The organism is Ferrigenium kumadai (assembly GCF_018324385.1).
GTDB classification, from domain to species: Bacteria; Pseudomonadota; Gammaproteobacteria; order Burkholderiales; family Gallionellaceae; genus Gallionella; species Gallionella kumadai.
In genome coordinates this window covers 57,672-114,419 of record NZ_AP019536.1, presented here as the reverse complement: position 1 = coordinate 114,419, position 56,748 = coordinate 57,672, and the positions used below count along the sequence as shown (strand labels likewise).

Below are 56,748 nucleotides of genomic sequence, written 5' to 3'. Positions count from 1 at the left end.
CTGCTAGGCGACGAGCCCTTCACCGTGGTCAACGGCGACATCTGGTGCGACTACGATTTCGCGCGACTTCCTGCGCATGCGGCGGCCATGCGGGACAACGGTGACATGGCCCACCTCGTGCTGGTGGACAATCCGCCCCACCACCCGAACGGCGATTTCCTGTTGCACGACGGGCGTGTAGTGGAGTCCGCGCCAAGTGCCCAACACTCGAAACTCACCTTCAGCGGCATCGGCATCTACCAGCCCGCACTGTTCTCCGGCATCCCGCGCGGCAGCATCGCGCCGCTTGCCCCCTTGCTGCGCGGGCAGATCGCGCTCGGCAAAGTGAGCGGCGAACACCATCGCGGCCAGTGGGTGGACGTCGGCACGCCGCAACGCCTCGCCGAACTCGACAGCCAGATACGTTCGTCGCAAAATGCGGCCCATGCCTGATTCCTCCGTATACCGCCAACGCCGCGCGCGCCTGCTGGAGCAGATGCGCCGCGGCATCGCCGTGATTCCCACTGCGGAAGAAGTCGCGCGCAACGGCGACACGCACTATGCCTACCGGCACGACAGCAGTTTCTATTACCTCACCGGCTTTGCCGAACCCGAAGCGGTGCTGGTGCTGATCGCGGGCGACGAACCCCAATCCATCCTGTTCTGCCGCGAGAAGAACCTGGAACGCGAGATCTGGGACGGCTACCGCTGCGGGCCGGAAGCCGCGCAGGAACGCTACGGCTTCGATGCCACCTACGCAATCGAACAGCTCGACGAAAAACTGGCCGAGTTGCTGGGAAACCAGCCCACGCTGTTCTTCCCGCTCGGGGCGGACGCCGCGTGGGACCGGCGTTTGCTCGAATTACGCGGCAAGGTGCAGGCCAAGATACGCAGCGGCATCCGCGCGCCGGACGAGATCCGCGACGTGCGCGCCCAGCTCCACGAGATGCGTCTGGTCAAGGATGCGCATGAACTGGACATCATGCGCCGTGCCGCCGCCGTTTCCGCGCAGGCTCACCGCCGCGCCATGCGCCACACCCGCCCCGACCTTTACGAATATGAGATCGAGGCGGAGCTGCTGCACGAATTCTGCCGCCACGGTGCGCGGCACCAAGCCTACCCCGCCATCGTCGCCGGGGGCGCGAACGCCTGCGTGCTGCACTACGTCGAGAACAATGGACAACTCGGTGATGGCGACCTGCTGCTCATCGATGCGGGCTGCGAAGTGGAGGGCTATGCTGCCGACATCACGCGCACCTTCCCCGTCAACGGCAAGTTCAACGGCCCGCAAAAGGACGTGTACGAGATCGTGCTCGCCGCGCAAGCCGCCGCGATCGCCGCCGTCCGCTCCGGCAATGCCTGGGACGAGCCGCACAACGCCGCGCTGCGTGTGCTGGTACAGGGCTTCATCGACCTCAAGCTGTGCCGCGGAAGCGTGGACGGCGTGCTGGAAAGCGAGAGCTACAGGAAGTTCTACATGCACCGCACCGGGCACTGGCTCGGCATGGATGTGCACGATGTCGGCGATTACAAGGTCGACGACCGCTGGCGCAAGCTGCAGCCCGGCATGGTGCTGACCGTGGAACCCGGCTGCTACATCCGCCCCGCCGACGACGTGCCGCTCGCGCTGTGGAACATCGGCATCCGTATCGAGGACGACGTCGTCGTCACTGAACAGGGCAACGAAGTATTGACCGTGGCCGCGCCGAAGAGCGTGACCGACATCGAGGAGGCCATGCGCCATGACTGAACAATGCGATATCGCAATCATCGGTGGCGGCCCGGTGGGCGCCGCGCTGGCGCTTGCCCTGCGCGGCAGCGGCCTGGACGTCCGCGTACTGGAGGCACGCCCGGCTCAACTCGCCAGCGCCGATGCGCGCGCATTGGCCTTGTCCTACGGCAGCCGTTTGCTGCTGGCGCGCCTCGGCGTCTGGGATGCGATGCGCAGCGTCTCGGCGATCCGCACCATCCATGTCTCGCAGCGGCAAAGCTTCGGCCGCGCGGTGCTGCGCGCGGCAGAGATGAAGACGCCGGAACTCGGCTATGTGCTGCCCTACCCCGAACTGCACAACGCGCTGGACCAGGCCATGCGGCACAGCGACCTCAAAACGGTGTATGGGGCGAGCGTCACAGAACTGCAGGGCGAGACCGGACAGGCCGTCATCCGCTACCAGATCGATGGCACTGAAAACACGCTCCACACCCGCCTCGCGGTGGTGGCCGACGGCGGCAAACTCCTGGCGCAACGATTCCCGCCGGAGACCCGCGACTATGGCCAGAGCGCGCTCATCGCCCACGTCACCTGCGCCGCGCCGCTGTCCGACACCGCGTTCGAGCGCTTCACCGCTCAGGGACCTCTCGCGCTGCTGCCCTATCAGGGCGGCTATGAACTGGTGTGGACCGCACCGCACGACAAGGCGCAGGAAATGCTGGCCTGGGACGATGCGACCTTCCTCGCCAGGCTGCACGAACATTTCGGCGACCGCCTCGGCGCGTTCCTGAGCGTCAGCCAGCGCAGCTGTTTCGCCCTCGGCCTGCGGTGCGCCCCGCAACAGGTTCCCATGCCGCATACCGTACTGCTGGGCAACGCCGCGCAGACACTGCATCCCGTAGCGGGACAAGGCTTCAATATGGGCGTGCGCGACGCATGGGAGCTGGCGCAGGAGATACTCGATGCCGCACCTGAGATCCTGGGCACGGACGCGATGCTCGCCGCCTACTGCTCGCGGCGGCGCACCGACCGCGAGTCAGGCATCCGCTTCACCGACAGCCTGGTGCGCCTGTTCTCCAACGACCTGCCGCTGCTTTCCCCGGCGCGCGCCGCCACACTTTCTGCGCTGGACTGCCTGCCGTTCGCCAAGCGCTTCGTCGCGAAACGCATGATGTTCGGGGCGAACGGGTGACGGCTCCTCACACCGAAAAACTGGCCATCCTGTTCGCCGACATCAGCGGCAGCACCGCGCTTTACGACAAACTGGGGAATGAACCGGCCAGGCGTCTGGTGGCTGGCTGTCTGGCCACCATGGTGAAAGAAATGGCGGTGCATCGGGGCACCCTGATCAAGACCATAGGCGATGAGATCCTGTGCACCTTCCCGAATCCGGCCGCCGCGCTGGAAGCGGCCTGCGCGATGCAGAATGCGATCGAGAAGGAACGCCCGGGCGGCGAACAACCGATGTACATACGCGTGGGCTTCCACTATGGCGAAGTGATCTGCGAGGACGGCGACGTGTACGGCGACACAGTGAACATCGCCGCCCGCGTCGCCTCCATCACCCGTGCGCGCCAGATCATGACCACCCGGGCCGCGGCAAATGAGCTGCCGGATGATTTACGCAACAGGACCCGGCAGGTTATGCGCGCCGAATTTCGGGGTAAACAGGAAGCCTCCGATGTCTTTCTGGTTTCATGGGAGCGGGACGACACCATGAGTACCCGCATCGGCCTGCCGCGATTCCGCAAGCCGAGCGACGCGCGCAACGAACTCATGCTGCGCTACCACGGACAGACCACCGCCCTGAACGAACAGCACAGGAGCGCGGTGCTCGGCCGCGGCGAGGCCTGCGACCTCGTGATCAACAGCAGCTTCGCTTCGCGCCAGCATGCGCGCATCGAACTCAGCTTCAACAAGTTCATCATCGTCGACCACAGCGCCAACGGCACCTACATCCGATTCAGCGACGGCCAGGTGATCCCGCTCTCCCACGAACAGATCGTGTTGCACAAATCCGGCAGTATCAGCCTCGGCGAGCCGTTCTCGGACAACCCGGCCGAACTGGTCGAGTTCATCGTGCAGTAGGGATCTACAGTTCCGCCACCACAGGCGTATGGTCGGAAGGCCGCTCCAGCTTGCGCGGTGTGCGATCGATGATGCAGCCCCTGCACTTCGCAGCGAGCGCCTCGCTGATCAGGATGTGGTCGATGCGCAACCCCCTGTTGCGGCGGAACGCCATCATGCGGTAGTCCCACCAGGAATAGGATTTCTCCGCCTGCTCGAACAGCCGGAAGCTGTCGCGCAGTCCGAGCTGCAACAGGCTGCGGAACTGCTGGCGCTCCGGCTCGCTCACCAGCACGTTGCCTTCCCAGGCCTTGGGATCATAGACATCGGAGTCTTCCGGCGCGATGTTGTAGTCGCCCAGCAGCGCCAATTTCGGATATTTCGCCAACTCCCCGGCAAGCCAGGCACGGAGCGCCTCCAGCCATTTCAGCTTGTACTGGTACTTGTCGGAATCCACGCTTTGCCCGTTAGGCACATACACGCACACGACACGAACGCCGTTGATCGTGGCAGCGATGACGCGTTTCTGCTCGTCATCGAAACCGGGAATGCCGAACTGCACCTCGTCCAGCGGACCGCGGCTCAGGATCGCCACGCCGTTGTAGGTCTTCTGCCCGCTGAACACGGATTGGTAACCCGCCGCCAGCAGATCGGCCTGCGGAAAATCGGCATCCTGCTGCTTGGTCTCCTGCAGGCACAGCACCTCGACCGGATTGGCGGCGAGCCAGTCCAGCACCTGCGGCAGGCGTACCTTCAGCGAATTGACGTTCCAGGTGGCCAGCTTCATGGGGCGGGCGGGTTCGCCGGAGCGGCCTCGCTCGCGACAGCGGGAGCCGGCAGCACCGGAAGAGGACGATAGGATGCGGACTTCGGATAACCCGCGATGTCGAGTTCGTTATTCCAGCGACTGGCGCTGAAGCCGCTGATGAGCGTCTTGCCCACAGCCAGAACGGGCACCTTATCCCCGCCGGATGCGGCCTTGAATGCATCGATCTCTTCCCGGGTGACCAGGTTCTTTTCGCTGAACGGGATACCGCGTTTGATCAACAGTTCGCGCGCCTGCACGCAGAACTCGCCGCAGCCATCCCCTACATACAGCGTCACCGGAAAGTTCTGCTGCGCGCGGCGCGTCTCGTAAGGCATATCCGCGCTTGGCGCAACGACGTCGGTGAGCTTCTTTTCCTCGACCAGCGCGGCCGCAGGCGGCGGCGTATCGCCGTAATGCACCTTGCCCGCCTTATCCACCCAACGGTACAACTCCCCCGCCTGTGCGAACAATGATACCGCCAGCAGCCCACTCAACAGAATGATGCGTTTCATTTTGCCCTCCCCGGAAATCAGCCTTCCTCGATCAGCCCGTTGTGCCGCAACAGTGCGGCGATGCTCGGTTCGCGCCCGCGGAACGCGGTGAACGACTCCATCGCACCGCGGCTGCCGCCCATCGCCAGCACCTCGGCACGGAAGCGCGCGCCGATGTCCGGGTTCAGCACGCCGTGTTCTTCGAACAGGCTGTAGGCGTCGGCGGACAGCACCTCGGCCCACTTGTAGCTGTAATAGCCCGCCGCATAGCCGCCGGCGAAGATGTGCGAGAAGCTGTGCGGGAAACGGTTGAAGTCGGGCGGCATCAGCACCGCGACTTCGGCGCGCACCTCGTCGAGCAGCTGGAGTATCGTCTTGCCGCCACCTGCCTCGAAGCTGCTGTGCATCAACATGTCGAACAGCGAGAACTCGATCTGGCGTAGCGTCTGCAATCCGCTCTGGAAATTCTTCGCGGCCAGCATCTTGTCGAACAGCGCGCGCGGCAACTTCTCACCGCTATCAGCCTGACGCGTCATGCCCTGCACTACGTCCCACTCCCAGCAGAAGTTCTCCATGAACTGGCTGGGCAGCTCGACCGCATCCCACTCCACGCCGTTGATACCGGACACGCCGAGGTCTTCCACTTCGGTCAGCAGGTGGTGCAGGCCGTGGCCGAACTCGTGGAACAGCGTGATGACCTCATCGTGCGTGAAGGTCGCCGGCTTGCCGCCGACGGGCGCGGAGAAGTTGCAGTTGAGATACGCGACCGGCGTCTGGATGCCCTCTGCCTTGCGGCGGCGCGTGATCACATCGTCCATCCACGCCCCGCCGCGCTTGCTGTTGCGCGCGTACAGATCGAGGTAGAACTGGCCGACCAATTGTCCCTGCGCATCGCGGATGTCGAAGAAACGCACGCTCTCGTGCCACACCGGGGCGGAAGCCTGTGCGATGCTCAGGCCATACAGCGTCTCGACCAGACGGAACATGCCGAGCAACACGGCATCCTCGGGGAAATACTGCTTCACCTCCTGCTCGGAGAAGGCATAACGCTTTTCGCGCAGCTTCTCGCTGGCGTAGCCGATGTCCCAGGAATGCAGTTCAGACAGATCCAGTTCGTTGCGCGCGAACTCGCGCAATTCGGCGAGGTCCTTCTCGGCGAAGGGCCGCGCGCGCTGCGCCAGTTCACGCATGAACTGCACCACTTGCTGCGGTGTCTCCGCCATCTTGCTCGCCAGCGACAGCTCGCCGTAATTGGCGAAGCCGAGCAGCGCCGCCTCTTCGCCGCGCAGCTTGACGATCTCGTCCATCAGCGGGCCGTTGTCCAGCTTGGCGTCGCCGAACTCGCTGGCGCGCGTCGCATAGGCGCGGTACATCTTCTCGCGCAGTGCGCGGTTGTCGGCGTACTGCATCACCGGCATGTAGGACGGTGCCTTCAGCGTGAACAGCCAGCCGGTTTTGCCAGCCGCTTCGGCGGCCTCGCGCGCCGCTTGCAACACGTCCTCCGGCAGGCCGTTCAGTTCGTCGCGGTTCTCGATCACCAGGGTGTAGGCATTGGTCGCATCCAGCAGGTTGTCGGAGAAGCGCGACGACAGTTCCGCCAGTTTCTCCTGCACCTCCAGGTAGCGCGCCTTCTTGTCTTCCGGCAGCTCCGCGCCGCCGAGGCGGAAATCGCGCAGCTCGTTCTCGATGACCTTCTTGCGCGCACCGCTCAGCGTCCCGAACTCCGCGCTGTCGCGCAGCGCCTTGAATTTCTTGAACAGCGCGAGGTTCTGTCCCAGCTCCGCGTAATACTGGGTGATCTTCGGCAGCGTGGCGTTGTAGGCTTCGCGCAATTCCGGACTATTCATCACCGCGTTCAGATGCCCCACCGGCCCCCAGGCGCGCGACACGCGCTCGTTGGCATCCTCCATCGGCAGCACGAAGTCGTCCCAAGTCGGCGGCACATCGTCCGCGAGCAGTCGTTCCACCAGCGCGCGGTTCTCGTTCAGCAGCTGCTCGATGGCCGGAGCGACATGTTCGGGTTTGATCTCCGCAAAGCGCGGCAGACCTGTGAAGTCGAGTAATGGGTTCATGTGAAAACTCTGAGAATGAAACGAATTCTCCCCCTGTGTGGGGGAGACTGGATACATCAAGCCTGGTAGACCACCTGGCCATCGACCAGGGTATAGCGAACCTTGCCCTGCACTTCGTAGCCAGTGAACGGCGTGTTCTTGCCCTGGCTCTTCAGCGCGGCCGGCTCGACCTTCCACCAGGCCTCGGGGTCGAACACGCACAGGTCGGCGGCAGCACCCACGGCCAGATGGCCTGCATCCAGACCGAGAATACGGGCGGGAAGCAGCGTGGCCCTCGCCAACGCATCGGACAAGCCAAGCTTTTCCTGCTGCGCCCACTTCAGCACCAGCGGCAACAGCAGCTCCAGTCCGGTCGCGCCGGGTTCAGCCTCGGCGAACGGCAGCTGTTTGGCATCTTCGTCAACCGGCGCGTGGTTCGAGCAGATCGCGTCGATGGTGCCGTCCAGCAATCCGGAGCGCAGCGCGGCGCGGTCGTGCAGGCTGCGCAGCGGCGGCACCAGATGGCAATTCGGATCGAAGAAGCCGATGTCCATATCCGACAGGTGCACGTGGTTCATCGAGACGTCGCAAGTGACTTTCAGCCCCTGCTGCTTGGCAGCGCGGATCATCTCGACGCCCGCCGCGCTGGAGATGCGGCAGATATGCAGCCGCACGCCGGTGTCGCGTGCCAGTTGCAGCATTGTCGCCAGTGCGATGGTCTCGGCACTCACCGGGATCGCCGGCAAGCCGCAGCGCGTCGCCACCTCGCCATCGTGCGCCACGCCGTTCTTCGCGAGGAAGCTGTCCTGCGGGCGCATCCATACCGGATAATCGAAGGTCGCGGCATACTGCATGGCGCGCATCATCACGCGCGTGTCGGTCAGCGGCGCGTCAGCCTGGCTGAACGCCACGCAACCCGCGTCGACCAGTTCGGCCATCTCAGTCAGTTCCTGTCCCTTAAGCCCCGCGGTCAGCGCGCCGACCGGATAGACGCGCGCCTGGTTCAGGTTGCGCGCACGGTGCTTGAGCATCTCCACCAGGCCCGGCTCGTCCAGCGCCGGGTCGGTGTCCGGCGGGCAGGCGAGGCTGGTGACACCGCCGGCGACCGCCGCATCCATCTCGGATTCCAGCGTCGCCATGTATTCGTAGCCCGGCTCGCGCAGCCGCGCCGCGAGATCGATCAGGCCGGGAGCGACGACCAGTCCGCTGGCGTCGATCACCTTGTCCGCGGCGAAACTCGCCGGTGCGCTACCGATCGACGCGATCTTGCCCGCAGCGATGAATACATCCTGCTGTGCGTCAATCTTGTTCTTCGGGTCGATCAGGCGACCATTTTTGATCTGAATATTCATTGTTTGCCCCCTGCGAGGATGCTCATCACGGCCATGCGCACCGCGATACCGAAGGTCACCTGCGACAGGATCACGGAGCGCGGGCCGTCGGCGACTCGCGAGTCGATCTCGACACCGCGGTTCATCGGGCCGGGGTGCATCACGATGGCATCGTCTTTCGCATGCGCCAGCTTCTCTTCGGTGAGGCCGTAGTTCTTGAAGTATTCCTGCGCCGAGGGAAGCGCCGCGCCCTGCATGCGTTCGTTCTGCAGGCGCAGCATCAGCACCACGTCGACGTCCTTCAAACCCTGCGCCATGTCGTGATAGACCTGCACGCCGAGGTTCTCCACCATGGTCGGCAGCAGCGTCTTCGGCGCGATCACGCGCACTTCCGGCACGCCCAGTGTGGTCAGCGCATGGATCTGCGAACGCGCCACGCGCGAGTGCAGCACGTCGCCGACGATGGCGACGCGCAGGTTGTGGAATTCCTTCTTGTAGTGGCGGATGGTGAACATGTCCAGCAGCGCCTGCGTCGGGTGCGCGTGGCGGCCGTCGCCCGCATTGACGACATGGATGTCCGGCGCGACGTGGCGCGCGATCAGGTGCGCTGCGCCCGACTGCGCGTGCCGCACCACAAACATGTCGGCATGCATCGCGCACAGGTTGTCCACGGTATCCAGCAGGGTCTCGCCCTTGCTGGTGGAAGAAGAGCCGATGTTGAGGTTGACCACGTCTGCAGACAGACGCTTCGCGGCGATCTCGAAGGTGGTGCGCGTGCGCGTGCTGTTCTCGAAGAAGATGTTGAACACCGACTTGCCGTGCAGCAGTGGCACCTTCTTGATCTCGTGCCCGTCGGTGGTATCGAGAAACGTCGCGGCGCGGTCGAGGATGTCGCGCATGATGCGCGCGGGCAGGCCCTCGGTGGTCAGCAGGTGCTGGAGTTCACCGTTCTTGTTTAACTGGGGATTGTTCATTGACACCTCGAAAATCTATTTCTCATCGCGCCTTGACGGTTCGCGGACGAGAAGCCTTCCCGCCGAGGGTTCGTCAAAATACGCTTGCAATATTTGTTGCGCGGCATACTGGTCGAGCACGGCCGTCTGCTTCCTGCCGTAGATGCCGGCCTCGTCCAGCCGCGCACTTGCGGCGAGCGAAGTATACCGCTCATCGACCAGTATCGTGGGCAGATTGAACCGCCCCTTGAGGCGGTTGGCGAAGCGGCGGCACAGCGCGGTCAGCTCGTGCGGCGTGCCGTCGTCGTTGCACGGCAGGCCCACCACCAGCGCGGCGGGCTGCCATTCGGCGATCAGCGCCGCGATCTTCGCGAATCGCGTGTCGTTCTTCTCGTCATCAATGGTGGTCAGCGGATTGGCCTGGCACAGCAGGGTATTGCCCATTGCGACACCTATGCGTCTGGTGCCGAAATCGAATCCCAACAACGTACCGGACGGAGTGAAGGTCGCCATGCCCTCAGGCATGCCCGGCCTCTTCCGACAGAGTCGCGTAATCGATCCCCAGCAGCGCCATCGCCGCAGGCAGGCGTTCTTCCGCAGGCAGGTCGAACAGGATATGTTCGGAGGCGGGTACGGACAGCCAGGCGTTCTCGCTCATCTCATGCTCCAGCTGCCCCTGGTCCCAGCCCGCATAGCCCAGCGTCACGAGCAGATGGCGCGGCCCCTTGCCCTCGCCAAGGGCTTCGAGGATATCCTTGGAAGTGGTCAGCGTCAGCTTGTCGTTGATGCGCAACGACGACTGCCACTCGCCCTCGGTGTCGTGCAGCACGAAGCCGCGCTCGGTCTGCACCGGTCCGCCGAAATGGAGCGGCATCTTCTGCAGCTTGGGCTCGTGCAGCGGGACGTGGATCTGGTCGAACATCTCCCCCAGCGTCAGACTGATCGGCTTGTTCACCACGATGCCCAGTGCACCATTCTCGTTGTGCTCGCAGATATAGGTCAGCGTGCCGCCAAAGACGCCTTCCTGCTGCGAAGGCATGGCGATGAGAAAATGGTTGGTGAGGTTGAAGTCGGACATGGCGGCATTGTAGCCTTCCGGCTCAGCCTTCACAAATCGGCTTGGGACCTGAGTTGCGGGAGGAATTCACCCCAACTCGGGCAGCGGGGCGAAGCCGGCTATCCATTGCAGCAATTCCTCTTCCTGGTAGGGCTTGCCGAGATAGGCGTTCGCGCCCAATTGCAGCGCATGGTCGCGGTGTTTGTCCGCCGCGCGCGAGGTGATCATGATGATGGGCAGGTTCTGCGTCGTGGGATCGCGGCGCAACTGCCGGGTCAGTTCGAAGCCATCCATGCGCGGCATCTCGATGTCGAGCAGCATCACGGACGGGCGGATCTCCACCAGCTGCTCCAGCGCATCCACACCATCCTTCGCCGTCGCCACCTGGTAGCCGGCCCGCTTCAGCAGATGGGTGGTGACCTTGCGCACTGTCAACGAGTCGTCCACCACCATCACCAGCGGTCGCGAGCGCGGGAAATCAGAGCCGGCTTTGGCCGCCTCGCCGTTGCGCTGAACCAGCCGTACCGGATTCAGGATCAGCGTCACCGCCCCGCTGCCCAGCACGGTCGCACCGGCAATCCATTCCAACCGCGCCAGTTGGGGGCCGGCGTTCTTCACCACTGCTTCGTGGCTGCCTTGCAACTCGTCGATATGCAATGCGAGGCGCTGCTCGCCGCTGCGCAGCAGCAACACCGCGTTGCGCGGCAGGCTCTCAGGCATGCGCGCCGCGTCGCCCAGCAGGTGCGGCAGGTAATGGAGCGGATATATCCTTTCCTGCCATACGATCTGGCGGTCGTTATACAGCTGCGCCAGTTCCGGCGCTGCCACCTGCCGCACCTGCTCGACCAGAACTGCCGGGATCGCATAACTCGCCTCGCCGGAACGCACCGTCAGCATCTGCGCGACGGCCAGCGCAAGCGGCAAATGAATGGTGAACTGCGTGCCCTGCCCGCTCTTCGAGCTGACATCGATGCGCCCGCCCAGGGCGTCGACCTCGGTGCGCACCACGTCCAGGCCGACACCTCGCCCCGCGACCTCGCTCACTTCAGCCGCGGTGGAAAGGCCGGGCACGAATATCAGCTGCGCCAGCCGGTCATCGCTCGCGGCCTCGTCCTGCCGCATCAATCCCAGTTCCAGCGCCTTCTCGCGCAGGGCTGCGAAATTCAGCCCCGCGCCGTCGTCGCTGAATTCGAACACGACCTCGTTGTTTTCCTGACGCAGGCCCAGACGGATCTCGCCGATGGGCGACTTGCCGTGGCGGATGCGTACCGGCTCGCTTTCCAGGCCATGCACGATGGCATTGCGCAACAGATGTTCGATCGGAGCGGTCATCTGTTCCAGGATGCGGCGGTCCACTTCCACGCCGGCACCCGGCAATTCCAGGTTGGCGCGCTTGTTCAATTCCTTCGCCGTCTGGCGCACGATGCGATACAGGCGCTCACCGATGCTGGCAAGAGGAACCATACGCACGCTCATCAGGGTTTGCTGCAGCTCACGGCCGGCATGCGCCTGCACCGACATCGCCGCGACGGTCTCGTCGAGATCCTTCTGCAGCGACTGCTGCACGGTCTGCACGTCGTGCATGCTTTCGTCCATGAAGCGCGTCAGTTCCTGCAAACGGCTGAATCGGTCGAGCTCGAGCGGATCGAAGTGCCCCGCACCGTCGCTACCCGATGGGGAATGCGCCTGCATCTGGCTCTCGGCCTGGATCTCCACCTCGCGCATCTGTTTGCGCAACCGCGCCGCGATATCGTTCAGTTCCAGCAGTTCTTTCTTGAAAGCATGCAGTTCCGTATCCATGCTCGAACGCGCCACACCGATTTCCCCCGCCTCGCTCACCAGGCGATCCAGCACCTCGGACCGCACGCGCAGCATATTGCCGGACAAGGCCTGCTCCATATCGGATTCCCGCACGCGGTCTCCCGCGCGCCGCCCGGTCAAAGCCGCTCCGATAGTCCGCAATTCTTCGAGCAAGCTTGCGATGCGGCCGAAATCGCCGTTGAGCGCATCCCAGAATGAAGCCTGCGTGCGCGCCTGCGCATGGCGCTCGTCATCCGGCGATTCGCGCCAGGCCCGCAGCACCGCATCTATCTTCCGGCCAAGGTCGTCCGCCTCTTCCAGGAACACCGGGAGCAACTGGGCATCCACGTCGTCGCGCACCTGCGTCCCGGCCGGAGATCCCCGCTCTTCGCCCTGCCGCGAATCATCAGCCGCCTGCGCATATCCATCCGACTGCAACCGCCGCACCAGACCGGGTTGCGCCTGCGGCATGCGCTGCTCGCTGACGCTTTGCGCCATCCCTTCAAGCGCGGTGACAGTCTGTTCCAGCAACTCGAACTGGGCGGCATCCGGTTCGAACGTCGTGTCCTTGCGCACCCGCAACCAGTCCTCCAGTGTGGCGGCCAGCTCGACAACCGAGAGAACCTTCAGTGGACGGTTCGCCTCGGCAAGGGCATGGGCGGCATAGATGAACTGGGACGGCACTGCGCGCGTGGCCTTGAACGCGGTGAAATGCTGGCGCAGGGCGCGCGCATAGTGCAGCGCCTCTTCGCTGGCCACCTCGAACAGCATGGTCGGATGCGCGATGTCGCCGCCAAACGGTTGCGCCGACACGGCAACGGGCGGCACGGCCGCAGGCAACTCGACCGCGGGCGTTGGCTGCGCAGCGATGGACTGGGTGACGGCTTCTGAAGCGGAACCTTGCTCGATCTGCCCGGCCAGCACAACCAGCTGCTCCGCCTCGATGCGCGCTTCGCCCCGGCGCGCCAGTTCCGCCACCCAGCCCGCGAAGGACTGTGCCGCGGTGCCGACGAAATCGAGCAGTTCCGGTGTGGCCGGTTTGTTGTCCTGCAACCACTTGTTCAACGCACGTTCGACACACCACGCCACTTCGCCCAGCTCGTTCAGGCCGACCATGCGCCCGCTACCCTTCAGAGTGTGGAAGCCGCGGCGGATGATGGCCAGCGGCTCGCGGCTGCCGGGCTGCGCTTGGCAAACTTCGAGGTTGTCGCGCATGCTGTCCAGCACCTCGCGCGCCTCTTCCAGGAACACCTCCAGCAATTCCTGCTCTTCGCCTGCCGGCCGAGGCGCGACAGCAGCCTTGGGGGCCACGGCCTCCGGCGCTTGGGGCAAGCTGGATAGTCCGGTCAACGCCGCAATCAACGCCGCTGCGTCCGGCACCTGTCCCAGCGTCAGGCGTTGCAGACCCTCTTCCAGCGCACTCATCCCGGCGGACAAGGCCTGACGCATCTCCGGCTGCATGGTCTTGCCCTGCGCGCCAAGACTGTTGCGGATGGCCAGCGACAGCTGCGCCGCCTCGTCCAGAGACAAGATGCACAGGCCGCCGTGTATCTGACCAAGCAGGCGTTGCAGGCCGGACGATCCGCCGTGCCCGGCTCCGCCCGGCAAGGCATCCAGCGCCTGACCGGCCTGCTGGAGATTCGCGAGCATCTCCTTCGCTAATGGAACCACTGCATCGTCCTGTTCCATCCGGCAATGCAGCTCGACCAGCTCCGCCAGCGCATCCTCCGGCTGTCCGCCCAGCGCTGCCTGCATGCGCCCGGACAGGATGCGCACCTGCTCATGGAAGCCGCGATCCAGACGGAGATAATGCGCGATCCCCTGGCCCAGCAACAGCAACGCCATTGCCATGTCCATGGCGAGCGGCCGCGCGCTGTCCGGCACACCGAGTTGTTTTGCACAGGAATGGATCTGTTGCGCCAGATCTTGCAAGGTACCCCGATCGAGCCTGTCGGCCTGCGATGCGAGTTGCCCGGCACATGCCGCGAATTCCGTTCGCGCGGCCGCATCGCCCCGTACGAATCTTTCCCAGCTTTCCTCGGCCCGTCGCAATTGCAACAGCATGCCGTCGAGCGCTTGCGCGGCATCTTTTGCCGGCTTCGTCAGTTCCGGAAAATACCGCTCCAGCCGGTAGACCCGCTTGATCTCCGCGGCCGTGTCGCTCACGGCATGGCAACACCCGATCAGGTAGAGCATCTCGTTCATGATCGCCTGCTCATCGCCGTCATGGCCTTCGGCGACATTGCGCAACTGCTGGTCTATCCGGCCGAGCAGCCTGCGTGCGTCCAGGTCGGGAGGCAATCCTTGCTGCCCCAGGCAGTCGAGCAGCCCGTGGGCCACCCACCAGAAGGCACGGCTTTCATCCTGGGGGAGGCAGTGCAATGCCTCCGTGACGGCCTGCTGCATCGCCTGCAACGCACCGTGCACATCGTCCTTTCGCAACCATTGCAGCAGGCCGCGCTGGTATTGGCTGCGCGCGGCCTTCAAGCGGACAGGCGCATCGCCGGGTGGCGGGCTCTCCAGCACCTCGGCGGGCAGCCGCACCGCCAGTTCCGGCTCGAAAGATATCTGGTTGTCCATTACAGTTTGAAGCCCGCCACCGACCCCTTCAGGTCGGCAGCGAGGCTGGTCAGCTGGGCGATGGAATTGGCCGTCAGCCTCGTGCCGTCGGTGGTCTGCCGGGTGATATGCAGGATGTCCTGCATCGCCTTGGCCAACTGACCGGCCATTCCGGCCTGCACCTGCATGGAAGCCGAAATGCCGCCGATCAAAGCTGCCAGTTCATTGGACACCTGCTCGATCTCGCGCAGCGACTGGCCGCCCATTTCCGCAAGCTGGGCGCCTTCCACCACGCCCAGCGTGCTCTTCTCCATCGCCTCCACCGCATCCTGGGTATCGCCCTGGATGGCCTTCACCAGCACGCCGATCTGTTTGGCCGCCTCGGCAGAACGCTCCGCCAGGTTCTGCACCTCTTCCGCCACCACCGCGAACCCTTGTCCGCTCTCGCCAGCAGAAGCGGCCTGGATCGCAGCATTCAGCGCCAGCACATTGGTCTGCTCGGTGATGTCGGAGATCAGGCTCACGATCTCGCCGATCTCCTGCGAGCTTTCGCCCAGCCGCTTGATGCGCTTGGCCGTCTCCTGGATCTGCTCGCGTATGCCGTCCATGCCGGCCATGGTGTTGCGCACCGCCAGCGCCCCCTGCCCGGTCGCCGCCAGGGTGCGGTGCGCCACGTCGGCGGACTGCGCGGCGCCGGCGTCCACATCACGGATCAGCTCGGCCATCCGGTGCACGGCCGCGCCGGCTTCCTGGATATCCTGCGCCTGTTTCCGGGCCGCCTCCAGCAGGCCCTTGGATATCTGTTCCGCCTGTTGCGTCGCGCGCCCCACCTGTTCGGACGCGTCGTTGATGCGTCCCACCAGTTTGCTCAACGCTTCGGCGGTATGGTTCACCGATTCGGCGATCGCGCCGGTGATGTCTTCCGATACCGTGGCGCGGACGGTCAGATCGCCGCTCGCCAATTCGTTCAGCTCCGCCATCAGGCGCCGGACCGCCTCCTGGTTCCGCCGGTTGGCGCTTTCCGCTTCCTCGGCGCGCTGTCGCGTATCGTCGAGATAGACCTTCGCCAGCACGAGCAACTGCAGCAACGCCAGCGTACCGGCGAATGCCGCGACCACACCGGAGAGGCGAGCCGTCCAGTCGGCCTGGTAAGCATCGACCAGCTGCTGGCTCTGCGCCTGCACCAGGTCGATGTTCTCCAGGATGGCCTTGACCGCGGCTTTCACCCGCTCCAGTTCGCCTGCCTGCGCGGCCAGTTGCTCCGCGGAAGCGCCGGCTGTTGATGCCAGCAGAGCGGGGCGCCCCTGCTCAAGCCTCTGCACATTCAGCAGGGTATTGTTCGCGCTCGCCATCAACTCATCCAGCACTTTCCGCGCCGCGCCTGCCGTTGCCGGCAAGCTGCCGTCCCCCCGGTCCAGCAAGCGCAAGATGCCGGCGAAACTCTCCCTGCCCTGCGACAGGGCCTGAAACGCTGCTGCGTCCCCCGACGCGCAAAGTTGCGCGTCCTTGGCCAGACGCTGCGACAGCATCAGCAGCTTGCCGGACTGCGTCAGGTAGCGTGCGGTATGCGCCGCTTCGCGATTGTCGATGTACGCGGCGACGGCGGCGACGATGAAAAACACCACCAGCGAACCGCCCAGCAGCCTGATCTTCCGGGCGGCCGGAAACAGCCCCCGACGCGGCCCAGCGGGTGATTCGAATCCTGGCGATGTCGGTTTGAATATCATCTTTTTTCGTGTCCGCGAATGCGATCAGGCGCCCTCGATACCTGTCTGCAGAAAGGCAGGCTGTTCCAGCAGGCCGGGCACATCCAGCTTGCGCCAGATAGCGCCCTGCTCGTCGCAATATTGAATCTGTCCGTCCGTCTCGCTCCTCGTCCAGCCCCCCACCTCGCGCAGCCCCACCACGTTCTCGACCAGCAAGGCCGCATGAGCCTCCCTGTCGGCGAGCACCAGCACGCGGTTCTCATGCTCTCCGGAAGCCGCACCTTGCTGCAGATAGGCCGCCAGGTCCGTGACGCAATACAGGCTGCCGTGCGCATTCATCACGCCGCGCAGCCACGGCTTGGTGAGCGGCACCGGGGTCAGCGGCGGCAGCGGCAGCGCCTCGCTGATGTCAGCGGGATCCACCAGCCAGTTCTGCCCCCCCATCTGCACGGCGAGCATATGCCCCCGGTTATCCGCCAATGTCCGCTCCTTCTCTTCCGATCTGCGTCCGCACCGTTTCCACCAACCGCCTCTTGTCGAAAGGCTTGATCAGGTACTGCTCCACGCCGAGCAGCTTGCCCCGCGCGCGATCGAACAGCGAATCCTTGCTGGTCAGCATGACGATGGGGATTCGGCCGAACTGGGGATGGTTCCGGATCAGGGCGCAGGTCTGGTAGCCGTCCAGCCGCGGCATCATCACATCGACCAGGATGAGGTCGGGCCGGGCGTCGACCACCTTGGACAGGCCGTCGAAACCGTCCTCGGCGAGCACGACTTCGCAGCCCGACTGCGACAGGAATATCTCGCCGCTGCGGCGTATGGTGTTGCTGTCATCGATCAGCACCACCTTCACTCCCGACAGTGGAAGACTCCCGTTCAACCTGCCCCCTTATTGTTTGACGCATCCCTGCGGCTTGCCGCCGGGATGCTAGCCCATCCCCCCGTCCCTGTCACAGCCTTTACCGCCGCCAGAAAACCGGGGTGAAGATGATCAGCAGCGTAAATACCTCCAGCCGCCCGGTCAGCATCGCGAGGGTGCAAACCCAGGTCTGGAAATCGGTCAGCGCCGAATAGTTCGTGGCGGGTCCCACCACGCCGAGACCGGGACCCGCGTTGTTGATGCAGGCGATGACTGCCGTGAACGACGAAATGAAATCGAGGCCACTGATCAGCAACAGGAAGGTGTAAGCCACGATGCTCATGAAATACAGGAAAACGAAGCCCAGCACCGCGAACACGATGCTGTTCGGGACGACCATCCCGCCCACCTTCATCGGGTTGACCGCAGACGGGTGCAGCAGCTTGAGGAATTCGCGCCCGGCCTGCTTGAACAGGATCAGGGTGCGCACCATCTTGAGGCCACCGCCGGTCGACCCGGAACTGGCGACGATGCAGGACAGGAACAGCATCCACAGCGGGGCGAAGATCGGCCACTGCGCAAAATCCACGCTGGCGAATCCGCAGTCCGTGGCGATGGAAACCAGGTTGAAGCTGGCGTGGCGCAGCGCAGTCCAGAAATCAGCGTAGGTTCCCTGCCACCACAGGAACAACGCGATACCGACGCAGCTCGCCAACACCACGCTCAGCATGGCGATAGCTTCGGTGTCGCGCAAATAGACCCTCAGGCTCTTGCCGCGCCATGCCAGGAAATGTGAGGCAAAGTTCATCGCCGCCAGCAGCATGAACACGATCAGGATGAATTCGATCAGCGGCGAATTGAAATAGCCCACGCTGGCATCGTGAGTGGAGAAACCGCCCAGCCCCATCGCGGCGAAGGCATGGCAAACCGCATCCAGCCAGTTCATTCCCGCCCACTTCAACGCGGCGATACAGGCCAGCGTGATGCCCAGATAGACCACCCACAGGTTGCGCGCGGTATCGGCGATGCGCGGGGTGAGTGCGGAATCCTTCATCGGCCCCGGCGTCTCGGCCTTGAACAACTGGCGACCGCCGATGCCCAGCAGCGGCAACACCGCCACCGCCAGCACGATGATGCCCAGGCCGCCCAGCCAGTTCAGTTCATGCCGCCAGATATTGATCGCGGGAGGCAGGTTGTCCAGCCCGACCAGCACCGTCGCACCCGTGGTGGTCATGCCGGACATGGTCTCGAAATAGGCATCGGTGAACGACAGGCCAGGCATCGCCAGCAGCAACGGCAACGTACCGAAGGCCGGCATCGCCGTCCACATGACCACCACCAGCAGGTAGCCATGCCGGATCGTCAACTCGCCCTTATAGTGGCGCGTCAGCATCCACATCAGCACGCCGGAAGCGGCCGTCCACAGCATCGCCAGCAGGAAATCCAGCAGCATGGTGGTGTCCGCATAGATCAGCGAAGTCACCACGGGTATCAGGTAGGCGATGCTGAACACCACCAGCATCAACCCGAGAGCATGAAGAACCGTAAGCGCGCGTCCCATCAGAAGAACCCGAGGTTGACCTGGAACAGCTTCTCGACCTTCTTCACCATCTTCTTCTCGGTGACGAACACGATCACATGGTCTTCCGCCTCGATCACCGTATCGTGATGGACGATCACCACCTCATCGCCGCGCACGAGGGCGCCGATGGTCGCCCCCTTGGGCAGGTCGATCTCCTCGATGCGTCGCCCCACGATGCGCGAAGACTGGCGGTCGCCGTGCGCGATCAGCTCGAGCGCCTCCGCCGCGCCGCGACGCAGCGAGTGAACCACCGCGACGTCGCCCTGGCGCACATAGGCGAGCAGAGAACCGATGGTGACCTGCGCCGGCGACAGGGCGATGTCGATCTTGCCGCCCTGCACCAGCCCCACATAGGCGCTGCGGTTGATCAGCGCGACCACCTTGCGTGCCCCGCCCTGTTTGGCGAGCAGCGCCGACATGATGTTGTTCTCGTCGTCGTTGGTGAGCGCGCAGAACACGTCCACCTCGCCGACGTTCTCCTGGTGCATCAGCTTCTCGTCGGTGCCGTCACCGTTCAGCACCAGGGTGTTGGTCAGCTCGCCCGCCAGTTTCTGGCAGGTCTTCTTGTTGTACTCGATGATCTTGACCTGGTAGTCGCGCTCCAGCGCCTTGCCCAGGCGACGGCCGATGTTGCCGCCGCCGACGATCATCACGCGCTTGGAGGGTTTGTCCATCCGGCGCATTTCCTGCAAAACGCTGCGGATGTTGTCGGTCGCGGCGATGAAGAAGATCTCGTCGCCGTCCTGCACCACTGTGCTGCCCTCGGGGATGATCGCGCGGTCCTGGCGGAAGATCGCCGCGACGCGGGTTTCGACCTGGGGCATGTGCGTGCGCAGGAAACTCAGCGGATTGCCCACCAGCGGCCCGCCTTCGAAGGCGCGCACCGCCACCAGCGACACCTTGCCGTCGCCGAACTCCAGCACCTGCAGCGCCTCGGGGAATTCGATCAGCTTGGTGATGTACTCGGTGAGGATCTGCTCGGGGCAGATGGAGAAGTCGACGCAGAAGTTGTCCGCATTGAACACCTCCTCGCGATTGAGGTAATCGGAGGCGCGGATACGCGCGATGCGCGTGGGCGTGTTGTACAGGCTGGCCGCGAGCTTGCAGGCCACCATGTTAACCTCGTCACTCTGCGTCACCGCCAGCAACATGTCGGTGTCGGCGATGCCCGCCTGCTCAAGCGTCGACGGGTGCGAAGCGCTGCCGGTCAGCGTGCGCAGGTCCAGCCGGTCCTGCAGCTGACGCAGCTTCTCGCCGTCGGTATCCACCACGGTGATGTCGTTCGCCTCGCTCACCAGGCTTTCCGCCACCGTCGAGCCGACCTGTCCCGCCCCCAATATCAATATCTTCACAAACCCTCCCTTTGGGTCATTGTTGCGCGCGTATCCAGTTCTTCCATTGTTCGAACAGCTGCGCGCCGCGCGACGCGATCACCGAACGCTGCCAGATGTCACCCTGCGCGAAATCGTCGTTCTCGATACAGCAGGCATGGCCGCCCGCTTCCCGCAGGATCAGCGTGCCTGCAGCATAGTCCCACAGCTTCTGCCCGCCGTGCAGATAAACGTCGTAGCGCCCGGCGGCGGTGTAGCACCAGTCCAGCGCGCTGGCGCCGAAATTGCGCTGCGAGCTGTACGGCGGATGGGCCGCGAGCCGCGCGACCAGCTTCATGTCCAGGCGCTTCAAGTCGACATTCGCCAGCGCCTCCTCGAGCGACTCCACCGCTTCCCGACCGACCAGCTTCTCGCCGTTCAGGAATGCGCCCCTGTCCTGCTCCGCGGCGAATACCTCGTCGGCCACCGGGTCGTACACCACGCCCAGCACGCTCTTACCTTCGCGCAGCAGCGCCGCCGACACCGCAAAATAGGGGAGGCCGCGCACGAAGTTGGAAGTACCGTCGAGGGGATCGATGCACCACAGCCCGTCATTGCCTGCCTGCCAGAGCGCATGCTGCTCCACGGCGGACATCTCCTCGCCCAGCACCGGCACATTGAGGATGGCTTGCAGCTTCCTGGACAGCGCGGTCTGCGCCGCCATGTCCGCCTCGGTGCACAGGCTGCCGTCGCTCTTGCGCTGGTGGGCCACCTTGAGATAGCGCGGCATGATCTCTTCCGCCGCGACCAGCTTGACCGCCGCGACCACGGCCTTGAGCATCGCGCTCATGCCGCTATTCCGCGCTGTGCTGCGTCTTTCCGTCATCACTTACGCTTCGTTCTTCCACTTGATGGAACAACCCATGCTGGCTATCTGCTCGCGCGGCCCCTGCCCGGTCTTTGCCACCTGCAGCATGGCGTTGAACAGGTCGCGCGCCGCATCCGGCACCGCTTCCTTGCGGGAGGCGTCGAGGCGGCCTCGATATTGCAGCTCGAGGTTGGCGTTGAAACCGAAGAAGTCCGGCGTGCATACCGCGCCGTAATCCTTCGCCACTTGCTGGGTCTCGTCCCACACGTAGGGGAAGGGGTAGGCGAACTCCTGCGCAATCTTCTTCATGTTCTCGAACGAGTCCTCCTCGTAATCGGCGGGATCGTTCGACATGATGGCGATGGTGTTGATGCCGTGCTGCTGCAGTTCGCGCGTGTCGCGGATGATGCGGTCGCGGATGGATTTGACGTAAGGGCAATGGTTGCAGATGAACATCACCAGCAGGCCGTTGGGGCCGCGCGCGCTTTCCAGCGTGTAGCGCTTGCCGTCCACGCCCGGCAGGTCGAAATCGCGGGCCTTCCAGCCGAAATCGCACAATGGGGGTTGCAGACTGACCATTGGAAATTCCTCACATTATTTTTAAGCCGTTATATTATCACGCCGACCCATAAGCTATTCCGACCCATGCCCCGTTTCTACTGCCCTCCGCCGCTCCCCACGAGCGGATCATTCGACCTGCCGCCCGAAGCGGCCCACCATGCCAGTCGCGTGCTGCGCCTGCGCGAGGGTGACCGCGTGGAGATATTCGACGGCATCGGCAACGAGCGCCGCGGCGTGATCGCCGGAATCAGCGGCAAGCACGTGACGGTCGGCGAACTCGCCGCCACTGACACCCACCGCGAATCCCCGCTGCGCGTGGTGCTCGCGCAGGCCCTGTCGAGCAGCGAAAAGATGGACTGGGTGATCCAGAAGGCCACCGAACTGGGCGTGACCGAGATCCAGCCGCTGGACACCGAGCGCAGCGTCGCCCGCCTCACCGCCGACCGCGCTGCGAAGCGCATGGAGCACTGGCGCCAGGTCGCCATCTCCGCCTGCGAGCAATGCGGCCGCAACGTGTTGCCGGAGATCCATGCTCCGCTCGACATCATGGCCTGGCTGCGCCAGGTGCAGGACTCGCCGGAGACCAGGCTCATCCTGCTGCCGCAGGGTGCGACCTCGCTGCATGCCCAGCCGAAACCCCAAAACGGGGTCGTGCTGCTGATCGGCGCGGAAGGCGGTTTCGCCCCGGCCGAAAGCGAGACCGCGCTCAGCTGCGGCTTTGCCCCCATCCGCATGGGCGCGCGCGTGCTGCGCACCGAAACCGCCGCCGTCGCGGGACTTGCGGCGCTGCAGATGCTGTGGGGAGACTTCAGCTGAGGCACATCAGTCGAAAGAAGCTATCGATCATCGGCCTTGCGCTGTCGACAGCGCTGGCCCTGCCCGCCGTTGCGTCGGCGGAAACCGGCAACGTCACCCTCTATGGCGTGGCCAACCTTTCCTATGAACTGGTCAGCCTGGGCACAGGCACCGCTGGCACGCCTGCCGTCACCGGGCCGAGCAACGTCAGCAAGGTATCCAGCAACGCCTCGCGCCTCGGCCTGAAGGGAACGGAAGACCTGGGCGACGGCCTGTCCGCCGTCTGGCAGATCGAATCGCTGATCGCCATGGATAATGCCGGCGGCACCTTCGCCACGCGCAACACCTACGCCGGACTCGACAGCAAACAGCTGGGCCGGCTGCTGCTGGGGCGCTATGACACGCCATACAACACCACCACGCGCAGACTGGACTGGTTCATCGACACCATCGCCGACAGCCAGCCGCTGATGGGCGGCACCACGGGCATCTCCGCGACGCTGGGCTTCGCCGGCCGCCAGACCGACGGCGTGCTCTACGTCAGCCCCCTCGTCCACGGCTTCACCGGCACGGTCCAGTACGCGAACACCTCGGAAGGCAACACCTCGGCCGCACAGCCTAAATCGAGCCTGCTGTCGATGGCGGGTTGGTACAGCGAGGGACCAACCTACGCCGCGCTGGCGCATGAGATCCACTACCTCAACAGCCTGACAGGCGGGCGCGAAAACGCCTGGAAACTGACGCTGGGCTACACGCCCGAGCAATTCGGCATCGGCTTCGCTGTGGAAACCACGCACGACAATCTCGCCGCGCAGGGCGCGAACCAGTGGGGTCACCGCGCGTGGTACCTGTCCGGCAAATACATGCTGGGCAAAGACGCAGTGAAAGCCGCCTACACCAACGTCGGCCAGCTCGGCGCCACCGCAAACACCGGCGCCCGGCAATACACGCTGGGCTACGACCACAACCTGAGCAAGCGCACCACGCTGTACGGCCTGTACACGCGACTGCAAAACCAGTCGGCCATCAACTACGGCCTGTCGTCCGCGAGCTCCGGCGGCGGGGCGAGCACCATCGTCGCACCGGCTTCGGGCGCATCGCCATCGGCCTGGTCGTTCGGCATCAAACATATTTTCTAACCCTCAGGAGAGCACATGCCCTACGTCAACATCCGCATCGCCGGGACGCTGAGCCGCGAACAGAAGGCGAAGATCGCCGAGGAGATCACCGACACGCTGGAGCGCATCGCGCTGAAACCCGCTTCGTACACCTACATCGCCTTCGACGAATTGCCCGACGAGAACTGGGCCATTGCAGGAAAGTTGCTGGATGAAGAATAGCGCGGCATTATTCGCGCATTCCATGAGGGAGAACCCGTAATGCCCGCCACCACTAGCCCCGCCGATTTCGTCGCCTGGTTCCGCTCCGTCGCGCCCTACATCAACGCGTTCCGCGGCAAGACCTTCGTCATCGCCTTCGGCGGCGAGGTGGTCGCGGACGGCAAGTTCGTCGAGCTGACCCACGACTTCAACCTGCTCGCCGCGCTGGGCATCCGCCTCGTGCTGGTGCACGGCGCACGGCCGCAGATCGAGCAGCACCTCGCCAAGAGCAACCTCGGCGACACCTACCATCAGGGCATCCGCCTGACCGACGCCCAGACCATGCAGTGCGTGAAGGAGGCCGTCGGCCGCGTGCGTCTCGAGATCGAGGCGCTGCTGTCGATGGGCTTGGCGAATTCACCCATGGCCAACGCCGACATCCGCGTCGCGGGCGGCAACTTCATCACCGCGCAGCCCATCGGCGTCATCGGCGGCGTGGACCTGCAACACACCGGCAGCGTGCGCAAGGTGGACGTCGCCGCGCTGAACGACCGCATGGATTTCGGCGAAGTGGTGCTGCTGTCGCCGGTCGGCTACTCGCCCACCGGCGAGGTGTTCAACCTCACGCTGGAAGACGTCGCCACCGCCACCGCTGTCGCGCTGGATGCCGACAAGCTGTTGTTCCTGATGGACACCGACGGCGTGACCGACAAGAAGGGCAACCTGCTCAAGGTCCTCACCATCGCCCAGTCCCAGGAAGTGCTGGCCAGCAAGCGCAAGCTCCCGGACGACGTCGCCCTGTTCCTGCCCTGCGCCATCCGCGCCTGCGAAGCGGGCGTGGCGCGTACCCACCTCATCAGCCGCCACACCGACGGCTCCGTGCTGCATGAGCTGTTCAGCGACGAGGGCATCGGCACCATGGTGGTGGAGAGCACGCTCAACACCCTGCGCGCCGCAACCATCGAAGACATCGGCGGCATCCTCGAACTGCTGCGCCCATTGGAGGAGAGCGGCATCCTCGTGCGCCGCTCGCGCGAGCTGCTGGAGCGCGAGATCGACCGCTTCGTGGTGCTCGAGCACGACCACCGCATCATCGGCTGCGCCGCGCTCTACCCCTTCCCCGACGAGGCCGCGGCGGAACTCGCCTGCCTCGCCGTGGACGGGCAATGCCGCGACCGCGGCTACGGCGAGGCCATCCTCAACCACATGATCTCGCTCGCGAAGGCGCAGAAGCTGAAGAAGCTGTTCGTGCTCACCACGCGCACCGCGCACTGGTTCATCGAACGCGGCTTCAAGGAAAGCGACGTCGCCGAACTGCCCGCGCAGAAGAAATCGCTGTACAACTTCCAGCGCAAGTCGAAGGTGTTTGTGCGGAAGATTTAGGAGAATGCCCTGATGCAGCAAGAAGATACTCGCCCGCCAATTCCGGCAGAGCTTAGAAGAAGAATCTTAGTGGAGGCCGGTCATCGATGCGGGTTGGGTACGACCTAGCGATTGGGACCGCCGGCGGGGCGATTAAGAGTAGTCCTGATGCGTTATTAATAACGGAAAAAGGTCGCCAATTTATTCAATCTCTTGGAGTCATAGAGCTGTAGCGACTCAAACCTTTGTGGGGTGAGTTCTTCCCGCCTTGTTTAAGCTCACCTTTGGGTGACCCAATTGTAGGAGCGTGCCCTGCACGCGATAGCGCTGTCGCGTGCAGGGCACGCTCCTACAAAATCTGCTGCCCCGCTTCTCCCAGCAATCGCCTCAGCGCCTCCCATCCCTTCCGTTCATCCGCGAAGTCTGCCGTAAAGGCGCACTCTTCCGGCGACACAGGCTCGACCACCGCCGCCAGTTTCTCCAGCACCGCGATGTCCGCCTCGGAGGCGTCGCTCGCCTGCGCCTGGCGTTGGGCGATGCGTGCGCGCAGCAGCGACAGGTCCACAGGCATGGCGGCGATGGCGAAGGGCACATCCATCTGCCGCGCGAGATCGCGAAAGCGCGCTCGCTCGCCGTGCCGGAGGAAGGCGGCATCGACGATGACGGGGAAGCCGCAGCCGAGCAGTTCGAGCGCGAGGTCGTACAGGCGCGCGTAGGTACGGTGCGTGGCCCCCTTGCTGTAGAGGTCATCGCCAAAGCGGGAACGGCTGCTATCCAGCGCGCCGAGTCCGTACAGGCGCTTGCGCTCGACGTCGGAGCGGATGCGGATTGCGCCGTAGCGTTCGAGCGCGGTCTGCGCGATGGTGGTCTTGCCGGAGCCGGGCAGGCCGTGCGTGATGATGAGCGCGGGACTGGGTTTCGCGAGGCAGTTGCGCGCAAGGTCGAGGTAGCTGCGGCTGGCTTGCAGCAGTTCGTTCGTGGCGCGCGGTTTCAGGCCGGGCTGGGCGGCGCGGATCGCGTCCACCTTGGCGCGCACCGTGGCGCGATAGGCGAGGTAGAAGCGCAGCACCGCCATGCCGCCGTAGTCGCCCGTCGCTTCGAGGTACGCATTGAGCAGCCGCCAGGCGTAATCGGGACGGCCGCGGTGCAGCAGGTCCATCACCGGGAAAGCGATCTCGTCCATCACGTCTATCCAGCACAGCGCGGGGCTGAACTCGATGCCATCGAATGGCACCGGCTCGCCGTCTATCAGCGCGATGTTGCCGAGGTGCAGGTCGCCGTGGCATTCGCGCACGCAGCCTTCCCTGCGCCGTCGCTCGAACGTTATCGCGCACGCCGCGAGTTCGGCTTCGGTCGCGGCCCTCAGTTCGGCCACGTCCTCCGCTTCCGGCAACTGCTCGAAATTCTGCATCGCCGCGTCGCGGATCTCGGCGGCAGTACCGAAGGCCGTGTCTGCTGCTGCGGGAGGCAGCGCGGCGTGGAAACGCGCGACGGTCGCCGCGAGTTGGTCGATGTGCGACGGCGCGATGCCGCCACGCGCAAGCTGACGATCCATCAGACAGCTTGAGGGGAAGCGCCGCATCTTCACCGCGTATTCGATGGCGGACGGAATGCCGAAGCGGGGATCGTCCGGGTCGCCGCCGATGGCGACCACGCCGAGATACAGCTGCGGTGCGAGGCGGCGGTTCAGGCGGTATTCCTCCTCGCAGTAATGTTTACGCAATGCGAGCGTAGAGAAGTCGAGGAAGCCGAGGTCCACCGGCTTCTTGATCTTGTAGGCGTAATGCCCGGCGAGCAGCACCCAGGAGATGTGCGTCTCGATCAAGCGCACGTGCCGCGCCGGCTCAGGATAGCGGCGCGGGTTGAGCAGCGCTGCGACGAGCCGCTGCCGGGATAGCATTTCTTGCGAGGAGGCCATCGTGCTCCTTTTTTGTGGTCGGGGCATCTTACCGTCCCGCGGAGGAATCGCCTACTTTGAAAAGTTAAAGCGTGCACCTCCACAGGCCGTTCGCGGTGAGTGTTTTCCGTTCGTTCCTTCGATACACCGCGCTACGCGCGGCACTCAGGACGAACGGAAAACGTATCGAACCGCATCCACCGTTATTCAGCAAGAGCCGGAACGGGCTGCGCCTCATTCCACGGCGCGACCTTGAACAGCAGCAGCATGCCGGGTATCGCGAGCACGGCACACAGCAGGAAGAAGGAGGGCCAACCCATCGCGTCCACCAGCCAGCCAGCCGAGGCGTTGACGAAGGTGCGCGGCACGGCGGCGAGGCTGGTGAACAGCGCGAACTGCGTCGCGGTGTAGGCCGGGTGGGTGGTCCGCGCGATGTAGGCGACGAAGGCTGCGGTGCCCAGCCCCACCCCCAGCGCCTCCAGCCCGATGACGAAGGCGAGCTGGGTCAGGTTTGCCGCGGTGATCTCAGTCTGCGCGCCCTGCGACGCCAGCCACCAGAAGCCGAAGATGGACAGCACCTGCACCACGCCGAACAGCCACAGCGCACGGTTGATGCCGAGCTTGAGCATCCAGATGCCGCCGAGCAGCGCGCCGATCACCGCCGGCCACAGCCCGGCGTTCTTGGCGATCAGGCCGATCTGCGACTTGGTGAATCCCATGTCGAGGTAGAACGGCGTGGCCAGAGCGGTGCACAGACTGTCGCCGAGCTTGTAGAAGAACAGGAAGGCGAGCACCAGCAGCGCGCCCTGCACACCCTGACGCCCGATGAATTCGCGGAACGGTTCGACCACCGCGGCGCGCAGCGTCTTGGGCGTGTTGACCGCGACCGGCTCCTTCACCAACAGCGTCATCGCCATGCCGGGCAGCATGAACAGCGCGGTGATGAGGAACACCATGTCCCACGGCAGGTGGTCGGCAAGGATCAGCGACAGCGAGCCCGGCACCAGCCCGGCGATGCGGTAGGCGTTGACGTGCACCGAGTTGCCGAGGCCGAGTTCGGCGTCGGACAGCAGCTCGCGGCGATAGGCGTCGAGCGCGATGTCCAGCGTAGCCGAAAGCAGCGCGAGCAGCGTGCAGAACAACACGATGGTGCCCAGATCCTCTTGAGGCGAGAAGCCGCCCAGCGTGGCGACCACCACCAGCAACGCCACCTGCGTCAGCAGCATCCAGCCGCGCCGGCGGCCCAGCACAGGGACGACGTAACGGTCGAGCAGCGGCGACCAGATGAACTTCCAGGTGTAGGGGAACTGGATCAGCGCGAACGCGCCGATCACCTTGAGATCGACATGCTCGGTGCGCAGCCAGGCAGGAACCAGATTGAGCAGCAGATACAGCGGCAGGCCGGAGGCGAAACCGGTGAACACGCAGATCAGCATGCGCCGGGTGAACAACTGCTCGAAGACGGTCATAGGCCGCGCTGGAAGCGGTATACGGCGGTGCTGCCCAGCAGATTGGGCAACAGGTTCACTTCATGCTCGCCGGTCATCACGCGGCGGTCGAGGATCACGACGCCCTGGCCGCTGCAGAAGGTCTCGAAGTCCTGCAACGTGCACAGGTGCACGTTCGGCGTGTCGTACCACTGGTAGGGCAGTTCCTTCGACACCGGCATGTGGCCGCGCAAGATGTTGAGCCGGTTCTTCCAGTAGCCGAAGTTGGGGAAGCTGACGATGCCCTCGCGCCCGACGCGCAGCATCTCGCGGACCAGCAGTTCGGTGCGGCGCGTGGCCTGCAGCGTCTGCGACAGGATCACGAAGTCGAACGCGCCGCTCTCGAATTCAGCGAGCCCCGCTTCCAAGTCGTTCTGGATCACGTTCACGCCGTTGGCGATGCAGGACACGATGTCGAGATCGCTGATCTCCACGCCGTAGCCGCGCACCGCGCGTGTCTCCCTGAGGTAGCGCAGCAGGCTGCCGTCACCGCAGCCGAGGTCGAGCACCGACGCGCCCTGGGATATCCACGACGCGATGGCGGCGAAGTCGGGACGCTCGGAGGTAATTCGGGTCGCTAACTTATTCATACTGAAAACTCTCGTGCGACGTTATCGAGATAGGCGCGCATCACATCGAAGTATTGCTGATGCTGCATCAGGAAGGAATCGTGGCCGTGCGTCGAGGTGATCTCGGCATAGCTGACGTTGCGCCGGTTGTGCAGCAGCGCCTTGACGATCTCGCGCGAACGCTGCGGCGAGAAGCGCCAGTCGCTGGAGAACGAGACCACGAGGAAATCCGCCTTGATCGGCGCGAAGGCACGTGCAAGTTCGTCCCCCGCCTCGCGCGCCGGATCAAAGTAATCGAGCGCCTTGGTCATCAGCAGGTAGGTGTTGGCGTCGAAATAGGCCGCGAACTTGTCGCCCTGGTAACGCAGGTAGGACTCGACCTCGAACTCGACATCGTAGCCGTATTTGTATTCGCCCGAGCGCAGGCCGCGGCCGAACTTGCCCGCCATCGCGTCGTCGGAAAGATAGGTAATGTGGCCCAGCATGCGCGCCAGCCGCAGGCCGCGCGTCGGCACCACGCCATGCTGGTAGAAATCGCCACCGTGGAAATCGGGATCGGTGAGGATGGCATTGCGCGCCACGTCGTTGAACGCGATATTCTCGGTGGTCAGGCGAGGTGCGGTGGCGATGGCCAGCACGTGGCGGACACGCTCCGGGAAGGCGATCGACCACTGCATCGCCTGCATGCCGCCGAGGCTGCCGCCGATCACTGCGGCGAATTGTTTGATGCCGAGCAGGTCGGCGAGCCGCGCCTGCGACTCCACCCAGTCCTCCACCGTGACCACGGGAAAAGAGGAACCATAAGGCTTGCCCGTCTGCGGGTCGATGGAGGAAGGCCCGGTCGAGCCGTGGCAACCGCCGAGATTGTTCAGCCCGACGACGAAGAACCTGTCGGTGTCGATGGGCTTGCCCGGCCCGATCATGTTGTCCCACCAGCCGACGTTCTTGGGCTGGTCCGCGTAAGTGCCCGCGACGTGATGATGGCCGGACAGGGCGTGGCAGATCAGGATGGCGTTGGACTTGTCGGCGTTCAGTTTGCCATAGGTCTCATACACCAGTTCGTAGCGCGGCAGCACCGCGCCGCTCCTGAAGGTGAGCGGGGTGTCGAATTGCGCACGCTGCGCCGTCACGATGCCGATGCTGTTCGATTCGTCCAAAGCTATCCCCAAAAACAAAACCCGTTCAGCTTGCGCCAAAACGGGTTGCCTCGCTTTAGCTGGAATGTTTTAAGTGCCCCGCAAGCTGATGTCAAATCGGCACTGATGGCGCGCAGTTTCCCGTTTTTGCGCGTGGCTGTCAATCCGCGCTAGGCGTTGAGGCGGTCGAGCAGTTCGCGGATGCGCATCGGGTCGTCGGCCCGCAGGATCTTCTGCGTCAGCGCGGCGATCTCCGGCAGGCTGGTGGTGAGCACGCGCTGCTTGACGCTCGGCACCTGGGCCGAGAACATCGAGAACTGGCGCAGGCCGAAGCCCAGCAACAGGCGCGTATACGGCAGCTCGCCGGCCATCTCGCCGCACACCGAGATGGGCACGCCGAGCTTGTTGGCCGTACCGATCACATGCGCCATCAGATGCAGGACGGCGGGATGCAGCGGGTCGTAGAGATGCGCAACCTCCTCGTCGGTGCGGTCGATCGCCAGCGTGTACTGGATCAGGTCGTTGGTGCCGATGGAAAGAAAGTCGAGCTTCTTGGCGAATGCGTTCAGCGCCAGCGCCGCGGCGGGGATCTCGATCATGCCGCCGATCTTGACCTCGCGGTCGTAGGGGATGCCTTCGGCATCCAGGCTCCGCTTGGTCGCCTCGATGAACTGCAGGGTCTGGTTGATCTCCGACACGCTGGACAGCATCGGGATGAGTATCTTGACGTTGCCGTAGTGCGTGGCGCGCAGCAGCGCGCGCAGCTGGGTGCGGAACAGTTGCGGCTCGGCCAGGCACAGGCGGATCGCGCGCAATCCCAGCGCGGGATTGCTGGCGACGCGTTCCGCGCCCTTGAGCTGCTTGTCCGCGCCGAGGTCGAAAGTGCGAATGGTGACCGGCTGCCCGTCCATGCCTTCGGCGGCAGCGCGGTAGGCCAGGAACTGCTCTTCCTCGCCGGGCAGGTCGTCGCGGTTGAGAAACAGGAATTCGCTGCGGAACAGGCCCACACCGGTCGCGCCGTTCTCCTTCGCGTCGGCGATGTCCTCCGGCTTTTCGATGTTGGCATGCAGCTCGACGACGGTGCCGTCCAGCGTATTGGCGCGCGCCGTGCGCAGCCGCTTGAGCTTCTTGCGCTCCAGCTCCCATACGCTCTGGCGCAACTTGTATTCGGCGACGATCGCCTTGTCAGGGTTGACGATCAGCACACCCTGCTCGCCGTCGAGGATCAGCAGATCGTCCTCGCGGATCAGTTCGCGCGCGTGATGCAGGCCGACCACGCATGGCGTGCTGAGGCTGCGCGCGACGATGGCGGTATGCGAGGTCGCGCCGCCGACATCGGTGACGAACGCGGCATACTGCTGCGGCTTGAACTGGATCAGGTCTGCAGGGCTCAGGTCATGGGCCACCAAGATGGTCTCGACATCGTGGCGCACCGGGGGCGGCTGGTGGCCGGGCTGGCCGGTCAGTTGCTTGAGCAGGCGCTCGGCCACCTGCTTCACATCGGTCTGCCGCTCGCGCAGATAGGCATCCTCGAACTCGTCGAACTGCGCGATCAGCGCTTCCATCTGAACCTTGAGCGCCCACTCGGCGTTGCAGTGCTCGCGCTCGATCATCTCGCGCGGCGCGACGCTCAGTTGCGGATCGGCCAGGATCATCTGGTGCAGCTCGAGGAAGGTGTCGAACTCGGCGGCAGCCAGGCTGGGACGATGGCTGCGCAGGCCGGTGAATTCCCTGTGCACTGCCTCAAGCGCGGCATCGAAGCGCGCCATTTCGTCGGCGATGAATTGTTTCGGCAAGGTGTAGTGCACCACCTCCAGCGAGGTGTGCGAAACCAGGTGCGCATGGCCGATGGCGATGCCGCTGGAAACCGCGATGCCGTGGAGCGTAAAACTCATTGATTTCTCCCAAGAACCGTAGCGAGCAAGCCAAGATGCAAGGAGCCGCGCAGTGAAGGACGAGACATATCGAGCAGATAGGCGAGGAGTGAACGAGCACGCGACGCCGCAGGTTGGCTGCGCAGTAGGTTATTGGGAGAAATCATTCGCCTTCGCCAAAGTAGTCGTTTATCAGCCCCACGATGGCCATCATCGCCTCGCCCTCGTCCGGGCCGTTGGTCTCGATGGTGACCGTCGTGCCCTTGGCGGCGGCGAGCATCATCACGCCCATGATGCTCTTCGCGTTGACGCGGCGGCCGTTGCGCGACAGCATCACTTCGCTCTTGTACTTGGATGCAGTCTGGGTCATTTTTGCCGAGGCGCGTGCGTGCAGGCCGAGTTTGTTGATGATGAGTGCGTCCTGTTGTTGCATCCTAATCCTTCATGTAAACGATACATTCGCGGCCGCCTTCGAGGGCGATGCGCGCCAGTTCCGGCATGGTCTTGTTGGGATAGCACACCACGCGCAGCAGCATGGGCAGGTTCACCCCGGCCACCCCCATCACGCGCTCGGCATGGCACAACTGCCGGCCGACGTTGCTCGGCGTGGCGCCGAAAATGTCCGCCAGGACCAGCACGCCGCCGCCGCTGTCGAGCTGTTTGATGAGCGCCTGGCCTTCTTCCAGCTTCTTTTGCGGATCGTCCTCGGCGTAGACCGACAACACCTTGAGATTGTGCGGCACCTCGCCCAGCACATGTTTGACGCAGTCAACCAGGCTCTCGCCCAGCGCGTTGTGCGCCACCACCAGAATTCCGACCACTTAGATTCTCCCTGTCCAATACGCCCACGCCGACACGGCGCCCAGCGCGACCAGCCAGCCGTAGCGCAGGAACCAGCGCACCACTTTGGCCTTGCCCTCATCGGCCTGCTGCTCCTCCGCGACGATCTTGCCGATCTTGCGCAACGCGTGGATACCTACCGCACGGCGCACCTTGTGTTCGACGATTTCCTTTTCCGGCTCGCTCACGGCAGCACCTCGGCCCGCACGTTCTTGTCGGCGAATTCTAGCCGTTTCTGCAGCGCGGCTGTGAGATGGATGCCACCCTGCGCATCCACCAGCATCGCCTCGGGCAGTTCCATCTGCCGCGCTTCGGCGCGCCAGCCGCTCACGCCGGAGAGGAAAAGCGGCTTGGACGCCGCATCGGACAGCACGCCGGCATGCGGCCCGCGCGTCAGGATCGTCACGGCCTGCACGCCCTGCACCGGATAGCCGTTGCGCGGGTCGATCAGGTGGCAATAGCGCTTTCCGTCCAGCTCGAAGTAGCGCTGGTAATCGCCGGAGGTACCGATCGCCTCGCCGTCGTGCAGCTCCAGCGACGCCAGCGCACCGGATTTGCGCGGATGCTGGATGCCGACGCGCCACGGCCGCTTGCCGTGCTGCCCCAGCGCGAGGATGTTGCCGCCGATGTTGACCAGCGCGTTGCGGATGCCGCGTTCGTGCAACAGCGCGGCGGCACGGTCCAGCGCATAGCCCTTGGCGTAACCGCCCAAGTCGAGGCGCACCGCCTTGTTCTTGCTCCATGCCTGTCCCTGCTCGATGACGATGTCGCTCATCTGCGGGTTGCGAGCGACCCATTGCGCGATCAGTTTTGGGTCGGGCTGAACCGGCTTGAACTCGTCGGCCTGGAACCCCCAAGCCTCGATCAGTCCGCCGATGGCCGGATCGAACAGCCCGCCGGATTGCGCGGAGAGCCGCGCCGCATCCTGCAGCATGGCGGCCAGCTCCGGCGAGACGGCCTTGCGCTCGCCCTTGGCGAACGCCGCATTCAGTTCGCTCAATTCGCTCGGCTGCCAGGCATGCAGCATGTTGTGCAGGCGCTGGAATTCGCGCATCACGTCGCTCACCGCGGCGCGCGCCCGAGCCTCGTCTTCGCCGTAGATGCTGACGTCCACCAGCGTGCCGAACACATAGCCCTGCTCCTGGTAAAACGGCTCCTTGCCGCAGGCAGTCAGCAGGAAACAGAAAGCCAGAACCAGGATATGGAATGCGGGATACGGGATACGGGCGGGATGGCTGAGCACACCATGGCGCAGCCATCTCCCCAACGTCCGGAGTGGCTGACCGCTTCCCCTGTATCCCATATCCTGTATCCCGTATCCCATCACTCGGTTTGCTCCAGCTCCAGCGACGCGGCCAGCAATGCGAGGCGCGCCACCACGCCGTAGGCGTAGAAGCGGTTAGGCATGTCGTCCGGGTTGCAGGCGGGATTAGGCAGGGTACAGCAGGTCTCGAACGCCAGCGGCTCGAAGGACATCCCCGGCGCATTGAGGTTCTCGTCCACACCGCGGCCGGTGTGCACGCGGTAGAAGCCACCGACCACGTAGCGGTCGATCATGTACACCACCGGTTCGGCCACGGCGTCGTTGATGTGCTCGAAGGTGTACACGCCCTCCTGCACCAGTACGTCGTGCACCTGCAGGCCTTCCTTGATCACGGCCATCTTGTTGCGCTGCCGGCGGTTCAGGCCGGTGATCTCGCTGGCGTCCTTCACCGTCATGATGCCCATGCCGTAGGTGCCCGCATCGGCCTTGGCGATGATGAAGGGATCGTGCTTCACGCCGTACTCCGCATATTTCGCGCGCATCTTCTGCAGCACTCCGTCTACCTGCGCGGCGAGGCACTCCTCGCCCACCCGTTCCTGGAAATTGATCTGGTGGCAGACCGCGTGATAGGGATTGATGAGCCACGGGTCGATGCCGAGCAGGGCGGCGAATTCGTTGGCCACACGATCGTAGGCCGCGAAGTGGCTGGACTTGCGCCGCGCATACCAGCCCGCCGACAGAGGCGGGAATACCGATTGCTCGAGGTTCTGCAGGATGGGCGGCACGCCGGCCGACAGGTCGTTGTTGAGCAGCACCACGCAGGGGTCGAAGCCTTCCACCGTCAGGCGGTTGCCGATGCGCACCAAGGGCTCCAGCGTCAGCGAGCCGCCATTGGGCAGGGCGATCTCCGTCGCCTGCGTGATCTCCGGCAACAGGCTGCCGACGCGCACGCGCATGCCGGCCTGTTTGATGATGGTGACGAGCTGAGCGACGTTCTGCAGGTAGAACTGGTTGCGCGTGTGATTCTCGGGGATCAGCAGCACGCCGCGCGCTTCCGGGCAGATCTTCTCCACCGCGCTCTGCATCGCCAGCACGCACAGCGGCAGGAAATCGGGATTCAGGTTGTTGAAGCCACCGGGAAACAGGTTGGTGTCCACGGGCGCGAGCTTGAAGCCGCTGTTGCGCAGATCCACCGAGGCATAGAACGGCGGCGTGTGCTCAAGCCACTTGGTCCGGAACCAGTGTTCGATGACCGGCTGCGCGTTGAGGAAAGTGCATTCCAGATCGCGCAGGGGGCCGGTGAGTGCGGTGGTGAGATGAGGAACCATGTGGCGTGCTTACAAAGTAGGAAGTAAGCATTCTAGCCGATAGGCCGAGCGGAGATGAACTGCGGCTATTGTCCGCCGTCGGTGCTTGCCGCCTCCTCCGCCTCCCGATTCATGACGATGATGCTGATGCGCCGGTTTTTCGCATCGTACGGGTCATCCGGATTGAACAGAGCCGAGTCGGACAGGCCGACGACCCGCAATATCTTGGCCTGATCCATCCCGCCCAGCACCAGCTCACGGCGCGAGGCGTTGGCCCGGTCCGCAGAAAGCTCCCAGTTGCTGTAGCCCTTGCTGCCGCCCTGGTAGGGCGTGGCATCGGTGTGGCCTGACAGGCCGATCTTGTTGGGCACCTCGTTCAGGATCTTGCCGATCGCATGCAGGATCTCCGTGGTATACGGCTGGAGGACGGCGCTGCCCTTCTCGAACATCGGGCGGTTCTGCTCGTCGACAATCTGGACGCGCAGGCCTTCGGTGGTCAGGTCGATCAGCAGTTGGTTCTTGTATTGGCTCAATTGCAGATCGGCCTCGATGGCCTGCTCGAGCTGGCGTTTCAGCAATTCGAGCCGCTGCAACTCCTCGCGGTGCAGCGCTTTCCTGGCGACCTGCGGATCGACCCTCTGGTCGGGCGCGGGAATATCGCCGTCCCTGACCATCCCGGTCTTCATCATCGGATTCGGGCCCTCACCGCCGATGATCACGCTGCGATTGGTCTTGTTGTTCTGTCCCTCGCTCAACACCAGGGACAGGGGCGTTTTGAAATAGTCGGAAACGCCTTTCAGCTCGGAGGCCGGCACCGAAGACGTCAGCCACATCAGCAGGAAGAACGCCAACAGTGCCGTCACGAAGTCCGCATAGGCTATCTTCCATGCGCCGTGCTGCCGGGCACGCACCCTCCGCCGTATCCTCTTGACGATGACCGGGCGCTTGAGCGGCTTGCTTTTAGTGGTGCGCGAAATTGCCATAACACCTTGCGGTTGAAGTTATGCAAAGATTCCGGACGCCCGAGGATGGAATGCTTGATCAACTGGCGGCCCCGCTGGCGAATAGGAAATTCCCTTAGCCCGGAAGCTTTGCGTCCCCGCCTTTCGACGGGTTTGCCCTTGCAGGCGCTGAGCCCTGGAGCGCGCGCCCCTTTGACTCAACGATTGCACTCTACTGCTTTAATAACTCTATATCTGCGTCAAGCCGGCGGGGCCAGCTTGTTCAGGATGCTCATGTAAGCACTGTATTTCTTGTTGGACGGATTGATCTTCTGCACCCGCTCGAGCAGCTCCCTGGCCTCGAATATCAGGCTGTCATCCTTGCCCTTCTTCGACATCAGCCCGATCATCATGCCGCACAGGTTCGTGAGCATGAGGTCGTTGTTCGGAAGGTTCTGCAGCGCCTGGCGCATGAGCTTGATGCCTTCCTCGAACTTCCCTTCGTTCGCAAGGATCACGCCCTGGTTGTTGATATTGACGACTTCCTGAGAGGATTTCCTGATCAGCTCGCCGCCTTCCTCGCCCATGCCCGCATCCTCGAATGCGGCCGCGACCATCTTGATGATGCCGGCGTTCTCATGGTTGTTCTTGACCACGTTCTCGAGCAGGCTGCAGGCCTCGTCTTTCTTCCCGAGCTTGAACAGGGCGTTCGCCATGTCCATCGTGGTGGCCGCGCTGACACCTGCAGGCTGACTGCGCATCAGTTCCTCTGCCGCCGCAAGCGCCTCCCCAGCCCTTTCCGGATCCCCCATCTTCTGGTAGGCCATGCCCTCGATCACCGCTGTTTGCAGTGCGGCCTCGGGATCGCCCTTGAATTCTTCCCGCGTGCGATCCAGCACCTTCAACGCCTCTTCTGGATCATCCTTTGCGGTCAGCACCTTGGCCAGTCCCGCGTAGGTGCTCGAGCTCTTGTATACCGAATACTGGCCGATCTTGATCGCCTTTTCGTACGAGGCCTGCGCCAGATCGAGATCACCGTTCTTGTATGCCGCATCCGCCAGGTTCTTTTGCCGGGCGACCGCATTGGGGGAAAGCTCCATGGCCTTGGACAGCACATTCTGCGCCTGCTCCAGGTCCCCCATGGCATCGAGGGTCTTCGATAGCCAGTCCGCGGCTTCGAGGTACATCTTGTTCTCCTCGAGCACCTCCTGGAATATTTCCTTGGCCCGGGCGAAATCCTTGGCCAGGAAATGTACCTTGCCCAAGCCGGTCTTCGCCCAGGGCATGCTGCGCACGGCGAGGATGCTCTCGAAGTAGGCCTTGGCGGCGGAGAAATCCCCGGTCGTGATCAGCAGATCGCTCTTGATGCGCTGGATCTCCTGGGTGCCTGTCGTGTGTTTCTTGAGCAGTTCGTCGCACAAGGCGATCGCGCGCTGGTAGTCCTTCGATTTGACGGCCTTTTCGACAGGCTCAAGCGAGCGCTTCTTTTCGATCAGCTTGTTGAGCCGCGCTTCGAGCATGGCCTCGGTGATCGGCTTCAGCAGGTAGTCGTCGGGCCTGGTTTCCGCCGCGCCCATGAACATGTCCATGGTCTTTTCCGCGGTGACCATCACCCAGATGGTGGAATAACCGATGTAGTTCTTGTGCTTGGCCTCTTCCAGGATCTGCTGCCCGTTTTGCCCCTGCCCGAGGCTGTAGTCGCAGATCACGATGTCGTATTTTTTCGTCGCCAGCAGCCCGAGGGCTTCTTTCGCATGCGCGGCACTGTCTATGCTGGCCACTTCCATCGCCTTGAGGAAACCCACCAGCATGGAGCGCATGCTCTGGAAATCGTCGATGACCAGCGCGGTCGCCTGTTTCAATAAAATTGCCATGTTTCTTTCGTAAATATGTGAGGAGTGGAGCTATGGCAGCGTCAGCACGAAGCATCCGCCGCCGTAGGCGCCCCCGTTCTCGATGGACAGCGCTCCCTGCTTCCCGCCATTCTTGTGCATCCCGGCCACCCGTGAAGAGAAATAGAAACCCAAGCCGGTGCTGCCGCTGGAAAAACTGACGCCCTTGTTCGACGCGACGTTCTCCTGCAACAGGCTTTTCGGGTAGCCCCTGCCGTTGTCTTCCACGCGCATTTCCAGCATACCGTCGCGGACTTGTGCCACGACGCGAATCTTGTCGGTGGTGTAGTTGTAGGCATTGTTGAGCGCGTTGACCAGGACGCCGGTCACCAGATCCCGGTCGAAATACCAGTAGCAATCCTCGTCGCACGCCACCGAGACGGTTATCCCCTTGAAGCCCATGATGGACTGGTTCTGCAGCACCACCTCATCCAGCACTTCCTTGACCGATTGCTCCGCGATATCCATCGGATAGATGGATTTCCCCAGCTTGTAGAGGCTCAGGATCTGGATCAGGTTCACGTTCATCCGGTTGGCCTCGTAGATCGTGTGTCCGAGCTGGCCCAGCATCGACCCGTCGACCTTGTTCCGGCATTCGCCCATCAATTCCTCAAGAAATCCGATCTGGATATTCAGGGAGTTCTTCATGTCGTGTATCGACGAAGCGATAAAGTCGGAGAAATCGATGTCTTCCTGATTCATGTTGAACCCTTTTAATCGTGCGTATTCAAGCGGCCCTTAAGCCGGGAGCGGGGAAAAACTGGGGAAGATACCGCGATGGAAGCTGGGTGACCTGGCGACCCCGCTGGCACTCGACTGTTGTCGAATAGGAACCCGTCCCTTAGCCCGGAAGCTTTGCGCCCCCGTCTTTCAGCGGGTTTGCCCTTGCAGGTGTTGATATTAAAACCAACGATTGCGGGCGCACTGTAACGGAATTTCTTCATACGCGTCAAACAGTTTGGCTAACCCAGACAGGCCTTCTCTTAGTCGGCAAGATGGGCTGGTGGTAGAATGCGCGCCTTATTTTGTAAGGCACACCATGTTATCCACCGCAAACATCACCATGCAGTTCGGGGCTAAACCCCTGTTTGAAAACGTTTCCGTCAAGTTCGGCGACGGCAACCGCTACGGCCTGATCGGCGCGAACGGCTGCGGCAAATCCACTTTCATGAAGATCCTCGGGCGCGACCTGGAGCAGACCTCGGGCGAGGTCATGCTGGACAAGGGCGAACGCCTCGGCAAGCTGCGCCAGGACCAGTTCGCCTATGAGGACATGCGCGTGCTGGATGTGGTGATGATGGGACACGGGGAGATGTGGGAAGCGATGTCCGAACGCGACGCGATCTACGCCAATCCGGACGCGACCGAAGAAGACTACATGCGCGCCGCCGACCTGGAGGCCGCATTCGCCGAATACGACGGCTACACCGCCGAACCGCGCGCGGGCGAACTGCTGCTGGGCGTGGGCATTCCCATCGAGCTGCACAATGGACCGATGCGCGAAGTGGCGCCGGGCTTCAAGCTGCGCGTGCTGCTGGCGCAGGCACTGTTCTCCAACCCGGACATCCTGCTGCTGGACGAACCGACCAACAATCTGGACATCAACACCATCCGCTGGCTGGAAGACGTGCTCAACGCGCGTAACTGCACCATGGTCATCATCTCGCACGACCGCCACTTCCTGAACAGCGTGTGCACCCACATGGCCGACCTGGACTACGGCAAGATCACCATCTATCCGGGCAATTACGACGAATACATGATGGCCTCCGCGCAGGCGCGCGAGCAGCAAGCCGCGGACAATGCCAAGGCGAAAGAAAAGGTCGCCGAGCTGAAGGCCTTCGTGGCACGCTTTTCGGCCAACGCCTCCAAGGCCAAGCAAGCCACCTCGCGCGCGCGCCAGATCGACAAGATCAAGATCGAGGACATCAAGCCCTCCAGCCGCCAGTATCCCTTCATCCGCTTCGAATACGACGAACGCGAAAAGCTGCACCGCACCGCGGTGGAAGTACAGCATATGGTCAAGGGCTTCGACCGCATGCTGTTCTCCAACGTGAACTTCCGCATCGACGCGGGCGAAAAGGTCGCCATCATCGGACCGAACGGCATCGGCAAGACCACGCTGCTGCGCTGCCTCGCGGGCGACCTCGAACCCGACACCGGCACCATCAAGTGGGCGGACAAGGCCAAGCTCGGCTACTACGCGCAGGACCATGCGCACGAGTTCGCCGAGGACAAGATCATGACCGAGTGGATGACCGACTGGCGCGGCCCGAACGACGACGACCAGGTGGTGCGCGGCACGCTGGGGCGTTTGCTGTTCTCCGGCGACGATGCCAAGAAACGCGTGAAGGTGCTGTCCGGCGGAGAGAAGGGCCGCATGCTGTTCGGCAAGCTGATGCTGCAACGCCCCAACGTGCTGCTGATGGACGAGCCGACCAACCACATGGACATGGAATCCATCGAGTCGCTCAACACCGCGCTGCTGGAATTCAAGGGCACGCTGGTGTTCGTCAGCCATGACCGCGAGTTCGTTTCCTCGCTGGCCACGCGCATCATCGAGATCTCGGCCAAGGGCGTGAACGACTACCACGGCACATACGAAGAGTTCCTGCGCGACCAGATGGCGGACTAAGCAGCGATGCGTTCTTCGGGAGCGATCGGCGTCTTCGATTCCGGTGTGGGCGGACTCTCCGTCCTGCACCATATCCGCCAGACGCTCCCGAACGAACGCCTGATCTACGTGGCCGATTCCGGCCACGTGCCCTACGGCGACAAATCCCCCGATTACATCGAACAGCGCTCGCTCGCACTGACCCGCTTTTTAATCTCCCAAGGTGCGGATGCCATCGTCATCGCCTGCAATACCGCCACGGCAGCAGCAGCGGCGACCCTGCGCAGCCGCTTCAGCATCCCCATCGTGGCGATGGAGCCGGCCGTCAAACCCGCCGTCGCCGCCACTCGCAGCGGTGTGGTCGGCGTGCTGGCCACCATCGGCACGCTGGAAAGCGCCCGCTTCGCCGCCCTGCTGGAGAAATACGCGGGTGAGGTCGAGATCGTCACCCGGGGCTGCCCCGGCCTGGTCGAGCAGGTCGAGCGCGGCGACCTCGGTGGCCCGGAGACCCGCGCGCTGGTCGAACGCTATACCGCGCCGCTGCTGTCACGCGGCGCCGATACCCTGATCCTCGGCTGCACCCACTACCCCTTCCTCGCCCCGCTGATCCGAGAGGTGGTGGGCGCCAACATTACGCTAATAGATACCGGAGAGGCGGTCGCACGGCACCTGCAGCGCCGTATCCAGAGCGAACTGCCCGCGCATGACCCCGGGGGCGCCGCCGCGCAGTTCTGGACCAGCGGCGATGCAGCGCAGGCCTCACGCATCATGTCGGCATTGTGGGGCGAGCCAGTCATCACACAGCGGCTGCCCCAGGAGTTTCTGTAACCGAATCAACAGCCTCTCCGCCATAGATGCAACAGGCTAGGGAATGTTCGCCAGGTATGCCAAAATCGCCCCTGTGAATCTCTCGCCATACCAAGGAGTCGTGAACATGGCAAAACAAAGGAGCCCGGGATACCCCGTACTGATCATCGGCGCCGGACGCGGAGGCTCGGCCCTGCTCGAAATGTTCCTGGAAGACAGCCTGGTCAGGGTTGTAGCCATTGCCGATACGAACCCGGACGCACCCGGAATCCGGTTGGCAAAAAAAATCGGCATACCGACCTATACCGATGCCGCCGAGGCTTTGCAGGCGTGCAAGAGCTACCCGGATTGCATCGTGTACAACTTGTCGCATGACGATTCGATCGCCGACAAGGCAAGCCGGATATTCGGCGAAAAAAGGGTGGCCAGCGGCCCCGAGGTCATGCTGTTCTGGCAGATGGTGACGAACCTCAAGCAGATCAAGGGCGAGCTCGAAAAAAGCCAGAATCAGCTGCAGGCCATCATCCACAACGCGATGGACGGCATCATCACCATCAATGAAACCGGGGAGATCCAGGGATTCAATCCCGCCGCCGAACAGATCTTCGGTTATTCGCAGCAGGAGATATTGGGCAAGCGCGTGAACACGCTGATGCCCGATCCGACGCGCAACGCCCACGACGACCACATGCGGCGTTATCTCCAAACCGGCGAGACCAAGATCATGGGGGTCAGCGGACGCGAGGTGGTCGCCGTGCGGAAGAACGGCGAACAATTTCCCATGGAAGTCTCCATCTCGGAGATGGTGCTGGGCGGGCAGAAATACTTCGTCGGCATCGTCCGGGACATCACGGAACGCAAACTGGCCGAACAAAAGATTGCGCACCTGGCGCATTACGATTATCTGACCGATCTGCCGAACCGGGCGCTGTTCCTGAATTGCCTTGAGCACTCGATGCTCCTGGCCAAGCGCAACCGCTACAAGACCGCGGTCCTGTTCCTCGATCTGGATGGATTCAAACAGGTCAACGACACGCTGGGGCACGATGTGGGAGACTTGTTGCTGCAGGCCGTTTCCAAGCGACTGAAGGACACCATCCGGGAATCGGATACGGTGGCGCGGGTGGGCGGCGATGAATTCACCTTTGTGTTGAATAATGTCGAATCGACCGAAGGCGCTGCGCTGGTGGCAAGAAAAATAATCGCCGCGCTGGCGGAACCCCTGGACTTGAAGGGCCAGCGATGCCATGTGGGAGGCAGCATCGGCATCTCCATGTTCCCTGATAACGCTGACAATCTTGAGAAACTCATCAGACAAGCCGATGAAGCCATGTACCTGGCCAAACAAAGCGGCAAGAACACCCACAGATTCTATCTGGACGTGCTGCAAAAACAGCCCGCCGAATAAATATCCAAAACCGTATTGAGGAACATCAGCATGACCATCCGCCGCTATACCCTGACCATCTCCTGCCCGGACCGGACGGGAATCATCGCGGCAGTAAGCGGCTTCATCGCCCAGCACGGCGGGTTCATCGTCGAGGCAAGCTATCACACCGAGCAGGAAGCGCAGCGTTTCTTCATGCGCCAGGAGATACGCGCCGACTCGCTGCCGTTCGATGCGGCAGAATTCCACCGCCGTTTCTCTGCACTGTCGGACGAATTCAACATGGACTGGCAGCTTTCCGACTCGGCGTTAAAGAAGCGCCTGGTGGTGCTGGTAAGCAAACAGGACCATTGCCTGGACGACTTGCTGCACCGCTGGCGCAGCGGCGAGCTGCAGGTGGACATCCCCTGCGTGATCTCCAACCACGAGGACCTGCGCAGCTTCGTCGAGTGGCACGGCATCCCGTTCATCCATGTGGACATGGCGAATAAAGAGGCGGCGTTCCAGCGCATCTCGGCGCTGTTCGAGGAATATCGCGGCGATGCAATGGTACTGGCGCGCTTCATGCAGATATTGCCGCCCTGGCTGTGCCAGCGCTATCCGGGACGAGTCATCAACATCCACCACAGTTTCCTGCCCTCCTTCGTCGGAGCAAAGCCGTATCACCAGGCCTATCAGCGAGGGGTAAAGCTCATCGGCGCGACCTGCCATTACGTGACCGACGAACTGGATGCAGGGCCGATCATCGAACAGGACACGGTGCGCATCGACCACGGCGACACGGTGGACGATCTGGTGCGCTACGGGCGCGACATCGAGAAGACCGTGCTGTCGCGCGGCCTGCGCTACCATGTGGAAGACCGCGTGCTGGTGTGCGGCAACAAGACCATCGTGTTCCGTTAACGGCGCTCCGGCGGAACAATTTTCGGCATCGACAAGGCAGGCAACAATGAACCCGACAGATCAAGCCCTGATCAGACAGAACGCCTTATTCAAAGGCATGGACTTCGAGAGTTTCGACTACATGCTGGAACACAGCATCGTGCGCAGCCTGGAGACCGGCGAACGGCTGCTGCAGCCGGAGGCCCAGAACCATCACCTCCACCTGATACTCGACGGCTCGCTGAATGTCTATCTGATCGCCCAGGAATCGCAGGAACACACCTCGCTCCGTGCCGGAGAGTGCGTCGGCGAAGTCTCCCTGATCGACGGCAAATACCCTTCCGCGATCGTCGTTGCCGCCGAGCCCTGCCGCATCCTGTCCATTCCCTACGATACGGTATGGTCGCTGATCAACAATTCGCGCACCGTCACCAGCAACCTGCTGTCCATCCTCGCCAGCCGGCTGCGCAACGACAACAAGACGATCGTCGATACGCAGCGCTCGAAATCGCACTTCGAGCACCAGGCATCGACCGATGCCCTGACCGGGGTCTACAACCGCCACTGGATGGGCAAGGCCTTCCCGCGCGCCTTACAGCGTTGTTCGCACAACAAGCAACCGTTCGCGGTCATGGTCGTGGACATCGATCATTTCAAGAAGATCAATGACACCTACGGCCACCTGGTCGGCGACCTCGCGCTGAAGACCGTCGCGAAATGCATGGCGGAGAACCTGAGGCCCCACGACTTGCTGGCCCGCTACGGCGGCGAGGAATTCGCCGTGCTGCTGACCGAGGCCGACCTGGACGCGGCCAAGATGGTCGCGGAACGGCTGCGCGCCAAGATCGCTGCCGCCGAGATCCGTTCCGACGACATCTCGTTCCATGTCACGCTCTCCATCGGCATCACGCCGACCCAGCATAACGAAAAACTGGAGCATCTCATCCACGAGGCGGACCAGGCGCTCTACCGCGCCAAGCAGGCGGGACGGAACCGCGTGGAGGTGTTCCACTGACGCCAGATACGTCAGGGGCCGCGGTGCCGGGGCGAATGGCGGCCCATGGAATCTTTTGCGCCCGGACCTGTCGGATACCAGGTCTAATTCGCTGAACACTCCGGATGGCGGCACCTTCCGCACCAACCCACATCGGCAACTACTCCATCGTCGAGCAGATCGGCACCGGCGCGAGCTCGGACGTCTATCTGGCCCTCGAAGAGAAGAAGTTCGCCTCGGTCGCGATCAAACAGCTGCGCAAGACCTGCCAGTCCGAGCCCTACCGCAAGCTCATGGCCAACGAGGTCGCGCTGGTCGGCAAACTGGAGCACAAGAACATCGTACGCCTGCTCTCCGCCCACCTCGACGACCAGAGCGGCCCCTATGTGGTGATGGAATACGTCAAAGGCGTGCCGCTGGACCGCCATCAGCACGGCGACACGCTGCTGCCGGTCAATACCGTGATCTCGGTCGTCGAACAGGTCGCCTTCGCGCTGCAGTACATCGCCGGCCAGGGCGTGGTGCACCGCGACGTGAAACCGGAGAACATCATCCTGATGCCCAACGGCCAAGCCAAGCTGACCGACTTCGGCTGCGCGATCCCGACCGGCACCGCCGGCGAGATGGTGGCCGGCAGCCTCGCTTACATGTCGCCTGAGCAACTGGAGGGGCAACCGCTGGACGAGCGTGCCGACATCTACGCCCTCGGCGCGGTGCTGTACCGCCTGCTGTGCGGCAGGCACACCTTCGAGGCCGATAGCGAATTCGAGGCGCGCATCGCGATCCTGAACTTCCCGATCTCGCCCATCGTCAAGCATCGCCAGGGCCTGCCGCCGGCGCTGGTCGCCGTGATCGACCGCGCCCTGAAAAAGAACAAGGACGAGCGTTATGCCGACTGGAGCGAGTTCATCCGCGACCTCGGCGAAGCCGCCCACGTGATCCGCATGTCCGATTACGACGTCGACCTGTATCGCGGCTTCAGCATGTCCACGCAGTCGGTGCTGTCCCGCTTCATGTCGACGGACCGGGATTTCTCCCGCAGCGGCTTCTCGCGCAGCAGCATGCCCGACTCGTTCGGCGCGTAAAGAATAACCTTCAGATCAGGCTACCAAAAAACGTCGCGAGGATGGTCAGCTGCAAGGCGCACGGAGCTTTGCATGGCCAATCGACTAAGCTGGCGCAAGCGCCAGCAAGTCGCTGGTCAACGGAGTGACGAGACATACCCAGTGGGTAGGCGCACCCGCAAGGGGTAGGCCGTGCGGTACCCGCAGCTAAGGCTGCGACCGCTACGCACAGGAAGCGAAAACGCAGTTTCGGTGGAGGCTAATGCGCGAAGCGCGTTATGCCGGAGCCAATACCGCGCAACGCCGCAGATGACCACCGCATAACCAGCAACTTGGCCGTTGTATTTTGACGGCCTAGTTGAATGGCTAGTCGTTTCACCAGTAGTTTTTCGGTAGCCTGCTCAGGCGCGCCGGCGCGCAGTCATGACATTGGGGATCTGATGGATCAACGCGAGTAACCGGCTTAGCTGCTCCAGGTTGGCGATCTCGACCGAGAAGCGCATCCTCGCCACATTATCCTTGCTCAGGCTTTCCACGCCGGTGACATTGACCTTCTCCCGCACGAACAGGTCGCCGATGTCGCGCAGCAGGCCTTGTCGGTCGTAGGCCTCCACCTCGATATCCGCGGCGAAGACCTCGCCTTTGCTGCCTCCCCACTGGGCACCGAGCATACGGCCGCGCCGGGTCTCCGGCAGGCGCAGCATGGCCGGGCAATCGCGGCGGTGTATCGTCACCCCCCGGTCGCGCGTGACGTAGCCGACGATGGCATCGGGCGGCGCGGGCTTGCAGCATTTGGCCATCTTGGTCAGCAGGTTGCCTACCCCTTCCACCAGGATGCCCGACGGCGAGGCGCGTTCGGCTGCCGGTCGCGTAGCCAGCGGCTTCGCCGTTTCGGCCCTGGCAGGCAGTTCGCTCTGGATGGCAGCGGCGATCTGGTGTTGCGTGACGTCGCCGTGCCCGATGGCGGCGAGGAAGTCTTCCAGCTTGTGGAAGTGCAGTTTCTGGGCGAGCTTTTCCTGATTGAAAGAAGCGATGCCCAGCCGGTGCAACTCGCGGTCCAGCTGTGCGCGGCCCTGGGTTACGTTCTCGTCGAAACTCTGCAGCTTGAACCACTGCCGCACCTTGGCGCGAGCACGCGAGCTTTGCAGGTAGCCCAGTGCGGGATTCAGCCAGTCTCGGCTCGGCGCGCCCTGCTTGGCGGTGAGGATCTCCACGCGCTGACCGTTCTGCAGCTTGTAATTGAGCGGCACGATGCTGCCGTCCACCTTGCCACCGCGCGTGCGGTGCCCTAGATCGGTGTGCAGGGTATAGGCGAAATCCACCGGCGTCGCGCCCTTGGGCAGGTCGATCACCTTGCCCTGTGGCGTGAGCACGTAGACCTGGTCGTGGAACAGCTCGCTCTTGAACTGCTCCACCAGGTCGCCGCTGCCGGCCACCTCTTCTTTCCATTCCAGTATCTGGCGCAGCCAGGCGATCTTTTCGTCGAACCCGGCATCGGACTTGCCGCCCTCCTTGTAGCGCCAGTGCGCCGCGACCCCCAGCTCAGAATGGTGGTGCATCTCGTGGGTGCGGATCTGCACCTCGACCGCAAGCCCGCGCGGACCGGCTACCGCTGTGTGCAGCGAACGGTAGTCGTTACTCTTGGGATGGGCGATATAGTCGTCGAATTCGCCGGGGATCGGTTGCCACAGGTTGTGTACCAGCCCCAGCGCCGCATAACAATCCTTGATGTCGTCCACCAGGATGCGCACCGCACGCACGTCGTAGAGCTCGCTGAAATCCAGATGCTTGCGCTTCATCTTGTTGATGATGCTGTAGATGTGCTTGGGGCGGCCGGTCACCTCGGCCTTGATGCCAGCCTGTTCCAGCTCCCGTTTGAGCTGCGCCACCGTGTCGGCGATATATTGCTCGCGATCCGCGCGGCGCTCGTCCAGCAGCCTGGCGATACGCTTGTACAACTCCGGCTCGATGTAGCGCAGCGAGAGATCTTCCAGCTCCCACTTCACTTGCCATACACCGAGGCGGTTCGCAAGCGGCGCGAAGATGCCGCGCGTCTCCCGTGCGATGCGCTGCTGCTGCTCCGCGCTCGCACCCGCGAGGCTGCGCATGGTCTGGGTACGCTCGGCGAGCTTGATCAGCACAACGCGGATGTCCTGCACCATGGCCAGCAGCATCTTGCGCAGGCCTTCGATCTGCTGCGCACCGTCGCCTTTCTTCCTCTCCCTCTCGTGCAGCCCCTCCATCTCGCTGAATTCCTGGATCTGCTCCATGCGCGAGATGCCCTGGACCAGGCTGACGATGTTGCCGCCAAAACGGGCTTCCAGCGTCTCCTGCCAGTCGGGCAGATATTCCGGCACCGCATGCAGGATGGTGGCGGCGATGGTCTCGAAGTCCATGTTCATGCCGGCAAGGATGGCAGCCGCGCCCAGCGCATGCTGCAACAGCGGTGCGCCGGTCAGTTCGGCATGTCCCGCATAGAGCGGCGCGGCCAATTCACAGGCATGGCGTATCGCCTCGACTTCGGCCGGGGTATAGGTCTTGGGCAAGGCATCGAGCAGGGAGCGGATGTCCGCCATGTCTTGGCCGGAAAGGGGATGGTGAGGAACGGAAACCATGCGGCATTATCGCACCAACGCATGGAGGTGCATGCGCCGCGCCAAAAACAAAAAAGCCGGATCGCTCCGGCTTTTTCCAGACACGACTCTCGTCGTGTCCACTTGATCTGGAGCGGGAAAAGAGTCTCGAACTCTCGACCTCAACCTTGGCAAGGTTGCGCTCTACCAACTGAGCTATTCCCGCGTATCTCACCAACTTGGTGCTAGTGAAGGGCCGCAATTATACAGCGCCTTTTTCAGTTCGGCTAGTGCAATATCATCCGACTGCTATTCAGGTGCGCTCGCCGCCCAGTGCATCGATGATATCTGGCAGCAGCTTCTTCAACTCGCCGGTCATGATGGCAAAATCCGTGTCGAACACGTCGTCCTGGTCGCTGATGTCCGTCTGTTCCTTGAGGATATCCAAGGGTGCGAGGCGCTTGAGCTGCAGGTTCTCGTGCAGGACGAAGGAAAGCCTGTCGTTCCAGGTCATGGCCAGCCGTGCGACTTCCTTGCCCGCCTTGATATGCTTGTTGATCTCATCCACTTCGAGGGCATGACGGATGTAACGCACGCTCGCGCGCTCTTCGCCTGTTCCGCGCAATTCGCAATCGCGGTCGATGGTGAACGAGCCCGGCAGATCGTCACCGGCCAGCCAGCCGGTCATCGCGGTGGTTGCGGAGACGTCGGTCTTGACTGGCGTGAGCGTGAAGCCATCCAGCGCCTTGAACAGCATTTCGACAAGTTCGTCGGCCTTGGCATAGTTTGCCGCATCGACCACCATGAAACCGCCGACCGGGTCGATCCATGCACAGGTCTTGCGACGGATGGCGAAGGCACGCGGCAACAGCTCGTCGGTGATGGCTTCCTTGATCTGCTTCAGTTGCTTGCGCCCGGGTTTGTATCCCTGCTGCTCTTCGACTTCGGCTGCGCGGGACTTGGCGAACTGGTTGATCACGGTTGCGGGGAGGAGCTTCTTCTCGGTGCCGAGGCTGATCAGCATCTGCGAACCGAGCGTATGCACGTAAGGCTCTCCTTCCGCCTTGGGCGACACCCAGCCGCGGCTCTGCATCTCCATGCCGGAGCAGGCCTGCAGGGCGTGTTGCGAGAGTTTTTCTTCGAGGGCTTCGGGCGTTGTATCCCAGTTATTCAGACGATAGACGAGGAGATTCTTGAACCACATAGATTGACTTCAGAGTTAGTGCAAAAGGGCGCGGGATTCTACCCCATCAGGCGACAAAACTTTCCGGCTGCCGAATAAAAAAGGGCACCTTGCGGTGCCCTGAAACGGAGCCTTTGCAGCTCCGGGAGGAGTCGTTACAGGTTGTAAGCACGCTCGCCGTGGGACGTCGTATCCAAGCCTTCGCGCTCGTCTTCTTCCTTCACGCGCAGGCCGATGGTCAGGTCGACGATCTTGTAGCAGACGAAGGCGACCACTCCGGACCAGACCACCGTGGTCAGCACCGCCTGTGCCTGGATCCACACCTGGCCGCCGATAGTGGTATCGACGATGGTGTTGTTCACGTAATCGACGATGCCGGTGCCGCCCAGGCTCCAGGTGTTGAACACGCCGGTGAGCAACGCACCCAGGATGCCGCCCACGCCATGGATGCCGAACACGTCCAGCGCATCGTCCGCACCCAGCAGCTTCTTCAGGCCAGTCACACCCCAGAAGCAGACCACACCTGCCAGCGCGCCGATAGCCAGTCCACCGCCGATACCGACCCAGCCGCAAGCCGGAGTGATGGCGACCAGACCGGCCACCGCACCGGAAGCCGCACCCAGCAGGCTGGGCTTGCCCTTCACCATCCATTCCGCAGCCAGCCAGGTCAGCACGGCAGCGGCGGTCGCGATCAGCGTGTTGGCGAAGGCCAGGGTCGCAGTGCCGCCCGCTTCCAGCGCGGAGCCCGCGTTGAAACCGAACCAACCCACCCACAGCAATGCAGCGCCCAGCATGGTCATCACCAGATTGTGCGGTGCCATCGGCTCCTTGCCGTAGCCGATACGCTTGCCGATCAGGAAGGCACCGACCAGACCGGCGATCGCGGCGTTGATGTGCACCACGGTACCGCCCGCGAAGTCGAGCGCACCTTTCTGGAACAGCCAGCCAGCCGTCGCATTGGCCGCATCAGCCGCAGCTTGGTCAGTATAGGCATCGGGACCCGCCCAGAACCACACCATGTGGGCGATAGGCAGGTAGGCGAAGGTGAACCACAGTGCAGAGAACAACAGCACCGCGGAGAACTTCATGCGCTCAGCGAATGCACCCACGACCAGAGCCACCGTGATGGCCGCGAAGGTGGCCTGGAACGCGACGAAGGCGAACTCAGGGATGACCACGCCCTTGCTGAAAGTAGCCGCATTGGCAACGCTACCGGATACCGGATCGAAGATACCCTTCAGGAACAGGCGGTCGAAGCCGCCGACGAACGCGTTGCCTGTGGTGAACGCCAGCGAGTAGCCGTAGATCGCCCACAGCACGGTGATCAGCGCGAAGATGCTGAACACCTGCATGAGCATCGACAGCATGTTCTTGCTGCGCACCAGGCCACCGTAGAACAGGGCCAGGCCGGGGATGGACATCATGATCACCAGCAAGGTAGCGGTCAGCATCCAGGTGGTGTCGCCCTTGTTAGGAACGGGCGCAGGGGCCGGGGTTGCTTGCGCAGCGGCTGCAGGAGCAACGACTGCGGTTGCCGGCGCCGCTTCAGCCACGGCGGAGACCGCCTCGGCCACGGCTGCCGCGTCTTCGGCATAAGCCGCGACGGACATGCCGCATAACGCTGCCAGCAGGGCAAAAAGTACAAAGAGTTTTCGCATGATGTTCTCCTTACAACGCTTCTGCACCGGACTCGCCGGTACGGATGCGGATCACTTGTTCGAGATCGGATACGAAGATCTTGCCGTCACCGATCTTGCCGGTCTGGGCAGATTTCTCGATGGCTTCCAGCACCTGGTCCAGCATGCTGGCCTCGATAGCTGCCTCCAGCTTCACTTTCGGGAGGAAGTCCACCACGTATTCCGCACCGCGATACAACTCGGTGTGGCCCTTTTGCCGCCCGAAGCCCTTGACCTCGGTGACGGTTATGCCTTGCACGCCAATGGCGGACAACGCTTCACGCACCTCGTCCAGCTTGAACGGCTTGATGATAGCGACGACCATTTTCATAACGCTCTCCTTTCGAGAGGGGCGCCAAGCGCCCCACTATGGTTGTTAGAACGAGCGGCTCAGGGACAATACGAAAGTGCCCTTCCCCAGGTTCTTGTTCAGCGCGGTGCTGTAGTACCCGAAATCCTTGGCGTTGGTCTTGCTGTAGGCGAGACCCGCCACGAATCCGCTGAAATCCTTGCTCACGCTGACTTTGTAGTCGGAGTAAGTAGGATCGAAACTGGCCGCTTTCAGCGCATCCGCTGTCACCCCCTTGTAAGTCTGCTTGCCGTAATGCGCCCCAAGGGTGATGCCGGTATCCGGGATGGGGTAGCTGGCGCTCAGGTCGATATAGCTGGTGCCACTCGCATTGGGCAGCGCAAAAGTGTTGCCCAGGCTGTGCGAATATTTGAGGGTGAACCACTTGTAGCCCAGCGCACCGTAGAGCTCGTCGGTGTCGCCCTTGGCCCAGGTCGTCGTGCCAATGACCGTGTTCATGGGAGCCGGGTACGTCGCCGGATAGTTGTAGCGCAGATAGCCGACATCGTAAGTGAAATCACCGGCAAGACTGTTCTTGAAGCCGAAGTAGGTATCCAGTTCCACCTGAGAGCTGGTCGCCACCTGAAGGCCGGCGCCGGCATCGGTCATCCAGCTGATGCTGGAACCCCAGACCCCGGCATAGAAACCACTGGAATGGCTGTAGTCGAATCCGCCCTGAATCGCCGGTTTGGCATTGGTTTGCGAAATGCCGCGATACAGGTAATCACTCACGAGGCTGACATTGCTGGTGAAAGTGTGAGGGGAGGCTTCCTCGGCCAGTGCCACGCCGGGCACTGCCAGTGCAGCCAACATCAGGGAGTTCAACAGTTTGCTCTTGGCTACGCCGAAACTCAGTGCATTCGTTTTCATCGTATTTCCTTTCTTGGTTTGTGAACGGGATAACAGCATCCGCATACTCCATTGAGCAGGATGCGTGCCAGACCGCATTCCCCTTTTATTACAATGAATTGCCGAGTTACCAATTTTTTCCAGCCAGGCCGGTGCATGTTCCCGGTGCGCACCGAATCGGTGACTGCACACTTTAGGTGCGGCGGCCTAGTAGGTAAATTGCTACACTTCGGACTGCATATTTACAGGAGATCGAACCATGCTGAACCAGAAATTCTTTGAAGACATGTCGGCGAAACTGAACGAGGTGGTGGCCAACAGCCCCGCCAAAGATTTCGAGAAGAACGCACGCGCCCTGATGGCGCAGGGTTTCGCCAAGCTGGACCTGGTGACACGCGAGGAATTCGACGTGCAGGCACAGGTGCTGGCGCGCGCGCGCGAACAGCTCGCCGCACTGGAAGCACGCGTCGCGGAACTGGAAGCGCAACGCAAATAAGCCATGGGCCTCGCGGTCCTCTATAGCCGCGCCCTCTCCGGCATGGAGGCCGCACTGGTGACCGTCGAGGTACACATCGCCAACGGTCTGCCCAACTTCACCATCGTCGGTTTGCCGGAGACCGAGGTGAAGGAAAGCAAGGATCGTGTGCGCGCCGCGCTGCAGAACTGCCAGTTCGAATTCCCCGCACGGCGCATCACAGTCAATCTCGCGCCAGCCGACCTTCCCAAGGAAAGCGGCCGCTTCGATCTGCCCATCGCGCTGGGCATCCTCGCCGCCACGAACCAGATTCCCGCCGATAAACTGAGCGAATATGAATACGCCGGAGAGCTTGCGCTGACCGGCGAGCTGCGTGCTATCCGCGGCGCACTGGCGATGACCTACCGCGCCGCCGGCAGCGGCCGCGCCTTCATCCTCCCGCAAGCGAACGCCGCCGAGGCCGCGCTGGTGGATGATGCGGCAGTGTATCCGGCGCAAACGCTGTTGCAGGTGGCTGCGCATCTCGCCGGACGCGAGGCGATCATGCCTTATGCCGGATCACCGCAGGCCGTCGCGCCGCACTACCCGGACATGTCCGAAGTGAAGGGACAGGCGCAGGCCAAGCGCGCCCTGGAGATCGCCGCCGCGGGCGGGCACAGTGTCCTGATGGTCGGCCCGCCGGGCACGGGCAAGTCCATGTTGGCGTCGCGCTTCCCCGGCATCCTGCCGCAGATGACGGAGACCGAGGCATTGCAGAGCGCAGCGGTACAGTCGCTGGACGGCAGCTTCGACGTGGCGAGATGGAAAATGAGACCCTACAGATCCCCGCACCATACGGCTTCGGGCGTGGCGCTGGTCGGCGGCGGCAGCAACCCTCGCCCCGGCGAAGTCTCGATGGCGCTGCACGGCGTGCTGTTTCTCGACGAGCTGCCCGAGTTCGACCGCAACGTACTGGAGGTACTGCGCGAGCCGCTGGAGTCGGGGCACATCACCATCTCGCGTGCTGCGCGCCGTGCCGATTTCCCCGCGCAGTTTCAGCTCGTCGCGGCGATGAATCCCTGCCCCTGCGGCTATCTCGGGCACTACAACGGCAAATGCCGCTGCACGCCCGACCAGATCGCGCGCTACCGCAGCAAGATATCGGGGCCGTTGCTGGACCGTATCGACATCCAGATCGAGGTGCCCGCCGTGCCGCAGGAAGACCTGCTCGGCAAGGCCGATGGCGAATCCAGCGGGGAGGTACAGGCCAGAGTCGAAGTTGCGCGGCAACGACAACTCGCGCGCCAGGCCAAAGCCAATGCACAGCTTTCCGTGACCGAAATCGATGAACTATGCGCACCCGATGCGCAAGGCGCCGCACTGCTGCAGAGTGCCATCTCCCGCCTCAACCTCTCGGCGCGAGCCTATCACCGGGTACTCAAGGTTGCGCGCAGCATCGCCGACCTGGAAGGCAGCGACGGCATCGCCACGCGACACATTGCCGAGGCGGTGCAGTACCGCCGTTTGAATTTCTGAATTAACCGAGCGCTATTTGAACAAGCGGGAAAAGAATCCCTTCTTCTTTTCCACAAAGTCGTTCTGCCTTTGCAGGTTGGACTGCACCGACTCGACATAATCCGCATCGTCCCGCTTGATGTGATTGAACAGCCAGGTGACCAGCAAGCTGTTCAACTCCCTGGAAACGTCTTCGCCCCTCAGGAACCGGGCCTGGTATTCGGATACGCGCTGGGCGAACAGGTCATGCACCTTCTTGTGCGCCTTGAGGAACGGGTAGCCGGCTTCTTCCTGCATGCTTTCCTCGAAGGCGAAGTGCGAAAGCGTGTAATCCACCAGCTCGCTGACCACCCTGCCGATCTCCTCGCGCGGATGGCCGCTGGAACGCGCGTCATCCAGCTGATTGATGTATTCCACGATCCTGCGGTGTTGCTTGTCGATCACATCGATACCGATTTCGAGCTGCGCCGTCCATACAAACTTGCCCATTAAATTCTCCTATCGTTCCCGTGATGTTGTTCATGCCCATCCAACAATGCCGCAGGCGGCGGCGAATAATATACATACAATTTGTAGTGATATTGATTTATCTCAAATTCATCAACCCGCTATGCGCATGGTCGCGTGATAAAATCCGCGCTCATTTTTTGAGTCACGCACCATGAGCCGCGCCATGCATCCCATCGAAAAACTCCTTCAACAACGCATCCTGATCCTCGACGGAGCCATGGGCACCATGGTGCAGCGCTACAAGCTGACCGAGACCGACTATCGCGGCGAACGCTTCAAGGACTGGCACCGCGACCTCAAGGGCAACAACGACCTGCTGGTTATCACCAAGCCGGAAGTCATCAAGGCGATCCATTGCGAATACCTCGCAGCGGGCGCGGACATCATCGAGACCGACACCTTCGGCGCGAACGCGACCACGCTCCACGCCTACGGCATGGAGTCGCTCAACTATGAACTGAACAAGGCGGGCGCTTCGCTGGCACGCGAGGCCTGCGACGAATACGCCACGCCGGACAAGCCGCGCTTCGTCGCGGGCGTGCTCGGCCCGACGGACAAGACCTGCACCATCTCGCCCGACGTGAACGACCCCGCCGCGCGCAACATCACCTTCGACCAGCTCGTAGCCGACTATTCCGAAGCGGCGCGCGGCCTGATCGACGGCGGCGCGGACATGCTCCTGATCGAGACCATCTTCGATACGCTGAACGCAAAGGCGGCGATCTTCGCGGTACAGAGCGTATTCGAAGAGCGCGGCTCCTCGCTGCCCATCATGATCTCCGGCACGATTACAGATGCTTCAGGCAGAACGCTCACCGGCCAGGTGACCGAGGCGTTCTACAACTCGCTGGCCCACGCCAAGCCTCTTTCCATCGGCCTGAACTGCGCGCTCGGCGCGGAAGAACTGCGGCAGTATGTGGCAGAGCTGTCGCGCGTCTCCAACTGCTATGTGAGCGCACACCCCAATGCAGGCCTGCCCAATCCGCTCGCGCCTACCGGCTACGACGACACGCCGGAAAACATGGCGGGACACATCAAGGAGTGGGCCGAGCGCGGTTTCCTCAACATCATCGGCGGCTGCTGCGGTACCTCGCCCGCATTCATCAAGGCCATCGCCGAGACGGTCAAAAACATCGCGCCGCGCAAGATTCCCAACAATTCGGTCGAATGCCGCCTCTCCGGACTGGAGCCGTTCAACATCGGCGACGACTCTCTCTTCGTCAACGTCGGCGAACGCGCCAACGTCACCGGCTCGGCCAAGTTCAAGCGGCTGATCCTCGAAGGCCAGTACGACGAGGCGCTGGAGATCGCCAAACAGCAGGTGGAGACCGGTGCGCAGGTGGTGGACATCAATATGGATGAGGCCATGCTCGACGGCGAAGCCGCGATGGTGAAGTTCCTCAACCTGATCGCCTCGGAGCCGGATATCTCCCGCGTGCCGGTGATGATCGACTCCTCGAAGTGGAGCATCATCGAGGCCGGGCTGAAGTGCGTGCAGGGCAAGTCCATCGTCAA

The 56,748-nt window shown here is 63.0% G+C and carries 51 protein-coding genes, 1 tRNA gene and 2 riboswitches (2 of these 54 running past the window's edge); of the genes, 17 read left to right on the top strand and 35 right to left on the bottom strand.

Translation table 11 applies throughout. The features are described from left to right. The 4 genes in view from murU to FGKAn22_RS00500 are tightly spaced (each overlapping or abutting the next) and all read left to right on the top strand, a layout consistent with a single transcriptional unit that may run on beyond the window. Window positions 1-432, top strand: the 3' portion of a protein-coding gene (murU, locus tag FGKAn22_RS00515; RefSeq protein WP_212786054.1) for an N-acetylmuramate alpha-1-phosphate uridylyltransferase MurU. Its footprint begins 282 nt before the window's first position; the window shows 432 of its 714 coding nt (coding positions 283-714); its start codon lies beyond the left edge, outside the window; its stop codon occupies window positions 430-432. After that, window positions 425-1,729, top strand: coding sequence for a Xaa-Pro aminopeptidase (gene pepP, locus FGKAn22_RS00510; protein ID WP_212786053.1), 1,305 nt, complete (start codon window positions 425-427; stop codon window positions 1,727-1,729). Before murU ends, pepP begins: the two co-directional genes overlap by 8 nt. Then, entirely contained in the window at window positions 1,722-2,882 is a 1,161-nt protein-coding gene (locus tag FGKAn22_RS00505; protein WP_212786052.1) for an FAD-dependent monooxygenase, read from the top strand. The genes pepP and FGKAn22_RS00505 overlap by 8 nt, the downstream gene beginning before the upstream one ends. Beyond that, window positions 2,879-3,778: an adenylate/guanylate cyclase domain-containing protein gene (locus FGKAn22_RS00500; protein WP_212786051.1), complete on the top strand. Its 900-nt coding sequence runs from the start codon at window positions 2,879-2,881 to the stop codon at window positions 3,776-3,778. Before FGKAn22_RS00505 ends, FGKAn22_RS00500 begins: the two co-directional genes overlap by 4 nt. A 4-nt stretch (window positions 3,779-3,782) precedes the next feature. Here the strand turns inward: FGKAn22_RS00500 and xth are convergent, their stop codons facing one another. The 15 genes from xth to FGKAn22_RS00425 form a co-directional block, all read right to left on the bottom strand. Next, entirely contained in the window at window positions 3,783-4,544 is a 762-nt protein-coding gene (gene xth / locus FGKAn22_RS00495; protein ID WP_212786050.1) for an exodeoxyribonuclease III, read from the bottom strand. Further along, entirely contained in the window at window positions 4,541-5,077 is a 537-nt protein-coding gene (locus tag FGKAn22_RS00490; protein ID WP_212786049.1) for a glutaredoxin family protein, read from the bottom strand. Before FGKAn22_RS00490 ends, xth begins: the two co-directional genes overlap by 4 nt. A gap of 17 nt (window positions 5,078-5,094) precedes the next feature. After that, window positions 5,095-7,128 (bottom strand): M3 family metallopeptidase, encoded by a 2,034-nt coding sequence (locus tag FGKAn22_RS00485; protein WP_212786048.1) that lies wholly within the window; start codon window positions 7,126-7,128, stop codon window positions 5,095-5,097. Window positions 7,129-7,184: 56 nt separating this feature from the next. Next, window positions 7,185-8,459: a dihydroorotase gene (locus FGKAn22_RS00480; RefSeq protein ID WP_212786047.1), complete on the bottom strand. Its 1,275-nt coding sequence runs from the start codon at window positions 8,457-8,459 to the stop codon at window positions 7,185-7,187. Next, entirely contained in the window at window positions 8,456-9,412 is a 957-nt protein-coding gene (locus FGKAn22_RS00475; RefSeq protein WP_212786046.1) for an aspartate carbamoyltransferase catalytic subunit, read from the bottom strand. The genes FGKAn22_RS00480 and FGKAn22_RS00475 overlap by 4 nt, the downstream gene beginning before the upstream one ends. Before the next feature lie 15 nt (window positions 9,413-9,427). Then, on the bottom strand, window positions 9,428-9,916 hold the full coding sequence (gene ruvX / locus FGKAn22_RS00470) for a Holliday junction resolvase RuvX (protein ID WP_212786045.1): 489 nt from the start codon (window positions 9,914-9,916) through the stop codon (window positions 9,428-9,430). After that, window positions 9,909-10,469 carry a YqgE/AlgH family protein gene (locus FGKAn22_RS00465; protein WP_212786044.1) on the bottom strand — a complete coding sequence of 187 codons (561 nt, stop codon included), beginning with the start codon at window positions 10,467-10,469 and terminating at the stop codon, window positions 9,909-9,911. The genes ruvX and FGKAn22_RS00465 overlap by 8 nt, the downstream gene beginning before the upstream one ends. A gap of 66 nt (window positions 10,470-10,535) precedes the next feature. Beyond that, window positions 10,536-14,828 (bottom strand): hybrid sensor histidine kinase/response regulator, encoded by a 4,293-nt coding sequence (locus FGKAn22_RS00460; RefSeq protein WP_212786043.1) that lies wholly within the window; start codon window positions 14,826-14,828, stop codon window positions 10,536-10,538. Beyond that, complete coding sequence (locus tag FGKAn22_RS00455; RefSeq protein ID WP_212786042.1) at window positions 14,828-16,534, bottom strand: methyl-accepting chemotaxis protein; 1,707 nt, start codon at window positions 16,532-16,534, stop codon at window positions 14,828-14,830. The genes FGKAn22_RS00460 and FGKAn22_RS00455 overlap by 1 nt, the downstream gene beginning before the upstream one ends. 24 nt (window positions 16,535-16,558) lie before the next feature. Next, a complete protein-coding gene (locus FGKAn22_RS00450) occupies window positions 16,559-16,993 on the bottom strand; it encodes a chemotaxis protein CheW (RefSeq protein WP_212786041.1) in 435 nt (144 codons plus the stop codon). After that, the gene (locus FGKAn22_RS00445) at window positions 16,983-17,393 is read right to left on the bottom strand and encodes a response regulator (RefSeq protein WP_212786040.1); all 411 of its coding nucleotides are present in this window, start codon (window positions 17,391-17,393) and stop codon (window positions 16,983-16,985) included. Before FGKAn22_RS00445 ends, FGKAn22_RS00450 begins: the two co-directional genes overlap by 11 nt. A 79-nt stretch (window positions 17,394-17,472) precedes the next feature. Next, window positions 17,473-18,933 carry a TrkH family potassium uptake protein gene (locus tag FGKAn22_RS00440; protein WP_212786039.1) on the bottom strand — a complete coding sequence of 487 codons (1,461 nt, stop codon included), beginning with the start codon at window positions 18,931-18,933 and terminating at the stop codon, window positions 17,473-17,475. Beyond that, window positions 18,933-20,306: a Trk system potassium transporter TrkA gene (trkA, locus tag FGKAn22_RS00435; protein ID WP_212786038.1), complete on the bottom strand. Its 1,374-nt coding sequence runs from the start codon at window positions 20,304-20,306 to the stop codon at window positions 18,933-18,935. The genes FGKAn22_RS00440 and trkA overlap by 1 nt, the downstream gene beginning before the upstream one ends. 16 nt (window positions 20,307-20,322) lie before the next feature. Further along, complete coding sequence (locus tag FGKAn22_RS00430; protein ID WP_212787103.1) at window positions 20,323-21,105, bottom strand: inositol monophosphatase family protein; 783 nt, start codon at window positions 21,103-21,105, stop codon at window positions 20,323-20,325. A gap of 48 nt (window positions 21,106-21,153) precedes the next feature. Then, a complete protein-coding gene (locus FGKAn22_RS00425; protein ID WP_212786037.1) occupies window positions 21,154-21,711 on the bottom strand; it encodes a thioredoxin family protein in 558 nt (185 codons plus the stop codon). 66 nt (window positions 21,712-21,777) lie between these two features. On the opposite strand from FGKAn22_RS00425, the gene FGKAn22_RS00420 reads away from it, so the two are divergent. The 4 genes from FGKAn22_RS00420 to argA are packed head-to-tail and all read left to right on the top strand — an operon-like array spanning window position 21,778 to window position 25,190. Next, a complete protein-coding gene (locus FGKAn22_RS00420) occupies window positions 21,778-22,509 on the top strand; it encodes a 16S rRNA (uracil(1498)-N(3))-methyltransferase (RefSeq protein WP_212786036.1) in 732 nt (243 codons plus the stop codon). Next, window positions 22,491-23,627 (top strand): porin, encoded by a 1,137-nt coding sequence (locus FGKAn22_RS00415; RefSeq protein WP_212786035.1) that lies wholly within the window; start codon window positions 22,491-22,493, stop codon window positions 23,625-23,627. The genes FGKAn22_RS00420 and FGKAn22_RS00415 overlap by 19 nt, the downstream gene beginning before the upstream one ends. Window positions 23,628-23,642: 15 nt before the next feature. Continuing rightward, complete coding sequence (locus FGKAn22_RS00410) at window positions 23,643-23,828, top strand: tautomerase family protein (protein WP_212786034.1); 186 nt, start codon at window positions 23,643-23,645, stop codon at window positions 23,826-23,828. Window positions 23,829-23,867: 39 nt separating this feature from the next. Then, window positions 23,868-25,190: an amino-acid N-acetyltransferase gene (argA, locus tag FGKAn22_RS00405; protein ID WP_212786033.1), complete on the top strand. Its 1,323-nt coding sequence runs from the start codon at window positions 23,868-23,870 to the stop codon at window positions 25,188-25,190. Window positions 25,191-25,518: 328 nt separating this feature from the next. Here argA and FGKAn22_RS00400 read toward each other — a convergent pair whose 3' ends face one another. The 13 genes from FGKAn22_RS00400 to FGKAn22_RS00340 form a co-directional block, all read right to left on the bottom strand. Then, on the bottom strand, window positions 25,519-27,087 hold the full coding sequence (locus tag FGKAn22_RS00400) for a bifunctional aminoglycoside phosphotransferase/ATP-binding protein (protein ID WP_212786032.1): 1,569 nt from the start codon (window positions 27,085-27,087) through the stop codon (window positions 25,519-25,521). Between the two features lie 182 nt (window positions 27,088-27,269). Beyond that, window positions 27,270-28,535 carry an AmpG family muropeptide MFS transporter gene (locus tag FGKAn22_RS00395; protein ID WP_212786031.1) on the bottom strand — a complete coding sequence of 422 codons (1,266 nt, stop codon included), beginning with the start codon at window positions 28,533-28,535 and terminating at the stop codon, window positions 27,270-27,272. Then, entirely contained in the window at window positions 28,532-29,143 is a 612-nt protein-coding gene (metW, locus tag FGKAn22_RS00390; protein ID WP_212786030.1) for a methionine biosynthesis protein MetW, read from the bottom strand. The genes FGKAn22_RS00395 and metW overlap by 4 nt, the downstream gene beginning before the upstream one ends. After that, window positions 29,140-30,279 (bottom strand): homoserine O-succinyltransferase MetX, encoded by a 1,140-nt coding sequence (gene metX / locus FGKAn22_RS00385; RefSeq protein WP_212786029.1) that lies wholly within the window; start codon window positions 30,277-30,279, stop codon window positions 29,140-29,142. The genes metW and metX overlap by 4 nt, the downstream gene beginning before the upstream one ends. A 149-nt stretch (window positions 30,280-30,428) precedes the next feature. Then, on the bottom strand, window positions 30,429-32,153 hold the full coding sequence (gene ptsP, locus FGKAn22_RS00380; protein WP_212786028.1) for a phosphoenolpyruvate--protein phosphotransferase: 1,725 nt from the start codon (window positions 32,151-32,153) through the stop codon (window positions 30,429-30,431). Window positions 32,154-32,295: 142 nt separating this feature from the next. Continuing rightward, window positions 32,296-32,565, bottom strand: a complete 270-nt coding sequence (locus FGKAn22_RS00375; protein WP_212786027.1) for an HPr family phosphocarrier protein — start codon at window positions 32,563-32,565, stop codon at window positions 32,296-32,298. Window position 32,566: 1 nt separating this feature from the next. After that, the gene (locus FGKAn22_RS00370; protein WP_212786026.1) at window positions 32,567-32,953 is read right to left on the bottom strand and encodes a PTS sugar transporter subunit IIA; all 387 of its coding nucleotides are present in this window, start codon (window positions 32,951-32,953) and stop codon (window positions 32,567-32,569) included. Continuing rightward, a complete protein-coding gene (locus FGKAn22_RS00365; RefSeq protein WP_212786025.1) occupies window positions 32,954-33,160 on the bottom strand; it encodes a hypothetical protein in 207 nt (68 codons plus the stop codon). It abuts the gene before it with no gap. Continuing rightward, complete coding sequence (locus FGKAn22_RS00360; protein WP_212786024.1) at window positions 33,157-34,275, bottom strand: FAD:protein FMN transferase; 1,119 nt, start codon at window positions 34,273-34,275, stop codon at window positions 33,157-33,159. Before FGKAn22_RS00360 ends, FGKAn22_RS00365 begins: the two co-directional genes overlap by 4 nt. A 20-nt stretch (window positions 34,276-34,295) precedes the next feature. Continuing rightward, a complete protein-coding gene (gshA, locus tag FGKAn22_RS00355; RefSeq protein ID WP_212786023.1) occupies window positions 34,296-35,564 on the bottom strand; it encodes a glutamate--cysteine ligase in 1,269 nt (422 codons plus the stop codon). 65 nt (window positions 35,565-35,629) lie between these two features. Further along, the gene (gene motB / locus FGKAn22_RS00350; protein WP_246487414.1) at window positions 35,630-36,526 is read right to left on the bottom strand and encodes a flagellar motor protein MotB; all 897 of its coding nucleotides are present in this window, start codon (window positions 36,524-36,526) and stop codon (window positions 35,630-35,632) included. A gap of 61 nt (window positions 36,527-36,587) precedes the next feature. Continuing rightward, window positions 36,588-36,673: riboswitch (cyclic di-GMP riboswitch) on the bottom strand. Between the two features lie 71 nt (window positions 36,674-36,744). Next, complete coding sequence (locus FGKAn22_RS00345) at window positions 36,745-38,358, bottom strand: tetratricopeptide repeat-containing response regulator (RefSeq protein ID WP_212786022.1); 1,614 nt, start codon at window positions 38,356-38,358, stop codon at window positions 36,745-36,747. 30 nt (window positions 38,359-38,388) lie between these two features. Further along, window positions 38,389-39,078 carry a sensor histidine kinase gene (locus tag FGKAn22_RS00340; protein ID WP_212786021.1) on the bottom strand — a complete coding sequence of 230 codons (690 nt, stop codon included), beginning with the start codon at window positions 39,076-39,078 and terminating at the stop codon, window positions 38,389-38,391. Between the two features lie 90 nt (window positions 39,079-39,168). Beyond that, window positions 39,169-39,270, bottom strand: a riboswitch (cyclic di-GMP riboswitch). A gap of 145 nt (window positions 39,271-39,415) precedes the next feature. Between FGKAn22_RS00340 and FGKAn22_RS00335 the strand changes: the two genes are divergently transcribed. The 6 genes from FGKAn22_RS00335 to FGKAn22_RS00310 all read left to right on the top strand — a co-directional run bounded on the left by FGKAn22_RS00335 (window position 39,416) and on the right by FGKAn22_RS00310 (window position 46,145). Next, the gene (locus FGKAn22_RS00335; RefSeq protein WP_212786020.1) at window positions 39,416-41,011 is read left to right on the top strand and encodes an ABC-F family ATPase; all 1,596 of its coding nucleotides are present in this window, start codon (window positions 39,416-39,418) and stop codon (window positions 41,009-41,011) included. A 6-nt stretch (window positions 41,012-41,017) separates the two neighbouring features. After that, window positions 41,018-41,818, top strand: coding sequence for a glutamate racemase (gene murI / locus FGKAn22_RS00330; protein ID WP_212786019.1), 801 nt, complete (start codon window positions 41,018-41,020; stop codon window positions 41,816-41,818). A 106-nt stretch (window positions 41,819-41,924) separates the two neighbouring features. Further along, window positions 41,925-43,205, top strand: a complete 1,281-nt coding sequence (locus FGKAn22_RS00325; protein WP_212786018.1) for a diguanylate cyclase domain-containing protein — start codon at window positions 41,925-41,927, stop codon at window positions 43,203-43,205. A 30-nt stretch (window positions 43,206-43,235) separates the two neighbouring features. Beyond that, window positions 43,236-44,087, top strand: coding sequence for a formyltetrahydrofolate deformylase (gene purU / locus FGKAn22_RS00320; RefSeq protein ID WP_212786017.1), 852 nt, complete (start codon window positions 43,236-43,238; stop codon window positions 44,085-44,087). 46 nt (window positions 44,088-44,133) lie between these two features. Next, complete coding sequence (locus FGKAn22_RS00315; RefSeq protein ID WP_212786016.1) at window positions 44,134-45,081, top strand: GGDEF domain-containing protein; 948 nt, start codon at window positions 44,134-44,136, stop codon at window positions 45,079-45,081. A gap of 104 nt (window positions 45,082-45,185) precedes the next feature. Beyond that, window positions 45,186-46,145, top strand: coding sequence for a serine/threonine protein kinase (locus tag FGKAn22_RS00310; RefSeq protein WP_212786015.1), 960 nt, complete (start codon window positions 45,186-45,188; stop codon window positions 46,143-46,145). Between the two features lie 380 nt (window positions 46,146-46,525). Here the strand turns inward: FGKAn22_RS00310 and relA are convergent, their stop codons facing one another. The 6 genes from relA to FGKAn22_RS00280 form a co-directional block, all read right to left on the bottom strand. Then, the gene (relA, locus tag FGKAn22_RS00305) at window positions 46,526-48,739 is read right to left on the bottom strand and encodes a GTP diphosphokinase (RefSeq protein WP_212786014.1); all 2,214 of its coding nucleotides are present in this window, start codon (window positions 48,737-48,739) and stop codon (window positions 46,526-46,528) included. A 108-nt stretch (window positions 48,740-48,847) separates the two neighbouring features. Beyond that, a tRNA-Gly gene (locus tag FGKAn22_RS00300) sits at window positions 48,848-48,923 on the bottom strand. Between the two features lie 87 nt (window positions 48,924-49,010). Beyond that, window positions 49,011-49,901, bottom strand: a complete 891-nt coding sequence (locus FGKAn22_RS00295) for a recombination-associated protein RdgC (protein WP_212786013.1) — start codon at window positions 49,899-49,901, stop codon at window positions 49,011-49,013. A 134-nt stretch (window positions 49,902-50,035) separates the two neighbouring features. Then, window positions 50,036-51,538, bottom strand: a complete 1,503-nt coding sequence (locus tag FGKAn22_RS00290) for an ammonium transporter (RefSeq protein WP_281411881.1) — start codon at window positions 51,536-51,538, stop codon at window positions 50,036-50,038. A gap of 10 nt (window positions 51,539-51,548) precedes the next feature. Then, complete coding sequence (locus tag FGKAn22_RS00285) at window positions 51,549-51,887, bottom strand: P-II family nitrogen regulator (protein ID WP_212786012.1); 339 nt, start codon at window positions 51,885-51,887, stop codon at window positions 51,549-51,551. A 45-nt stretch (window positions 51,888-51,932) separates the two neighbouring features. Continuing rightward, window positions 51,933-52,775, bottom strand: coding sequence for a TorF family putative porin (locus FGKAn22_RS00280; RefSeq protein WP_212786011.1), 843 nt, complete (start codon window positions 52,773-52,775; stop codon window positions 51,933-51,935). Window positions 52,776-53,013: 238 nt separating this feature from the next. Between FGKAn22_RS00280 and FGKAn22_RS00275 the strand changes: the two genes are divergently transcribed. Both FGKAn22_RS00275 and FGKAn22_RS00270 read left to right on the top strand, forming a co-directional pair. Next, a complete protein-coding gene (locus FGKAn22_RS00275) occupies window positions 53,014-53,250 on the top strand; it encodes an accessory factor UbiK family protein (RefSeq protein ID WP_212786010.1) in 237 nt (78 codons plus the stop codon). A 3-nt stretch (window positions 53,251-53,253) separates the two neighbouring features. After that, the gene (locus tag FGKAn22_RS00270; protein WP_212786009.1) at window positions 53,254-54,744 is read left to right on the top strand and encodes a YifB family Mg chelatase-like AAA ATPase; all 1,491 of its coding nucleotides are present in this window, start codon (window positions 53,254-53,256) and stop codon (window positions 54,742-54,744) included. Window positions 54,745-54,756: 12 nt separating this feature from the next. On the opposite strand, the gene FGKAn22_RS00265 is transcribed toward FGKAn22_RS00270, so the two are convergent. Further along, a complete protein-coding gene (locus FGKAn22_RS00265; protein WP_212786008.1) occupies window positions 54,757-55,212 on the bottom strand; it encodes a bacteriohemerythrin in 456 nt (151 codons plus the stop codon). Window positions 55,213-55,384: 172 nt separating this feature from the next. On the opposite strand from FGKAn22_RS00265, the gene metH reads away from it, so the two are divergent. Continuing rightward, window positions 55,385-56,748 carry the 5' end (the start) of a methionine synthase gene (metH, locus tag FGKAn22_RS00260; RefSeq protein WP_212786007.1) on the top strand. Its footprint extends 2,323 nt past the window's final position, so only the first 1,364 of its 3,687 coding nucleotides appear in the window; it begins with the start codon at window positions 55,385-55,387; the stop codon falls past the right edge of the window.

What these genes read in the sequence shown, in the direction of transcription:
- FGKAn22_RS00425 (WP_212786037.1), bottom strand. Translation starts at nt 21,711, where the DNA reads ATGGTCAGTCTGCAACCCCCATTGTGCGATTTCGGCTGGAAGGCCCGC.
- motB (WP_246487414.1), bottom strand. Translation starts at nt 36,526, where the DNA reads ATGGCAATTTCGCGCACCACTAAAAGCAAGCCGCTCAAGCGCCCGGTC.
- FGKAn22_RS00480 (WP_212786047.1), bottom strand. Translation starts at nt 8,459, where the DNA reads ATGAATATTCAGATCAAAAATGGTCGCCTGATCGACCCGAAGAACAAG.
- FGKAn22_RS00475 (WP_212786046.1), bottom strand. Translation starts at nt 9,412, where the DNA reads ATGAACAATCCCCAGTTAAACAAGAACGGTGAACTCCAGCACCTGCTG.
- xth (WP_212786050.1), bottom strand. Translation starts at nt 4,544, where the DNA reads ATGAAGCTGGCCACCTGGAACGTCAATTCGCTGAAGGTACGCCTGCCG.
- FGKAn22_RS00400 (WP_212786032.1), bottom strand. Translation starts at nt 27,087, where the DNA reads ATGGCCTCCTCGCAAGAAATGCTATCCCGGCAGCGGCTCGTCGCAGCG.
- gshA (WP_212786023.1), bottom strand. Translation starts at nt 35,564, where the DNA reads ATGGTTCCTCATCTCACCACCGCACTCACCGGCCCCCTGCGCGATCTG.
- FGKAn22_RS00505 (WP_212786052.1), top strand. Translation starts at nt 1,722, where the DNA reads ATGACTGAACAATGCGATATCGCAATCATCGGTGGCGGCCCGGTGGGC.
- murI (WP_212786019.1), top strand. Translation starts at nt 41,018, where the DNA reads ATGCGTTCTTCGGGAGCGATCGGCGTCTTCGATTCCGGTGTGGGCGGA.
- argA (WP_212786033.1), top strand. Translation starts at nt 23,868, where the DNA reads ATGCCCGCCACCACTAGCCCCGCCGATTTCGTCGCCTGGTTCCGCTCC.
- FGKAn22_RS00440 (WP_212786039.1), bottom strand. Translation starts at nt 18,933, where the DNA reads ATGGGACGCGCGCTTACGGTTCTTCATGCTCTCGGGTTGATGCTGGTG.
- FGKAn22_RS00335 (WP_212786020.1), top strand. Translation starts at nt 39,416, where the DNA reads ATGTTATCCACCGCAAACATCACCATGCAGTTCGGGGCTAAACCCCTG.
- FGKAn22_RS00420 (WP_212786036.1), top strand. Translation starts at nt 21,778, where the DNA reads ATGCCCCGTTTCTACTGCCCTCCGCCGCTCCCCACGAGCGGATCATTC.
- FGKAn22_RS00285 (WP_212786012.1), bottom strand. Translation starts at nt 51,887, where the DNA reads ATGAAAATGGTCGTCGCTATCATCAAGCCGTTCAAGCTGGACGAGGTG.
- ptsP (WP_212786028.1), bottom strand. Translation starts at nt 32,153, where the DNA reads ATGAGTTTTACGCTCCACGGCATCGCGGTTTCCAGCGGCATCGCCATC.
- FGKAn22_RS00395 (WP_212786031.1), bottom strand. Translation starts at nt 28,535, where the DNA reads ATGACCGTCTTCGAGCAGTTGTTCACCCGGCGCATGCTGATCTGCGTG.
- relA (WP_212786014.1), bottom strand. Translation starts at nt 48,739, where the DNA reads ATGGTTTCCGTTCCTCACCATCCCCTTTCCGGCCAAGACATGGCGGAC.
- FGKAn22_RS00360 (WP_212786024.1), bottom strand. Translation starts at nt 34,275, where the DNA reads ATGGGATACAGGGGAAGCGGTCAGCCACTCCGGACGTTGGGGAGATGG.
- ruvX (WP_212786045.1), bottom strand. Translation starts at nt 9,916, where the DNA reads ATGCCTGAGGGCATGGCGACCTTCACTCCGTCCGGTACGTTGTTGGGA.
- FGKAn22_RS00375 (WP_212786027.1), bottom strand. Translation starts at nt 32,565, where the DNA reads ATGCAACAACAGGACGCACTCATCATCAACAAACTCGGCCTGCACGCA.
- FGKAn22_RS00410 (WP_212786034.1), top strand. Translation starts at nt 23,643, where the DNA reads ATGCCCTACGTCAACATCCGCATCGCCGGGACGCTGAGCCGCGAACAG.
- metW (WP_212786030.1), bottom strand. Translation starts at nt 29,143, where the DNA reads ATGAATAAGTTAGCGACCCGAATTACCTCCGAGCGTCCCGACTTCGCC.
- FGKAn22_RS00270 (WP_212786009.1), top strand. Translation starts at nt 53,254, where the DNA reads ATGGGCCTCGCGGTCCTCTATAGCCGCGCCCTCTCCGGCATGGAGGCC.
- FGKAn22_RS00265 (WP_212786008.1), bottom strand. Translation starts at nt 55,212, where the DNA reads ATGGGCAAGTTTGTATGGACGGCGCAGCTCGAAATCGGTATCGATGTG.
- FGKAn22_RS00490 (WP_212786049.1), bottom strand. Translation starts at nt 5,077, where the DNA reads ATGAAACGCATCATTCTGTTGAGTGGGCTGCTGGCGGTATCATTGTTC.
- FGKAn22_RS00290 (WP_281411881.1), bottom strand. Translation starts at nt 51,538, where the DNA reads ATGCGAAAACTCTTTGTACTTTTTGCCCTGCTGGCAGCGTTATGCGGC.
- FGKAn22_RS00275 (WP_212786010.1), top strand. Translation starts at nt 53,014, where the DNA reads ATGCTGAACCAGAAATTCTTTGAAGACATGTCGGCGAAACTGAACGAG.
- FGKAn22_RS00465 (WP_212786044.1), bottom strand. Translation starts at nt 10,469, where the DNA reads ATGTCCGACTTCAACCTCACCAACCATTTTCTCATCGCCATGCCTTCG.
- FGKAn22_RS00460 (WP_212786043.1), bottom strand. Translation starts at nt 14,828, where the DNA reads ATGGACAACCAGATATCTTTCGAGCCGGAACTGGCGGTGCGGCTGCCC.
- pepP (WP_212786053.1), top strand. Translation starts at nt 425, where the DNA reads ATGCCTGATTCCTCCGTATACCGCCAACGCCGCGCGCGCCTGCTGGAG.
- purU (WP_212786017.1), top strand. Translation starts at nt 43,236, where the DNA reads ATGACCATCCGCCGCTATACCCTGACCATCTCCTGCCCGGACCGGACG.
- FGKAn22_RS00295 (WP_212786013.1), bottom strand. Translation starts at nt 49,901, where the DNA reads ATGTGGTTCAAGAATCTCCTCGTCTATCGTCTGAATAACTGGGATACA.
- FGKAn22_RS00345 (WP_212786022.1), bottom strand. Translation starts at nt 38,358, where the DNA reads ATGGCAATTTTATTGAAACAGGCGACCGCGCTGGTCATCGACGATTTC.
- FGKAn22_RS00280 (WP_212786011.1), bottom strand. Translation starts at nt 52,775, where the DNA reads ATGAAAACGAATGCACTGAGTTTCGGCGTAGCCAAGAGCAAACTGTTG.
- FGKAn22_RS00325 (WP_212786018.1), top strand. Translation starts at nt 41,925, where the DNA reads ATGGCAAAACAAAGGAGCCCGGGATACCCCGTACTGATCATCGGCGCC.
- FGKAn22_RS00455 (WP_212786042.1), bottom strand. Translation starts at nt 16,534, where the DNA reads ATGATATTCAAACCGACATCGCCAGGATTCGAATCACCCGCTGGGCCG.
- FGKAn22_RS00430 (WP_212787103.1), bottom strand. Translation starts at nt 21,105, where the DNA reads ATGCTCAAGGCCGTGGTCGCGGCGGTCAAGCTGGTCGCGGCGGAAGAG.
- FGKAn22_RS00310 (WP_212786015.1), top strand. Translation starts at nt 45,186, where the DNA reads ATGGCGGCACCTTCCGCACCAACCCACATCGGCAACTACTCCATCGTC.
- FGKAn22_RS00315 (WP_212786016.1), top strand. Translation starts at nt 44,134, where the DNA reads ATGAACCCGACAGATCAAGCCCTGATCAGACAGAACGCCTTATTCAAA.
- FGKAn22_RS00485 (WP_212786048.1), bottom strand. Translation starts at nt 7,128, where the DNA reads ATGAACCCATTACTCGACTTCACAGGTCTGCCGCGCTTTGCGGAGATC.
- FGKAn22_RS00340 (WP_212786021.1), bottom strand. Translation starts at nt 39,078, where the DNA reads ATGAATCAGGAAGACATCGATTTCTCCGACTTTATCGCTTCGTCGATA.